Source organism: Enterococcus sp. 5B3_DIV0040, from assembly GCF_002140755.1.
GTDB classification, from domain to species: Bacteria; Bacillota; Bacilli; order Lactobacillales; family Enterococcaceae; genus Enterococcus_D; species Enterococcus_D casseliflavus.
The window spans coordinates 4784-62454 of record NZ_NGLC01000001.1 but is presented as its reverse complement, the minus strand read 5'-3'; the positions used below and the strand labels follow the sequence as shown (position 1 = coordinate 62454).

Genomic DNA, 57671 nt, shown 5'->3' with positions numbered 1-57671 from the left:
CAATAACGCACCGGCTTCTTGTTTAAAGGCTTCGACGTCATCCGTTGAATTTAGGACAAAGATCGGTTGATAATAGGCGTCTGACTCTTCTTCGATCACTTCTTGACCCCAAAGCTTTTCAGACTGCAATTTGTTAAAATCTTGTACTAAATTATTGCTAGCATAAAAGGTGTTGATTTGATCCATCACTTGCCATATCTGATCACTATTTTGAGAATTGCTTTGATCTGATGAACTGCCTTGATTGCTTTGATCCTTTTTAACGACAGAAAAGATTCCTGCAATGGTCACGGGATAATCAAAGGTTGCGACACGATTGCCACTTTCAGCTGTTTCGTCCGTCGCATCCTCACTATCGTCACTCACTCCCTCGCTTGAACCACCTTCCATCATCACTTCTGCCCGAGTATCCCACACCAATTGATCACCGACACTCAGGTTATTCAATTCTGCGATCTCTTTACTGATCAATACAGCGTTCGTCAACTCACTGACATCTTTTTCTGTCAATCCCTCGCCTTCCTCCAAGCGAATCAAGCCTTCTTGCATGTCTAATGGCTCAACCAAATTTCCGCCCTTCAAAGAGAAATAGTTGCCACCCATGCCGACCGAGCCATCCTCCGGCGTATAGGCTTTCAATTTTGTTGTTTCTAACCAAGCTTGATTTTGGTAATCAAAATATTTCACATAGCTTAACTGACCGATTTGCTCATAAACATCCAGCGCTGGTGGTTTCGGATAAAAATCTTCTTGAGACCGCTCTTCGTCCGAAGCATCTGCATGCTCTTTTTCAAAACCTTCCCAATCCATTTCCACCGTAGCTACGTTCCCCATTTTGCGTTTCGTCTCTCGCTCCACGTTGGCAGTGGATTGTTGAATTGCTACAGCACCAGCGATCACATTGCCTAGAATAAATAGAACTAAAAATAAAATAAATGATTTCCCTTTTCTTCTGGTGATACTTTTTAATGCACGCTGCCAAAAGTTCATTGTTTTTTCCTCCAGTGACATTATTTTTTAACAATTATTCCATACTTCTCCCTCAAGAACAATCGCAATAAAGGGTCGTTTTTCGAATTTTAAATATTAAAAAACGAGTACAAACGATATTTCCATTTAAAAACCCTTATAAAAGAACAAGAAAAAGATGTTAAATAACAAATAAAAGAATGGGATTTTTGCTAACAGTTTTGTAAGATTTCCCGATTTCAACTTAAATTTTACTTGGATTCCATCAAAAATGCTTGGCGCTTTCGAGAGTATAAAAAAACGAAGGAATTCTCTCACTCTTTCCCAGCGAGAAAATCCTTCGTTTTGTATCACTTATTTTTCTTTCGTATCGATTACAATCGTCACCGGGCCATCATTGACCAAGGCGACTTGCATATCTGCACCAAATTTTCCAGTAGCAACAGTGATCCCTTCTGCTTTTAAGCCTTCATTAAAAGCTTCGTAAAGCGGGATCGCAATACTTGGCGGTGCCGCTTGAATGAAGCTGGGACGATTGCCTTTCTTGGTCTCCCCATAGAGGGTGAACTGTGAAATACTCAAGACGGCGCCATTTATACTTTCCAGTGACCGATTCATTTTACCTTCTTCGTCTTCAAAAACCCGCAGATTTTTGATTTTTCTTACGAGATAAGCCACATCGTCGCCTGTATCCTCATGGGTGATCCCCAATAAAACCATAAACCCTTGTTGGATCGCACCGACGATATTCTCCTCAATCGACACACTTGCTTGACTGACTCGCTGGATCACTGCCCGCATTCTTTCTCATCCCTTCGTACGTCTGACGCTGTAAACATCTGGAATCTGCTTGATCTTATCAACGATCGATTTCAAATGGGTCAAATTCTGAATCGCCACCGTGATGCGGATCGTTGCCATTTTGTCTTTGTTGGTTTTGGCTTCGACACTCACTAAGCGCTTCGTGACAGTGTTGACTGTCTGTAAGACATCATTGAGCAACCCAGAACGATCATAGCCGTAGATCTCAAGATCGGCATCGTATTCTTTGTTGATGTCGGTGGCATCTTCCCACTCAACATCGATCAAACGGTTCGCGGCGTCTTTGTTTTGAACATTGGGACAATCGCTGCGGTGGATCGAGATTCCTCGGCCTTTGGTAATGTAGCCTACGATCGAATCTCCAGGGACCGGATTGCAGCAGCGGGAGATACGGATCAACAAGTTATCGACCCCTTCAATGACAATGCCGCCTTCGTGGCGAACCTTCATTTTTTCTGGTTCTTTTTTCGTCGGTTGATTGATCATCTCTTGGACTTGCTGCTTTTGCTTCTCGATTTGTTTCTCGCGCCGTTCTTCTTCGGTCAAACGGTTGGCTAAAGTCGTGGGACTAACTTCCCCATAGCCGACAGAGGCAAATAGATCATCTTCTGTTTGGTAGTTGAACCGTTCGCAAGCTTCCGCCATTTTGCTTTTCGTCAAAAATTCTTTCGGCACAAAGCCCATATCTTGTAAGGTACGAACCACTGCCTCATGCCCTTTGATGATGTTTTCATCACGATCTTGGGCTTTAAAAAATCGTTTGATTTTGTTCTTCGCTTTGCTGGTAGCCACTAGTTTGACCCAGTCGCGGCTTGGGCCAAAGGAATTTGGTGAGGTCAAGATCTCGATAATGTCCCCATTTTTTAGCTTGTAGTCCAATTGGACCATCTTGCCGTTGACCTTGGCGCCGGTGGTTTTGTTACCGATGTCGGTATGGATGCTATAGGCAAAATCCAGGGGACTGGAGCCTTGAGGCAACTCCGTCACATCACCTTTTGGCGTAAATACATAGACTTTGTCGCTGAAAATATCGCCTTTGACACCTTCCATAAATTCAGAAGCATCATAGCTTTCATCTTGTAGTTCCAAGATTTCTCGGAACCAGCCAACTTGTTGGGTCATCTTGTCGGCTCTGACTTTTTCGGTCTTGCCTTCTTTATAGGCCCAGTGCGCAGCAACCCCAAATTCAGCGATCTCATGCATTTCATGGGTCCGAATTTGGATCTCGACAGGATTGCCTTTGGGACCAATGACCGTCGTATGCAGCGATTGGTACATGTTGGCTTTTGGCATCGCGATATAATCCTTGAACCGCCCAGGCATTGGTTTCCATTTTGTATGGATCGTTCCCAAAACCGCATAACAATCTTTGATGGAGTCAACGATCACTCGGATCGCCAACAAATCATAGATTTCATTGAACTGTTTCTTTTGGTCTTTCATCTTGCGATAGATCGAGTAAATATGCTTTGGTCGGCCATAGATCTCAGCATAGATATCTAGTTCCTCGGTGGCGATTCGAATCTCTTCTACGGTTTCAGAAACGTAGGATTCCCGTTCTTCTCGCTTTGTCTGCATCAAATGCACGATTCGGTAATATTGCTGTGGATTCAAATAACGCAAAGAAATATCTTCTAATTCCCATTTGATGCGGCTGATCCCTAAACGATGAGCCAATGGGGCATAGATTTCCATCGTTTCTTGGGCGATGCGGCGCTGTTTGTCTTCCCGCAGATGTTTCAACGTACGCATATTATGTAAACGGTCAGCCAGTTTGACCATGATGACCCGTAAATCTTGCGCCATGGCGATCAACATTTTCCGATGATTTTCTGCTAATTGTTCTTCATGAGATTTGTACTTGATCTTACCCAGCTTGGTCACGCCATCCACTAGCATCGCTACATCGGCACCGAATTCTTCTTTCAGATCGGCTAACGTCACATCGGTATCTTCGACGACATCATGCAAAAAACCAGTTGCAACGGTATGAGGATCCATCTGCAATTCTGCCAAGATCCCCGCAACTTGGATTGGATGAATAATGTAAGGCTCGCCGGATTTACGGAATTGTTCTTTATGGGCTTCTGTCGCGTAATCTAATGCTTTTTGGACAAAGGCAACATGCTCTTCACTCATATAATGAGCGACCAATTTGATGACATTGGGCCCGGTCAATATAACTTCTTTTGCCATTCATTCCGCCTCCTGCTTTTCTTTTTTGTGCTATCAAAAAGGCAGACAGAAGTCGCTGTTAACGTTTCGTCACGCACCCAAAGCCTTGCGGACAAACGTTCTAAGCATGGGACTCCTGTCTAACCTGCAGTTCTTATTTAGTAGTATTATTATACAAATTTTTCAGCTATTTTTCAATCGCTGTTGTTCAAAGCACATCGGGCGACGGCTGGTCCTTAAGCAATTCTTCAAAAACATGATACGAGAGTCCGATTTTCTCAGCGCCAGCAGCCTGTAGTGATTGCAGCGCTTGTTCATCGACTGTGTCAGGATTGATCTGGATCGACAGTTGACTGCCACCATCTAAGGAAAACAAGCTCACGTCATGCAATGCTTCCGCTAGTGGTTGTTTTTGCCCTAACACGATCTTTGGCCAAGCTTCTTCTTTCAAGCGTTGTGCTACTTGGATCTTCGTCAATTCATTCATGATCTCGGTTTGCACAGCTAAGCGGATCTCTCCTCCTGTCAAGGTCAAGGAGCGGATCGTTTCAGTCAGCTCCGCAAAGCCACGATCATTTTCCATGAAGGAAGAAGCTGGCAGCCAGACTTCCAAAAAATCGGCGCCTTCCATAAACGCCCGACCAATTTCAAACGCCACCTTTGCCAGTGTTCCTTGGGCAAGGGGGTAATCGATCACTGCGCCGATTTGTAGGGAAGAGCCTTGTGCCAAGATTTTCGCTCGCCGAATGGCACTAGGCAAAACGACGACTTCCTTTAAGGTCGTCTTATATTGATTGATAAAATCCTTCAAGACCCAGTCGGTCAGATCGGCCGTCAACAAACGGACACTGATTGCTTCTTGGTTCTTATTCATCAACTCACATCCTCTTTAATTCCGTTAGCACACTGACAGCACTTAAAAAATAAAACGGTGCTGTTTCTGTTCGTAAAATTCGAGGGCCTAACCCGCATAATTTGGCGTTGTTTTGCTGGGCTTCTTCGATTTCGGAGGGGGTCAGACCGCCTTCTGGACCAAAGATCGCTAAAACTTTGCTGCCAACAGGCAATGCGGTGATCACTTGCAGCAGCATCGCTGCTTCTCCTTGTTTGGCTGATTCTTCATAAGCCACTAGGACCGCATCATACTGACTGAGGCTTTGCCAAAATGCTTTGGCGTTATCCAGTAGCGTGATGGCTGGTGCGATCTGCCGTTGGGATTGCTCCGCCGCTTCTTGGGCGATTTTTTGCAGCCGCTGCTGCTTTTTCTGTAATTTCTTTTGATCCCATTTCACGACCGAAGTTTGCGCAGGAAAACCGATAAAGGCTGCCGCCCCCAGTTCCGTTCCTTTTTGAACGATCAAGTCCAGCTTGTCGCCTTTCGGGTAGCCGCTAGCGATCGTGACCTGCAGCGGCAATTCCTTGTCCTGCTGTTCTTTTTCGACTTCCTCTAAGTACACCGTTTCTTCATCGGCTTCTTTGATCTTGGCAATGATCGCCAAATGATCCTCAAACACTAAACCGACTTTTGCCCCGGGAGTCATGCGCATCACTCGGATCATATGGTGGAAGGGTTCTCCCGAAACGGCAAACACCGCTTTTGCTTCATAAGGCTCCTGTAAAAAATATCGCTGCATCTTACTCTACCTCTGGTTTTTTAAAGGCGATCGCATACCAGTCTTTTTGATTGAACAATTGATCGATCTCAAAGCCTTGTGCGATCATGGCATCGATCACTAATTGTTTTTTCGTCTCAATGATCCCAGAAACGATCAAGGTCCCTTCTTGCTTCAATAGACGCCACGCATCAGGGATCATCAATAGAATGATGTCCGCTAAAATATTGGCAACGATAAGATCAGCAGGGACCGTCACTCCTTGCAAGAGATCATTGGCCTGCACGGTCACATCGTGAGCAATAGGGTTCATCGCCATATTTTCTTGGGCGGACCTCACAGCGACTTCATCTAGATCATAAGCGAACACGTCTTTGGCACCTAAATATTTACTGGCGATACTCAACACGCCTGAGCCCGTCCCGACATCTAAGACGGTTTCACCGCCTCGCAAGTAGACTTCTAGGGCTTGTAATGTCAAGCGTGTCGTAGGATGCGTGCCGGTTCCAAAAGCCATCCCCGGATCAAGGGTGATGATCTTTTCATCTTCTTGCAGCGGTTGATAGTTTTCCCAGCTCGGCACGATCGTCAGATAGCGGGAGATACGGACTGGATGGTAATATTTTTTCCAGGCCGTCGCCCATGCTTCTTCCACGACCTCGCTCGTTGTGATGGTGTTTTTGCCGATCGCCAAACCATATTCTGGCAGACGGTCGATGGCTGCTTTGATCGTCGGCAGCACTTCTGGTAAAAAGATCGTCTCTGGGAAATAGGCACTGACTTGGGCGCCTTCTTCTAAGGTCGTATAGGTTTCTTTATCCAAAATTTCGCCATACGCATCGCTTTTAAAATTTTCGATATCTAAAACGTCCTCGATCGCTACCCCACTTGCTCCGTGTTCCATTAAAATATTGGCGACTGCTTCCACTGCTTCGCTAGCTGTCGCTACGGTTACTTCATTCCATTTCATGTTCGTTCTCCTTAGTAACTAGGGTACGGGATCATGGTTTCCCCAGCTCCCGCTTGATAGTTCGTCATTTTCTCCACAAATTCTTCTTCGTTGAATCGCAATTCAAAGATCGCTTCTTCACTGTCATCGTTCAAGAAATCAAGCAGATCGCTTTGGCCTTCTTCTAAAATTTCTTGAATGTAATCAACCAATCCGTCTAACAAGGCTTTTTGGATCCCTTTTTTCCCTGCATAAGGGATCGTCGCTAAATAATCTTCTTCATCAAACGTTGATTTTTGTGGATCATACAGCAAAATCCCATCTTCAAATTCAATGATCGCTTCTTCTGATGCCACACCTTGCGCATCGTCGATCTGCACGTGGTGAGGATTTTCAGCAAACAAGCGCAGCACCAATTCGATCGTATGATTTTTGGCATCCCAATCGATCGCCACATCATAGTCGGTGATTTTTTTCGTTAATCGCTGATCTAAGTAAGTCAATATCGTTTCTTTCGCCATCACTATTCCTTCTTTCTTAACACCATCCATGGTCTTGCTGAACAGCGGTTTTTCGTATATTTGTCAAATACGGATTGCCAGCCACCGCAAAACGAAGCGGCATCTGGGTCCATTCCCCTTTATTTGGGATACCGATCCGAGGCAATGCCAAAATTTCTTTTGGGGTACGTCGGCGCTCAGGAACCAAATGCAGTGGGCTTGTAAAAATCGATTCTCCATAAAGCTCAGCGGGGATCTGCAGTGCCTGTACCAGTTTCCCGGGGCCGTTGGCTACATCCGGTCCTGTTTTTTGTCGTTGTTGTTCCATCAAGGCGATCCCATCCACCGGTTCTAGCCCGCGAATCATGATTCCTTGCGGGATGCCTTTTGGCTGCGTAATAAAGTTGACGATTCGATGCGTATGCATCGTATATAAATAAATCGTACCTGGTTCCTGATACATCGCCCGAACCCTTGGTGTGTTTCGCATGCCCACACTATGAGCCGCCAGATCATCGGGACCTAGATACGCTTCACAATCCACGATATACCCACCTACTGTTCCTTCTGGGGTCTCATGTTCCAAATACATTCCTAATAAGGCACGTGCGATGGTCGTTGTCGGCTGTGTCGCAAAAAGTGCCATTAATTCATCCATTCTCATCACCCTCTTTATTCTACACAATTCTCGGCGAACTTACTATCTTTGACTACAGAGTTACGACGATCTCAACGATTTCTTTTCAACGAACCTGATTTTTGCTGACTGAGTGGAAAATAAGCGCCCTTTTGTTTCTGTAAAGACACAAATCAGCTTGTTTATGAGAATATACGTTCTTATGTTATACTTACAGGAAAAGGAGAGGATCGTTTTATGCAGCAGCCACTTGCTTATCGAATGCGGCCACGGAACTTAGATGAAGTCGTCGGACAGCAGCATTTGGTTGGCCCGGGGAAAATCATTCGCCGAATGGTCGAAGCCAAAATGCTTTCTTCGATGATCCTATACGGACCGCCGGGAACCGGAAAAACCAGCATTGCCAGTGCGATCGCCGGCTCGACACGCTATGCGTTTCGCATGCTGAACGCCGCCACAGATACAAAAAAAGACCTGCAGATCGTGGCAGAGGAAGCTAAAATGAGCGGTACTGTCATTTTACTGCTTGATGAAGTCCATCGACTAGACAAGACAAAACAAGACTTTTTACTGCCCCATTTAGAAAGCGGCAAGATCATTATGATCGGTGCCACGACGGAAAATCCCTACATTACGATCAATCCAGCGATTCGCAGTCGGACACAGATTTTTGAAGTCAAACCGCTCCAAGAAGAAGATATTTTGACCGCCATTGATCAAGCTTTAGCAGATGAAACTCGCGGACTTGGATCAGAAACCATCGTATTGACCGATGATGCCCGCTTGCATCTCTCGCGAGCGACCAACGGCGATTTACGAAGTGCGCTAAACGGCTTAGAGCTCGCTGCTCGTTCCACCCCAAAAGGACCAGACGGCATTATTCATTTGACCTTAGCGATCATTGAAGAGTGCGTCCAGCGTAAAGCATTGACCCACGATAAAGATGGGGATGCGCACTATGATGTGATCTCTGCTTTTCAAAAATCGATTCGCGGCAGCGATGTGGATGGTGCGCTGCATTACTTAGGTCGTTTAGTAGAGGCAGGCGATCTGGCGATCATTTGTCGGCGCTTGATGGTCATCGGCTATGAAGACATTGGTTTAGCTAACCCAGCAGCCGCTGCTCGAACCGTCAATGCTGTGTTAGCCGCTGAACGTTTGGGCTTGCCAGAAGCTCGGATTCCGTTAGCCGATACAGTGGTCGATCTATGTCTGTCACCAAAATCCAACTCTGCCTACATGGCATTGGATGCAGCGATCGCAGATATTCGCAGCGGTAAAGCTGGCGATGTCCCGGATCATTTACGAGACAGTCATTACAAGGGTGCCCAAAGCTTGAATCGGGGTGTCGGCTATCAATACCCACATAATTTTGATGATGCCTGGGTCGATCAGCAATACTTACCTGATAAGCTGAAAAATACTCATTATTACCAACCAAAAGCCACTGGTAAATATGAGCAAGCCTTAGGTCAACGGTACCAACAATTGCAGCAGCGAAAGAAAAAAAACTAGGTACTTAAAAAAAATAGTGACTTTTTGGTATCGTTTTCAAACAACTTTATTGCACCTTCGTCATTCCTATGCTACTATAAGGGTGGGAATTCTGTGATGTACGAGTTGTCCCTTTTGTGTGTTGACCGAACATTTTTATTGATATCTTGGGATCCGTCTTGTGTCAATGCTGGTAACATGCCTTTTCCTTTGGTAGTTCGAAGCTTAGACCGTGGAACCCACCTGCTAGAATTTGCGGGATCAATACTATGGGAAAAAGAACGGCATCAACGGATATTACCCATTCTTTTTAGAATGTGCCATCTGTTTTTAACAGATGGCTTTTTTGCGTTTTCTAACCGATAGCAACAGTGAAACGTCCTTGCCTGACATCAGAGTAAGGGTGGCTTTTGCTATTCTTTCTAGGGTTCGCTATACTAAACTTATCAACTTAGGACAGGATGGCGTATGTTTATGATTCTTCTATTATTTACGATCGTGGCACTCGTATTATTCGGCACCAGTTATTTGCTTTATGCCAAACAAGCGATTTTTTTCACTTTGATCCCTACCACCGAGGCGAATAAGGTCTTCTTAAAAACCTATAGTCTCATTCATTTCCTTTTAGGCGTGGTGGCATTGGTTGTAGGCTTTGTCGATAAGGAGCTGATTGCCTTGTTTTATTTGGCTTTATTGCTGCTCTCTTCCGCATCTTTCAGCATCTTGGTGGCACAAAAAATGAAAAAAAAGAAAGATTAGGTTTTCTTTTTCCAGAAAAAAGCATTACAATAAAAGTAGAAGATAACAGATGGGAGTGTTTCTTATGTTACAACAATATCAACGAATCATGGTAGCCGTCGATGGGTCTAGCGAGTCAGAATTAGCCTTCAAAAAAGCCGTGAACGTGGCACAGCGGAATGATTCTGAATTGGTTTTAGCACATGTGATCGACACTCGTGCCTTTCAAACCGTTTCTTCTTTTGACGGCATGCTTGCTGAACAAGCAACCGAAATGGCCAAACAAACCTTGAAAGACTATGAGGATTATGCCCGCAAGCATCAAGTAACTGCGGTCAAAACGGTGATCGAATACGGCTCGCCAAAACCGATCATTGCCAAACAATTGCCAGAAGATCACGACATCGATTTGATTATGATCGGTGCCACTGGTTTAAATGCCGTGGAACGAATCTTTATCGGTTCCGTTTCTGAATATGTCATTCGCCATGCCGGCTGTGATGTGTTAGTTGTACGGACAGACCTAGAAAACAAAGTCCCAGCAAAAGACCACACGAAAGCTTAATAGTGAGACGACCTGCCGCTGCTTGGCAGGTTTTTTTGTACAAAAAAACCGTGACAAAAGCAAAAGAGGCAACGAGCGCTCAGGTCTCATTGGTCTTTTTGACTTTGGTCACAGCTCTTTGACAAGTCGGTTATCCAAACTTGTACAGCAAAAAATGAAAGCAAAGTAATAGGTACTCCTATCTAACCATGTTTCCGCTTGATTGTAAATAGTTTTTCTGAATTTTCTGAATAAATAGTTAATTTACCCATCCTTAAATAAAAAAAGCAAAGCGTCGCTTCCCTTAGGAAAAACGACGCCAAAATCTATGGTAATAATGGGCTATCCAAAGGACGCTGGTCAAGAGGATCACAAAGAAAACCGGACCATTCAATAACCAAAAATCAACCGAAGTCGCAGCAAAGCCGTAAAGAATGATAACAATGATGGAAAGAAACAGCGTTGCGATCGTTCCAATGGCTAACCCAAGACTCCCCGCCCCTCTCGTAAACAATTGACTGATGTTGGTCCAATCCAAAAGCAGCAGCCGATAATCACGAGCAAAATATTTCAAGCACAAAAGAAAACTGCTCCAAAGTGCCCCGATTAGAAAAGAGACAGCCAAAATCAGCGGCATTTTGAACAGAAGGACTGCTGCCAGCACGATGACTGCCGTTAAGCTCAGCTGCAAAACGACGCCAAAGCGGAATTTTTCCCGCAAGTAGCGCTTCATCGATAGCGGCAAGGAGCGGACAAACAAGAAATTCTCCTGATCCAGTGAGATCAAATTACTGATAAAAGAAGTCGGGTTGACCATCAATGCTGCCAAGGCGATCCCCGCCACAAAAACGACACCGATAAACCGCTCATCCAATTCACTTAACTGAATCGCTCCTGTAAACACAAAGGACACTAAGAAAATAATGGGCATCAGCAACGAAGAAGAAAAGACTTGCATGATCAAATTCGGATCTCGGATCAACTGCGAATTGTAATTAAACAACAGCTGGCCCAAGCCTTGATTGGGTTTATGCTTCCGACGAACACTCCCTTGGTTGGGCGCCGCGGCTGCCACTTGCTCATAAAACTTCGGCAAGATCAATCGATAGAGGGCAAAAAGCAACACGCCTGCTGTGGCGATGATCCCTAGCAAGCTAAGCAAACCAGTCGTTTGAAACGGTGCCACCATCACATAATAAAAGGGCAATAAAAAGCTGATCGCTCCCCGATCTACCACGTCTGTCTCATAAGTATTCACCTGATTCATCATTAAGACCCCGATCACAACAACCAGCATCGTCACGCCTAGCAATAAACTAGTGACCAATTTTTTATGCTTCAAGAAAAACTTGGTGCGGGTCAGGCTGAAGACGATCAAGCTGCAAATGCTGAAGATCAAGACTAAAAACAAGCCGAACAGCAAGAACGCCCATAAGATCGTCAGCAAGAAAAAGACGTTTGCCCGAATCCCTGTCAGGAGAAATAAGACCAACAGAGGAAAAATAAACGGCGCAACGGTGAGAAATACCACCACGATCTTTGCCAGAAAAATTTCACTCTGTCGAAAGGGCAGCGGCAAATACGCTGGCAGATCTTGACTCTCGAAAAAGACATTGTAAATGGACGAAATCCCTTGGGAAAAGCCTAAGATCCCGAACAAAGCGACATAAGCGGTAAAAAAGCCTGGCATCTGACTAAAATCCAATGTGATCATCGTCAACCCATAGACTAGCAGAAACACTACCCCAGAAAGCGCATATTGAAACAACAAATAACTGGTCAAGGTCGAACCAGCCTTGCCTTTTTTGCGGGCTTTGTCTGTCAATTGGGGATTGGCATACCGCAAATTAACGGAGGTCAGAGTCAGAAATTGTTGTTTTCGCATCTACGCTTCCTCCGCTTCTGCAAGAATCGCTTCTTCTTGACTTCTCCCAGTCATTTGCAGATAGATCGTTTCCAAAGAAAGCGACGGATGCTGTGCCAGCAAATCTGCCACTGAGCCATTGTACAGCAGCTCGCCTTTTTTCAAAATCGCCAATTGATCACACAACTGCTGGGCGGTGTCTAAGACGTGGGTGGAAAAAATCACGGTCTTGCCCTTGGCAGCATGCTGTTTCATCATTTCTTTTAAATCATACGCCGCTTGGGGATCTAAGCCTTGTAACGGTTCATCCAAGATCCAAATGTCAGGATCGGGAATCAATGCCCCAATCAGCAGCGTTTTTTGCCGCATTCCATGGGAAAAGCTGGCGATGGTCTCTTCTTCATGAGACAGCATATCAAACAAGCGCCCTAATTTTTGTAAACGCTCGGCCTTTTCCGCTGCTGGCACCTCATACGCGGCGGCAATCAAGTCCCAATACTCCCCTGCCGTTAGCTGTAAAAACAAATCTGGCGTGTCCGGCACATAAGCAATTTGTTTTTTTATCGCTTCGCGATGTTCCACGAGGGATTGGCCATCAAAATAGATTTCCCCACTCGTTGGCTGCAAAATACTCACTAAGCTTTTGATCGTGGTCGACTTCCCTGCTCCGTTGTGTCCCAGAAAGCCAAAGATCTCCCCTTGACGGATCGTCAGGGAAAGATCAGACAACGCTTTTTTTGGTCCATACTGTTTCGTCAGATTCTTGATCTCAATCATTTTCCTGCCTCCTTATTCCATACCTATTGTTATCTTACGCTGAAAAGCAGGAAATGAAAAATGTTTATTGCCATTTTTAACAAATCAATTGACAGGAGCTGTAAAAACAAAGATAATAAGAGCACTTTAGGGGAGTAGCACATGGATCGTTCCATGATCTTAGATCAACAGCAAGCGGGAATCCGCTGGTTTAAGATGTTTCTTGCAAGACCTAAGTGGCAAGGGGCCGCTTAGGTCTTTTTGCAGTTTAAAATGGAGGGAAAACAGTCAATGAGTTCAAGTAAAATGAAAAAAGTGACCGCCGGCGGACTTTTAGTCGCCATGGGGGTGGTCTACGGTGATATCGGTACGAGCCCGCTTTACGTAATGAAAGCCTTGGTGGAGGACAATGGCGGACTACGCACCTTAACACCCGATTTTATCTTAGGCAGCGTCTCGCTCGTCTTTTGGACGCTAACGCTGTTAACGACGATCAAGTACGTCTTGATCGCATTAAACGCGGATAATCATGGAGAAGGCGGGATTTTCTCCCTTTATACCCTAGTTCGTAAAAACAGCCGCTATTTGATTATTCCAGCAATCATCGGGGGCGCAGCCCTGCTAGCAGATGGCGTGTTGACGCCAGCCGTGACGGTGACCACTGCCATCGAAGGATTACGGGGGATTCCAGTCTTTTTTGATCGCTTCGGCAATGATCAATCGATCATCGTCGGCATCACCTTAGCAATCTTATTGGTCCTCTTTGCCCTGCAGCGCTTTGGGACTGAGTTTGTCGGCAAAGCCTTCGGACCGATCATGCTAGGCTGGTTCACCTTCTTAGGCATCGTCGGTGTGATGAACTTTGCTGGTGACCTTTCAGTGATTCGCGCCCTTGATCCCCGTTATGCAATCAATCTGCTCTTTAGTCCCGATAACAGCGCCGGTCTCTTTATTCTCGGCAATATCTTTTTGGCAACGACTGGTGCGGAAGCCCTCTACTCAGACTTAGGTCACGTGGGCAAGAAAAACATTTATGCCAGCTGGCCCTATATCAAAATCTGCTTGATGCTGAATTACTTTGGTCAAGCGGCGTGGTTGCTGCAAGTCTATCAAAACCCGACTTATCAAGAAATCGAAAACTTGAATCCATTCTTCCAAGCGTTGCCGCAAGGGTGGACAGTCTTTGGCGTCAGCTTTGCCACCCTCGCTGCCATCATTGCTTCGCAAGCCCTGCTGTCTGGCTCCTTTACCTTGGTTTCTGAAGCCATCAAGTTGAAACTATTGCCGCGGATGCAAATCATCTATCCGGGGGCGTCTATCGGGCAAATGTACATTCCTGCCTTGAACACCTTGCTGTGGATCGCCTGTTCTGGCGTGGTCTTGTTCTTCCAGACCTCTACTCGGATGGAAGCTGCTTATGGATTGGCCATTACGGTAACGATGTTGATGACCACTATTTTGCTGTATTTCTACTTGCACCAAAACAAGAAGACCCGTTTCTTGGCACCGTTCATCACGCTCTTTTTTGCAGCGATCGAGGGGATTTTCTTTATCTCCAGTGCGACCAAATTTTTCCATGGCGGTTACGTTGCCATCTTATTAGCCAGCGTGATCATCGGCGTGATGCTGATTTGGGAATGGGGCAATCGTATTCAAGAAAATGCTGCCGAAGAAGTTGCACTTTCTACCTACATCCCTCAATTGAAACAGTTGCGGGAAGATGATTCTTTGCCGTTATCTCAGACGAACGTCGTCTTCATGGTTCCTAAGCTGCAAGACGATCAGATCGGTCAGCAGTTCATCTATTCCATTTTAGACAAACGACCGAAGCGTGCCAAAGTGTATTGGTTCGTCAATGTGGAAGTCACCGATGAACCCTATACGAAAAAATATGAAGTTTCGATGGCAGATACCGATTTTATCGTTAAACTAAAGCTTTATCTCGGCTTTCGGGTGCCGCAAGAAGTCAATCTCTACATTCGCCAAATCATTCAAGAATTAATGAAAGATGGTCGCTTGCCGCTGCAGCCGCAACGCTACTCCTTAACGCCTGGACGCAATGTGGGCGATTTCCAATTCGTGATGATCGAAGAAGAGCTGTCGAATGCAACTGCATTAAGCAAATGGCAGAAGCAAGTCATGCAGACGAAGCTTTTTATCAAACGCCATACCATTTCACCTGAACGCTGGTTCGGCTTAGAATACAGCGATGTGGTTCATGAGACCGTTCCATTAGTCATCGGTCAGATGAAAGAAAGCTCTCTGACAGAATTACGCATCGAGGAACGCTAAGAAACCGCCAGTACTGGTTGAACTTTCTAATACTTTCAGGTACACTGAAAAGACAAAGACACAAAGGAGGGGAAACTACCATGATGCGCATGACTAAAATAACAAGTAATGAAAATTACCAACGATACCATATCGCATTTAGCCATGCAATTGGTTTTACAGTTGCTGTTGACGGGACGAGTCTGTCCAAAACAGTGAAATTCACGTAAAATCAATGGCCATCTCAAGGTATTTTTCTCAAGAGAATCTGAGTTTAAATAACACTGGCCATGGATATCCATGGCCTTTTTGAGTGGTCTCAAGGAGAGAGATCATGATCATACAAGCAATTGCTATTAAAAAAACCATCGGCGGGAATCCGTTATTTGAGGAGTTATCCTGCCAAATCGAAGCTGGGGAAAAAATTGCCCTAGTCGGCATCAACGGAACGGGCAAATCAACCTTTTTACAAATCTTGACTGGCAGTGAAGGCGTCGATAGCGGCGTTATCAGCCGCCAAAAAGGCTTGAGGATCGGGACGGTCGAGCAAGAGCTGACAGTTTCTGAAGCAACCGTTACCCACTACCTGCTCCATTCTGCTGCTACCATTCAAGAACTCAAGCAGCAAATGAGCCATTACGAAGCCTTGATGGCAGAACCCGATACTGATTTAGAGAAGTGTCTGATCCGTTATGGCGAGTTGCAGCAGCGCTTTGAAGAGCTGGGCGGCTATGGATTAGAAGACCGAATTTCCGCGATCTTACAAGGCTTAGGAATTCCCCATCGACAGAACGCACGCTTAACAGAGCTTAGCGGCGGTGAACGGGTCAAAGTCGCTTTAGCCAAAGTGTTAGTTGCCGATGCTGACCTGCTGTTACTGGATGAACCAACCAATCACTTGGATCTTTCCAGTATCCGCTGGTTAGAAAATTATTTACAGAACACGAAAAAAGCGGTTCTAGTCGTTTCGCACGATCGGCACTTTCTCGATCAAGTCACCACCAAGACCTGGGAACTGGAAGAAGGCGCCTTGGTTGAGTATCCTGGAAATTACAGCCGATTTCGTGTCTTAAAAGAAGCTCGCTTGGCGGAGCTGACCAAAAATTACGAACTGCAGCAAAAAGAAGTCCAGCGGCTAAAAGTCATGATTCGTCGGTTTCGTCAGTGGGGCCATGAAGGAGACAATGAATCCTTCTTCAAAAAAGCCAAAGAATTGGAACGCCGCCTAGCGAAACTTACGCTGGTCAAACCGCCAGCGCCCCCGAAAAATCGGCTACAAGGCTTGGCAAATGGCGGAAAATCAGGCAAAGAGGTGTTCATCGTTTGCGACTTGCACCAGCAATATGCCGATCAGCTCCTATTCAAAGACAGTAGTTTTGCAATCTACCGTGGGGAGCATCTAGCCATCATTGGCGACAATGGTACTGGAAAATCAACCTTACTCAAATTACTTCTCGGTGAGGAGCTTCCTAGCGGCGGCACTATCAAGCGCGGCAGCAGCTTACAAATTGGCTATTTGCCCCAACAGCTGCAGTTTGCCGATCCTGAGAGTCGCTTGTTGGCCTACGTACAGACGTTGACAGGAAACGAAGAGGCTGCTCGTCGGCAATTGGCCAAAAGTGGGTTTTATCAAAGTGATGTGGCCAAACGAATCAAAGATTTATCTGGTGGTGAAAAAATCCGTTTGGCGTTACTGAAACTCTTTTTAGAAAAAATCAACGTCCTGATTTTGGATGAACCAACCAATCATCTCGACAGCTATGCCCGAGAAGAAATTGAAGAAATGCTGCAAGATTATCAAGGGACCCTGTTGGCGGTCAGCCATGACCGCTACTTTTTACAGCAGCACTTCCAAGAAGCCCTGGTCATTGCACAGCAGCAGATCACGCACCAGCCATTGAGCCCCTTGATTGATTAAGAGATTGATTTGCAACAAAAAAACTTGATTTTCCTACCGTATGCATGGGTTGTTCAATCCATGCATAGGCGGAAAATCAAGTTTTTATTTTTTGATCAATGAATGTTGCCGATCAAGTTGCGGATCGGTTTTCTAGCTAAATACAAGATGATACCGACAACAACGGCTACTCCGCCGACGATGCCATAGTACATCCCTTCTGTTTGCGGTGTGTAGAACCGAGCGATTTGCGCATTGATGGCTTGTGAAGAAGCGTCTGCTAACAACCAAATCGCCAAGGTTTGTGCTTCGAAGGCTTTCGGCGCAAGTTTGGTCGTCACCGACAAGCCCACCGGTGAAAGACACATTTCCCCTGCAATCATGATGAAGAAGCTCAATACCAACCATAATGGGCTGACCCGTTCTTCTACTCCAAACAAGAGGCTTGGCAGCATTAGCAATAGAAAGGACAAACCGGCTAAGACTAAACCGATGGCAAACTTCACTTCTGTCCGTGGCTGACGAGAGCCTAGTTTGGTCCACAACCAGACAAAGACAGGTGTCAATAAGACGACAAAAAGTGGATTTAAGGTTTGATACAAACTTGCTGGAATATTGATGCCGAATAACGTTGATTGCGTACGGTCAGCGGCAAACAATGCCAAGATCGATGAGCCTTGTTCTTCCAATGACCAAAAGACGATCGCTGACAAAAACAGCGGAATGTAGGCCAACACTTTTTTCTTTTCATCTGGTGTGACATCTTTCGAACGGAGCATTTTGGTAAAGTAGTAGATCGGTAAGAAAATACCTAGAACACTGATAAAGTTGATGAAGAAATCCACCGTCAGATGGCCAGTTGCAGCTGCTGCGCCAAACAACACTGCCAATGCGAGAAGAACCAGAACGACTGCTCGGAAGAAGGTTTTCTTTTCGGCTGCCGATAAGGGATTCGTTGGCGCGATCGCTACACTTTTCAACGTGGTTTTTCCTTGCACATAATACTGCACCAAACCGATGAACATCCCGATAGCAGCAATCGAAAAGCCTAAGTGGTAGTTGACCTCTTGTCCTAAGATCCCGACGATGATCGGTGCTAACAAGCCGCCAATATTGATCCCCATGTAGAAAATCGAGAAACCAGCATCCCGACGGATATCGTCTTTGCTGTATAAATGCCCCACCATACCCGACACGTTGGATTTCAAGAGTCCGGTTCCGATGACGATCAGCATCATGGACACAAACAACGCTGGAATCCCTAAAGGTGTTGCCAAAACGATGTGTCCTAACATGATCAAGATCCCACCATAAAAGACGGATTTATTTGATCCTAACAGACGGTCCGAGATCCAGCCGCCAACAATACTTGACATATACACTAAGGAACCGTAAATCGACATGATCGCCACAGCCGTTCCTTTTGGCAACCCTAAGCCGCCGTTGGCAACTGCATCGTACATGAAGTACACCAAAATCGCCCGCATACCATAATAACTGAATCGTTCCCACATTTCCGTGAAGAATAAAGTCGACAGCCCTCGCGGCTGACCTAAGAATGTTTTTTCTTTTTCCATATGTAATGGCCCCTTATAAAAATTAATGAAAATAAAATAGCGGAATTTTTCTGAAAATTCACAAATGCCAGTTTATTCCCATTTGGCAACTTTTACAAGGGTATTTCCCTGAGAACATCTTGTAAAAAAGGAGGGAAATTTAAATTCAAATGAAAGCAAAATGAGAAGCCCTCCACCTAGGTGCAGTATGAGCCAATTCTCATATGTATAATTATTAAATTATCTGTTTAAAAAATTAGAAAATGGTCTTCACCAATTTTTCTCTCTAGCCCCATTTTGCGGACTTTCCTACAAAAAAACACATGCAAGCATTTCTCTTGCATGTGTTTCAGCTTCTATTCTAAGGAAGGTTTTCGCTTAGCCGCGTAAACGTTCCACATCGCGAGCGATCATTAATTCTTCATCTGTTGGGATCAAAAGTACTTTGACTTTTGACTCTTCAGTTGAGATCACTAATTCTTCGCCGCGTTTTGCATTTTGATCGGCATCTAATTCGCAACCAAACCAAGTCATGCCTTTGATAACTTCGCTGCGGACGTGGGCATCATTTTCACCGATACCAGCAGTAAAGACGATCGCATCAACACCGTTCATGGTTGTGACATAGCCACCGATGTATTTACGGATGCGGTCAGTAAAGACGTCATAAGCAACTTTGACTTCTTCTTTGTCGTAGTTTGCTTCTAGATCGCGCATGTCGCTGGAAATACCAGTTAAACCTAATAAACCAGATTTTTTGTTTAAAACATCCACCATTTCATCGATATTCAAATCTAATTTTTCCATTAAGTAAGGCAAAACAGCAGGATCGATGTCACCTGAACGTGTGCCCATCGTTACACCAGCTAATGGCGTGAAGCCCATTGATGTATCTACTGATTTTCCGCCGTCAACCGCAGTGATCGACGCACCGTTCCCTAGATGGCAAGTGATGATTTTTAATTCTTCGATTGGTTTACCTAACATTTCTGCTGCACGCTCAGAAACATAACGGTGGCTTGTACCGTGGAAGCCGTATTTACGTACTTTAAATTCGTTATAGTACTCTAATGGCAAGCTGTATAGGTAATTGTGTTTTGGCATCGTTGCATGGAAAGAAGTATCAAAAACAGCGACACTGATGATTTCTGGCAAGATTTTTTTGAAAGCAGTGATCCCCATCAAGTTTGCTGGGTTGTGTAATGGCGCAAATTCAGCCAATGCTTGGATGCGTTCCATCACTTCGTCTGTGATCACAACTGAATCAGGGAAATCTTCTCCGCCGTGAACGACGCGGTGACCGACGCCAGTGATTTCATCATAGGCACCTAAAATGTTTAATTCGATCAGTTGATCCAATAACATTTTTACAGCTACTTCGTGATCGTTGATGTCGATGATTTGTTCGAATTTTTGATCTTCCCCATATTTGATGGTAAAGATAGAATCTTTCAAACCGATTCGTTCAACGATTCCTTTAGCGACAACTGTTTCCTCTGGCATTTGATATAATTGCCATTTTAAACTTGAACTTCCAGCATTGATTGCGATTGTTTTTGACATGATGATCTCCTTATCCGAATTATATTACAGATTTGCTGCTTTCCAAGCCGCAAATTGTTCAAAAAGTTTTGTGATGTTCTTTGGTTCTTTCAGTGAGGCTAGCTTGACCAGCAAGACTTCGTCTGCTTGTTTGCTTGTCCCTCCATGGTTTTGTAAAAGCAAAATACTTTTACGTGAATGTTCATTTTTAAAGAGTTCTTCAGGAAGCTGAATCATTCCTTGCAAATAAACCTTTTCTTTCAGCCATTTTTTCAAAAATTCACTCTGTTCCGTTTCCAAAAAGTTGCTTGGTACTAAGAACAAACCGTAACCGCCAGCTTTGACATAGTTCATCGCTTGTTCCAGCAACAAATGATGGGCGTAACTGTGCCCTTCTGGAGCCGCCGTAATGAAGCTGCGGGCTTTGTCATCTTGTGGGTAATAGCCCACCGGTAGATCGCTGATCGCCAGATCCATCGGTTCGATCAAAAGCTCTTGCAAGCCATCTTGATGGAACAAATGCAAGGGCGCTTTGGTCCATTCGCCAGTTGCAGCTGCGATCGCCAACAAGGTTTCGTCAATATCCACACCGGTTCCTTCTACTGGACGCTTCGCTAATTGCAGATTCAGCAAGACTGTCAATAAGAGATTCCCCATGCCTACCGATAAATCAAGAAGTTTCACTGGTTGGTCGGCACTACTCAACTGCTCGATCAAATAGACGAATAAAAACCCAAGACTATCTGGTGTCAGTTGGTGATTGGCCTGCAGGCGCTCCGTTTGGCTGCCTTTCAACAAAACCAACTGCGCAAGCTTGCGTTTTTCTTCTGCCGATAGTTCCATTGCTCGAATTTCTTGATAGATGGTTTCTAAACGAGCAGCAGTTGCTTCATCTGGTACCCCATCGATCACGCGAACTTGGTATTGATCAACAAAATTTTCGATCGTCTCTACGTAAGCATCAAAAAAAGACGTTTCCAATGCGTTTTGAAGCAGTTGGATCGCTTCAACGGTCAAATGAAAAGACGTTTCCATTTTTTCTGCGGACATCTTGCACCTCTTTTCAAAACTATAACAACATATATACCTGTTTAATTTTAGCCGATTCATCCAAAATAATCAATCGCTTTCGTTTAGAATAATTTGTGAAGCTGTAAACATTCTTTTTCTATTTCTGTATGAAAAAGGATGGTCGAAACAACCATCCTTTTCCTGTACTATTCTTCTTGGTCATCTGTGTCTATTTCAGGCTCTTCTTCGGGTAACAAAAAGGTAAATGTAAAGCGGCGGCTTTTGACATGGCACTCGATCTGTAAGAGTTGTCCTTGCCGTTCATAGGTTAACTTTCCTACATTATAAAGTCGTGACCCTTGATCTGCCAATTCGTTTTGCAAGAATTCCGTATGAAACAGTTCGCTCATGATGCGGGCTTCATAGGTTTCAATGGTTTTTGTATAAAAAAGGGCTGTTGTGCGGCTGTTTTCTAACACTAGCAATAACATCAAGCTCAACAGCTGCACAAACAACAATGCTGTGAGTAAAATACCGCCTTTATGCCGCCTCTTGTGTGTGAATTTTCCATTGTCCAATTTTCTGCTCTCCATTCTCAAAGGAAACGGTAAAGCGGATCGCTGCGCCAATTTTCTCAAAAGACACATCCGTTACTTCTGTCAATAGTGGTTGATACCCATTGTTGTCCCGCTTTCGCAGCACGCGATTGATGCGATCGATGGTGACCGAATTGTTTTGACTGCTTCTCAAATACAGTGTGGTCTCACTGACCGATAGATAGGTACAGGTACTTAATTCCCGTTCCAGCTGAAACAAAAACACATGCCATTCTTGATCTTTGCGAGCCATGATCTGCTGATTGACGGGTGCGAGGTGCTTAACGATCCCGCTGATCAGCAATAAGCAGATCGCCAATACCCATAAAGACAACAGACACTCCAACAAAGTAAAGCCTTTACTCTTCATACACGATCTCCCAGAGCTGCTCGCAGCTTTGGATGCGTGCTTGTTGATGCTGCGCTGCTTGCCAAAAGCGAACTTGATAGACTGCCTGACGCTGCGTCGTGTAGGTAATGGTTGACGCATCAAAGGAGTGGTTCTGGACTTCTTCATACAGCACCCGCAGCATTTGGGCTTTTTCTTGCAATGCCGCACTTTGCGTCAGTGAAGCGGTCTGCATTGCTAAAAACAGTAACACACAAGTTGCCAAGACCCCAAAGCCAATCAGGCTTTCTGCTAAGATGAACCCACTATTCAACGATTTTTTCATAACGGCCACTCCCAAATAAAAACTTATAGCTGATGGTTTGCTTTTTCTCCTGCCAATAGAAAATGATCCTTCGCAGACTGCTGTTGTTGCCGGATTGACTACTAAAAAGAATATCGGGAAACGCCTGCATCGCTAGTTGAGGAGGAACGTCGATCTTGGTGACTGGCTCAGTTGCAGCGCCGTAAAATGAAACAGTTGGTGTTGGCTCTGCTTGATAGATTGCTCGGGTTTGTGTGTTATCGATGATGGCCGATTGCTGCAAGGTATAGAGTCCTTTTTCTAAGCGAGCACAAAAGCCGAAAACTTCCGCAGATCGTTGATAGTACTCGATAGCCACGACGGGGAAAAAGAGAAAGAGACTACTGACCAAGAGTACCAAGAGACTTTCCATCAAGGTAAACCCAGAAAATCCCCTAGTGCCATTGTTCTCACTTTCTTTGCTCATAAATCGCATATTGTTCCTCAGATACATACCCTTCTGCAATCAATTCTTCTTTCGAAGGCACCCGATCTTCATTTAGACGAAAGAGTTCGATCTGGGTTTCCACTACTTTCACGATCGCCGCATTTCCTTTCTCATCAATGATTCCTCTTTGATTGGCAAGATTTGGGACAAACAACAAAACCAAAATACTGATCACTAATAAAACGACTAGCATTTCAACCAATGTAAAGCCTTTTTTGACACGCCAAATCCCCTGCTTGCGAGGAGATGCTACTTTCTTTTCTATCATTCGATCACTCCTTGGATATTTCCATAGATTGGTAAAAACATAGCGGCATAGATCCCAACGATCATTAAAGCAACCAACAAAAAAATCAGAGGCTGAACCCAGTGAATGGCTTTTTCGATTCGTTGAAACAAGCGTTCCATCAATAATTGACTGTATAAAAAAAGCTCTTCTCCTAACTTTCCTCGTACTTCTCCTTGAAAGACGATCAAAGAAAATTCGGGTGTGAGAAACGAGAAATGACGAAGTTTTTCTGGGAGTTCGCCCCCAAGTGTCAAGGTCACTCGCAGTTCTCGTGCTAATTCTTGGATCAAGGTAGCTTTATTGGTGTGCTCCATACACTCGATGATCTGTTGGATATCTAACCCTTGCTGAAACAACTTGCCCCATTCCAATGCGAAAAAACTCGTGTGATAACTCGTGTACAATGCTCCGAACAATGGCAGGTGGCTGAAAAACACAGCTTTTTGCAAGGCAGTGCGGCGGGCAAACACCCAGCGGCTGATCACAAAAAGCAGCACACTTAACAACAAGAAGAGGATAAGTACTGCTGGTGCCCAAGTGATGGCGCGAATGCCCCAATGACCTTCGTCGATCATGCCAGAGGCTAGCAATTGGGGCAATAAAAAGCGGTGCATCCCAAAAAGCGCAGCTATTAAAAAGACCAGTAACAAAAGCGGATAGGCAGCTACTTTGTACAGCAGCTGTTTTTGCTTGTTGACCAATTTATGGTAGTCGACCATCCGCCGCAAGGTCGCCGTGAGATCCCCATGATTTTCTGCTAAATGAAGCTGACTTTTTTCAGTAGCCGATAACGACAACGGCGCTACCGCTGCTGCAAAGCTTTGCCCTTGGGCGAGATGTACAATTAGCTGTTCGATCACAGGTTCAGAAAACTGGCGGCTGCGCAGCAGCACTTGGAGGCTTTCTTGTAGGGAAAAGCCACTCTCCAATAACACCGTGAAGGTGACTAAGAGGGCTTCAGTTGCACGGCGTGGTAGCTGGGGCTTCTTTTTCATAAACTTCATCGCTGATCCACCCACTTTCTTTCACTTGTTTTAATACCTGCTGCCACTTTTTTTCCACTTGCCCCTCATAAAAGTGATATGCCAGCAATCCATGAGGTTCATTCGCTTCATTTGGCAACAATCGCTGATAAATGATCCCTTGCAGCGCATGTGCCAGACGATCGTCTGGCCCGAGCAATTCCAGCAGCCGCGTCTTGGTTTCTGCTACACCTCGGGCATGGATCGTGGCAAATACTCGGTGACCTGTCAGAGCGGCTCGTACAGCGGCTTGCGCCGTTTCTTTGTTACGAATCTCGCCGATCAAAAGCAGGTCTGGACGATGCCGCAAGGACAAGCGAATCAATTCATCATAGTCTTGTTCGATCTTCAAATTGGTTTGCAGCTGTAAAAAGCGCGGCTCCTCGATCTCCACAGGATCTTCGATGGTAATGATTTGCCCCTTGGTTGCCCGAGCTAATTGATACATGAGGGTCGATTTCCCTGAGCCAGTGGGGCCAGAAAACAAATACAGCCCTCTTTGTTTGGTTGCCTGTTGGATCTGCTGGACGTCTTCTGCAAAAAAATAGCGCAGGTGCTCCTGAGTCAAAGGATAAAGAAACCGCATCACGAGACTTTCACGCCCTTGGTAATCACCGACTGTGGAGATGCGCAGCCGCTGCAGCTGATCGCCTAACGGATAACTGACTGCTCCTAACTGAGCTTTGCGTCGTTCTCCCACCTCCATTCCTCCTAAAAATTTGAAGCGAGTGATCAGCTGCTGGGCTTCTTCGTTGGTCAGTACTTGATAGGTCTTTCTGAGATAGCTTTTACTGAAAATCACCTCCATCTGTGTACCGCTCGGCAAAATGGCCAGATCCTGCATGCGTTCTTGTCTGCCATAGTGAATCAACTCATCTGAGAATGCTTGAATATCCACGACTTATCCCTCCTAAAAAGAAATACGCAAGCCTTTTGAGAATAGAAAAAAAAGACGAAGCAAATTTGCTTCGTCTTTCGTCTCTTCTTTATTCCTGCGGGTCTTTTGCCACAAATTGGGCTTCCACTCGATAGATTCGCTGCCCGCGGCTTGAGAATTTTTCTTCATATTCCGTCATGATATTGTTCTCAAAGGTACTGTTATGCAGGTCCAACCAAACTTGTTTGATGATCATGCCATATTGAGAAAAGCTCGCTAAGGAATACTCAAACAATCCTTGGTTGTCCGTTTTGAAATGGATTTCGCCATTAGGTCGTAAAATTTGCTCGTCCACCGCTAAAAAGGCTTTAGAAGTCAAACGGCGCTTCTCATGCTTCTTCTTAGGCCATGGATCAGAAAAATTCAAATAGATCTGGTCTACTTCATTGTCTTCAAAATAGTTGGTCAAAACCGAACCATCCACATGCAGCAGCTGCAAGTTTGGGATCTCCTGCTCGATCATTTTATCCAGTGCGATCGAAACGACACTGATCTGCATCTCTACCCCAATATAATTGATTTCGGGATGAGCTTTCGCCATTTCCGTAATAAATTGACCTTTTCCCATGCCGATCTCGATGTGTAGCGGATGATCATTGCCAAAGCGTTCATGCCAACGCCCTTTCCATTCGGTAGGCTCTGCAACGACGTATTGTGGATGAGCTTCAATCAGCTCTTTTGCACCTGCACGTTTTCTTACTCTCATGTTTCTTCCTTTCCGAAAAAACAAGATGGAACCAAATTGCCTCGCTCCATCTTCTCTTCATTCACTATAAATTCGTTTTAATTGTAAAATCTCTGCATTCATGGCTTTGTAATCGCCCCGCAGATAATATTTTTTGACCTCTTGCAGCATACTCAACAATGCATACCAATAAATTTTTTCGATCACTTCGCTGCTGCTATGGATACCGTAGCGCACCAGCCAATGGGACCAGCTGGATAGCGGCACATAGTGACCTAAAATAGTCCCGATATCGATTGCTGGATCTGCAAACATCACGGAATCCCAATCGACTAAATACAAATAGTTTTGACAAACCAGCCAATTTCGATAATTGACATCGCCATGGACGACCGCGGCTTTTTGCTCGTCAAAAGCTGGAATATTGGCTTTTAAATACTCGGTGACCAAATGAATAAAACGGTTTTGAGCCACCGCAGAAGGCAGCTGATCTTGATAATCCATCAGCATTTGTTCAGGCGATCTGACTTGTCCGCCGATTTTGCTTAGCATCTGTGCCAGCGTTTTTGAATGATGCAAGTGATACAACACATCAATGACGTCATTTCTTTGGCCGATCTCATCGGGATCTAAGACCCGTCCATCCAGCCATTCTTGTGCGGAGAGCGTATCCCCATTTCCCGTCCGTTTCGTCCAGACGAGTTTGGGTGCAATGCCCTCTTTAGAGAGTGCCGCAAGCATCGGGGTCGTATTTCGTTTGATAAAGACTTTGTCGTTGTCCTTGAGCCCGATATAGGCTTTCCCGGTGTCGCCTTTGATCGGCCGCATACGCCAATCTTGATCCAAGCGAATATCCATCCTAGCTTCTCTCCTTATTTCGCAGTACCTCTTATTCTAGCTTCCTAAAGGGTCGCCGTCAAGCGCATATGCGTTCGCTTTTTGTAAGAGAGGTTTCCTGAGGATCAGGCGTGCATTTTCTTTAATCGCCCTGGCAAGTAGATGCCTAAAAAAAGACCCGCAAAGAGGAAGAAGCCCACAAAAGCGATGCCCCCTTGCCAAACAACGGGCAAGCGCAAGCAACAGATCACGCCGAAAAAAACAGTCGTCACAAGCAAAAGTGACCCGATAATTTTTTTGATTGCTGCGGCTTTTTGTTTTTCTGGCACGGGATACAAATGGGTCAAAACCATGTATTGAAATTCATTGATCAAAGGGATCAGTTGGAAACCGATCAGATAAAGAAACAAGCAGCCGATCAGCAGACTGATCCAAAGCTCATCGACAAAGAATAAGACGAAGCCACCAATCAAGGATAAACGGACATAAAGACCGCCGTATTGCCCACCACGAATCACTCGGCGCAAGTAAAGATAAAGATACGTATTGCTTTGGGCTGGTTTGATCTTTGCCAGCAACCAGTCGAGGTATTTGCGTCGTTTGGCTTCCGTCGTGATTTGGGGAACATCTGTAAACAAGTTGATAAATCGATAAATCCGTAATAAACGCGATTGCTCGGCTTGGATCATATAGTCCCAATCCAAGAGCTGACGATTAGATTTCACGCCAAAGAGGAACCAGATTGCTTGGAGGATGCTGATCACCAACCCTAGCCAAGGTGCTACATAAATACTGGCAAGTGTGGCAGCTAACGCACTGGCGAACCAGATTCCTCGCTGCTGTTTGACTTGCTGCTGTGTTTCTTGATACAACCGAATCCGCTGCAGTGAAAGATCCCCCAGTTTTAACAGCCACATCATTCCTAAAAAGAAGGGAAAGGAAGCAAATGTACTGTTTGCGGTGACCACGACCAAAGGCATCGTTGCTCCTACGGCTAAAAATAAGACCCCAAAGGGCAGCCAGAGGGAATAACGCAGGGCTTGACTGAGGTAACTTCTCATTTGCCCTTCTTTGGCTAACAGAAAAATCAAATCTGCCGGTTTCGTCAGTGTCGCTAAGCGTCCCAGCGGTAAAACGAAGAGCCAAACAGCGACCACGATGATGCCGCCTAATGGAAACGGCCGCGGCAATGTTTTTAGCAATTCTGAATAATACAGCCCCAGACCTCCCACTAAGAAGGTGCTGATCAAAGCAAAATGATCATTGAAGACATAGCGCAAATAGCGTGTCATCTGTTTTTGATGCCGCTGTAAGCGTTGCGAGAAAAACTGCTTCATGCTTGACTCTCCTTTGTCAGTGCGAGGTACAGATCATCAAGGGAGGCTTCTGGCGCTTGAAATTGGCTTCTTAGCTGCGCCAATGTCCCTTGTGCGCGGATCTCACCGTTATGCAGTAGGATGAATTTGTCACAATACTTCTCTGCGGTTGCTAAAATATGGGTGGACATCAAAATTGATGCCCCGGTTTGTTTCATCTCATTCATCAGCTCCAATAACGCATTGATCGCTAAAGGATCTAATCCTAGAAAAGGTTCATCAATGATGTAGACGCTTGGCTCAATCAAAAAGGCACACAGCACCATGACTTTTTGTTTCATCCCTTTTGAGAAGTTTGCTGGGAACCAATCGAGTTTGTTTTCTAAGCGAAAGGTTTTTAACAAACGCTCCGCTCGCTTCATGGCTTCTTCTTGCGGAAGGTCATAGGCCATCGCTGTCACTTCAATGTGCTCTCTTAAGGTCAATTCTTCATATAAAGATGGGGTTTCGGGAATATACCCGATTTGTTTGCGGTATTGCTCTGGGTTCTCCTTCAAGGTCAAGCCGTCGATCGTGATCGTCCCGCTGTGAGGTTGCAGTAACCCGATGATTTCTTTGATCGTCGTACTCTTCCCCGCCCCATTCAAGCCAATCAGACCAACGAGCTCACCATCGCCGATCGTAAAATCAATATTTTTTAAGACTGGCAGCTGGTTATAACCGCCTGTCACATTTGCTACTTGTAAAGTCATTCTTTTCCTCCGATTCGCCTAATTACGGCTTTCTGTCAACGTAGGCTCTTTTTTCAATCCGCTAGCAAAACCGTTGCTTATTTTTCTTTATTCGTGACTTGTAAGATAAATTCGTTTTCTCCCACTGTAATGGTTTCTTGCGGCAATTCTTGGCTGCCAAAGCGTTCTTGCCACAGTTGTGCATCACTCGCTGGAAAAATGACCATTTGGATCGCACCGGCGGCAAGACGGGTAGTAAAGGCTTGGACAGCAGCAGGTTCAGCATAGGAAACCAGACTGATCCTCAACTCTTCTTTTTGATACCCTTGGTCGATCGCCCAGGTCTCAATGGCTGTCTCCAATTCACTCTGCACCGTAGGGTCCATCGCTGTTTCAGTGACGATGGCGGCATTGACTACTTCTTCTTTTGGACGCGTTAGCGAATAGGTGATCGAACCTGCGAACACCACAAAAAGCGTGATCGCAATCAACCATTCTTTATAGGCATAAGCCAAGTAGCGGAGCTTCGCTGAAGTCGTTGTTTTTTTCTGTAAGGTTTCTTTGATGATCGGTTTCATAGGTTCCTTCTTTCCAATTGATTTCTGATATTAAGTCTAGGGTTGTTGGAATCTAAATGCAAGCGTTTCTCGCTCGCTTTTCGCATTTCTTTAAAAAAGCGCCTTTGTTGAAGGAACAGTTGCCTTGTTCCGACTTTTTCAAAGAGGAAACCAGACGAAAAAAAGCAAAATATGGTAAAGTAGAGGTAATAGATCAAGGAGGTTTTTTTACAATGGAAAATTGTATTTTTTGTAAAATCAACAATCGTGAGATCCCTAGCTACAAAGTCTACGAGGATGAGCAAGTTTATGCCTTTTTAGATATTTCCCAAGTCACCCCTGGTCATACATTGGTGATTCCCAAAACCCATGTGACGGATATTTTTGAGTACGATGAAACGTTGGCAGCAGCGGTTTTTGCCCGCATCCCTAAGATTGCTCGGGCGATCGAAAAAGCATTCCCTGAAATCGAAGGCTTAAATATCATCAACAACAATAAAGAATTGGCGTATCAATCGGTCTTCCATTCCCATGTCCATTTGATTCCTCGTTACAGCAAAGACGATGATTTCAAGATCCATTTTGGCAATCACGCAGACAATTACACGGGGGAAGAACTAGCGGCAATCGCCGAAAAAATTGGAAAGCAGGTGGACTAAATGATCGGCAATTTTCTTAAAGGACTATTATTCGGGTCCATCGCCGGCGGCTTAGGCGGTTTGCTTTTTGCACCGAAAAGCGGCAATGAAACCCGTGAAGAATTGATTCGCTATTTAGATGACACGACAGAAGCGACCTTAGAATTCAATGACAGCGTCAAACAGCTAAAAGATGCCGTAATGGTGACCCGCAAAACGATCGACGAAACGATCCCTGTTGTTACGGAGTCTTTCACGAAAGATTTGGAAGCCTTCAAATTCCAAGCCCAACCGCGCCTTGCTCGGATCAAGACCCAAATGGAGCAATTGAATCAACACATTACGACGATTCAAGCCCAAAGCGCAGCGGATGACAAACAAATCGAAAATTTGTAGTTTTTATGAATTTTGTTTGAAACATCCACTGTTTTCTTCCCAACCATTTCTAGAAGTGGTATAGTAGGTGCAGTGATTATTATGAATCTTTTTAGAATTAGGAGTGCTTAAACGAATGAAGAAAAAATTACTTTTAGTAGCAGTCAGTGCAATGAGTCTTTTTGCATTAGCGGCTTGTGGAAACTCAAGTGAGGAAATCGCAACAATGAAGGGCGGTAAAATCACTGTTCAAGATTTTTATGACAAAGCAAAAACAAGTTCAGAAAACCAACAAGCGTTGCGTCAAATGATCGTCTTAAAAGTCTTTAATGAAAAATACGGCGATGACGTGACTGAAGAAATGATCGACGAACAATTCAACAACGTGGCTGAACAATACGGCGGTAGTGATTCCTTTGAATCAACCTTGACTGCTTCTGGTTATACGGTGAAATCTTACCGTGCAGAATTGAAAGAACAGCTTGCGTTACGTGAAGGCTTAAAAGCCAACATGGATATTACTGATGAAGAAATGAAAACTGCTTGGGATTCTTTCCACCCAGAAGTAGAAGCACAAATCATCAAAGTAGCAAGTGAAGATGATGCCAAAGATGTCTTAGAAGAAGCGAAAAAAGATGATGCTGACTTTGGCGAAATCGCTAAAGAAAAATCAACGGATGCAGCAACAAAAGAAGATGGCGGAACGATCAAATTCGATTCTACGTCAACTGCTGTGCCAAACGAAGTGAAAACAGCCGCTTTTGATTTAAAAGATGGTGAAATCTCTGAAGTGATCTCTGCAACCAACACGTCGACTTATACGACGGAATACTATATCGTGAAAATGGTGAAAAACCAAGACAAAGGCAACGATATGGATAAATACAAAGATGAATTGACTGAAATTGCTCAAAACACGTTGTTGAATGATTCAACCTTTATGGCAGCAACGATCGGTCAAGAATTGCAAGCAGCCAATGTGAAAATGAAAGACTCTGACTTAGCAGACTTGCTTTCTGATTACATCACAGCTGCCGAAACAGAAGATTCAACTGCTGACTCTTCTGCAACAGATGCAACAGACAGCTCAGCAGCAGATTCTTCTGCTACTGAGGCAACCGATGATTCTACTGCAACAAGTGAAAGTGCTACAGATTCTTCTGCTGAATAAACGAACAAAGAAGTGCCGTCATAGCGGTGCTTCTTTTTTTGTGCCGATTAGATTTCTATCTACGATTCAACTGTTTTTTCCAGCAGCTAAAAAAGCCACGCTAAGCAAGCCTAGCGTGGTTTTTGTTCTTTCTATCATTCACTTTGATCGATCAAGCTGCAACATCACTGCTACACTTCTTTTGGTACATAAAAACTCCGATTGTCCATGCCAAAAATTCGGTCTGTGTATTGACCAGGTTCTGTCAGGCGGATCGAGGTCAGCATCATTTGCATGGAAGCATCCAAATTATCGATCTGATGGAGGATCTCCGCTTCCATTATGCGGGGCCGAACAGGTGACCCATATTCTAACAAGCCATGGTGGGCTAAGACCATATGCCGCAAAACAACGATGTCTTCTTGTTTGTCATCAAATTTCAAAGCAATACAGGCTTGCGTGATTTCTTCATCCACTAAGACCAAATGCCCTACTAGATTCCCCGCTAAGGTATATTCTGTCGTCATGGGACCTGTCAACTCGATCACTTTTCCTAAATCATGTAAAATAATGCCCGCATACAGCAGTGACGCATTTAATTCAGGGTATTCTTTGACGATCGCTTTTCCTAAACGCAGCATAGTTGTCGTATGATACGCCAATCCACTGGCGAAGGCATGGTGATTGCGCTTCGCAGCTGGAAAATCAAAGAATTCCTTTTTATACTTGTTCAACAAGAAACGGACGATGCGATTCCAGTGAGGATTTGTGATCTCAAACAAGGTTTGACTGATTTCTTCTTCCATCTCTTCTTTTCGCAAGGGCGCTTTTTCCATGTATTGGCTTGGTTCGTGGGGTTCTTCCGGCTTCGCTAAACGCAAATGCATGATTTTGACTTGCGGATTGCCTTGGTAAACTTCTCGTTTCCCATCTAGTAGTACCACTTTCCCGGGTTCAAAACGAGCGATTTCTTCATCTGATGCATCCCAAAACTTTCCATCGATCGTGCCAGATGTATCCTGAAACGTGAAGGCAATAAACTTTTTGCCGTTTTTCGCGATCCGTACATCGGCATTTTTGATCAGTAAGAAAAGTTGAAACGTTTCATCAACAGTTAATTCACGAATTTTTTTCATGGGCTTATTTGGCCGATCAGCCAAATCTTTCACTTCCTTTACTCAGATCCTGGATAGGCTGCTGGTACTTCTGATAATAGCTTACCATTTCTTGGTCAGAAGACAAACAAATTACTTGATAACTTTGTCCAAACTCTTTTAATAGTGCTGCGAAGCGTTCCTTACGAACACTGTCATAATGCAACCAACCATCATCAATAATGATCGGGCACAACGGGTGATTTTTTTGCAGCGCTAGATAACCGAAACGTAACGCCATGATCAACTGATCCTTCGTTCCTGTGGACAAGTCAATGATCGAAAAGGTCTCGCTGGCATTTGCCGCTACTAACAGACCATTTTCCAGAAGAATCTTTTGATAACGTCCGTTTGAAAGCTGTTCAAAATAAGTCGAAGCGGCTGACAATAGCTGCGGCAATTGCTGTTCTGACAATTCAGTCGTGACATCCGTCAAAATTGAAGCCGCCAACTGACGACTGCCCCATGCCACAGCGAGTTCTTCAATGACCGCCTTCAGCTCACTTTCTTCTTGATAAAGCTGATTCAAGGTGCCGTTTTTTTGACTGGCTGCTGCTTCTAATTCCAAGCGTTGTTTGTGTTCCGTCAACTGCTGCATTTGTGCCTGAAGCTGTGTTTGCTGCTGCTTGATCTGGTCTTTTTGCTGCAGCAATTCTGCTTGTGTGACTGGTTTGGGATAGATCGGTGTTAACATCCCCGCCAATTCTTCTGCTCGCTGCTGCGTGCGCTGCGCTGCTTCCCATTGCTTCAACCAGAGGCTGATTTCTGCAGGGTGATCTAACCCTTGCTGCTGCAAGAGCGCACTGGCTTGGGCAAACAGCTGGTCGCGTTCGTTGCGGGTACGGGTCAATTGTTGGGCCAGTAACGTGCTAGGTTGTTGCAACCGCGAAAGCTTGATCGTTTGCATCTCTTCATGAAACTTCTGCAACATCGCCGCTTTTTCTAACAAGGTTTTGTTTTGCAGCGGCAGCCACTCCGCATACGGGCGGAATTGCTCCTCAAAGGGGGCCAATTCTTCCGTGACCGCTTGCCGTTCTTGATAGGCTTGCTTGCGCTGCTGTGAGTAGGCTTGATAGCTAGCAACATCTTCATCATAGGCGAATAGATTCGACTGCCAGTTTTCCACCGGCAAATCACCAAAAAAGGGTGTCAACGCTTGGTGGGCACGGCTGATCTGCTGCTGCTTTTGCTGCTGTTCATTTTCCAGCTGTGCCAACTCTTCGCCCAGCAGATCCAGCTGCATGAGGACCGTCTGCCATTCTTGCTTGATGCCTTGCTGCTTGTTTGGTGCTGCTTTCATCAGCGGCAAAATACTGCCGATGATCGCTGCGATCCCCGCACCTAATGCAAGCCAGCGCCAGGGACTTGGCAAAAAGATACCGATCACTGCGACTAGCCCACCGACGATCCCTAGCGGCCATAGTGGGCGAGAAACGGGCTTGCGGCCAATCAATTGAGGATGCTGCTGTTCTAAGCGGGCCGCGGTGTCTTGCAAAGGTTGCGCTTTTTCTTCTAAATGCCTCATGCGCTTTTCGAGCTCTTCTAACTGCACACGTTCTTGCAGTAAACGTGTGGTTTGTTCATGGATCGAAGCCGTTACTAGCGGCGGCGATTTTCTGCTCCACTGGCGCTTTTCAATCAAGCGATTCAACTCTGTGATGGCGACTGTTTCTTGTTGATTGGCTGCTGCTTCACGATCTGCCAAACGCGCCATCGTCACTTGCTGCTGCAGCAAGTGATTGATCTGATGCTCGTGATCAAGGTAAAAGAAATACTTGTCTGATTCTTTTCCTTGCTCCAACTGATCTAATTCGGCTTCTTTTTTGCGAATTTCTTCCGTCAGCTGCTGATACTGCTGATAAAACTGTTTGATGGCTTGGACTTGCTGAGGATCGGCTAGCGTATCTGCTGGTGCCATTTGCTGCCACTCTTCATAAAGGCCCCAGTGACTCAGCTGTTGCTGATTTTCCTGATAAGCGTCATTCAATGCTTGATACTGGTGCCGCAAGTCTTGGATCTGTTCTTGCAGCTGGGCGATCTGTTGATACTGCTGTTGGATGCGGCTTTCTTCGCTTTCTTTTTCCGCAATCGTTTTTTGCAGTTTTTCTAATTGTTTTAACGCTTGGTTCAAAGGCAGCTTTTGCCCTCGTGGCTTGTATTGCTGCTGATTGGTGGTTTCATATTGCGCCACTTGCTGCAGCATTTTTTGACTGCCGCTGATCCCTAGAGAAATCAACGCTTGGTGCAGCTCATTTTCTTCTAGCTTATCGATCTGGGTCAATTGCTCTTGCTGAAAAGTAAAGACATCGAAGAACAATGCTCGATTGAGGGGCTGCAGGTGTTGTGCCAGCCATTGCTCATCGACCGTCTGGCCAGCGACATGGACTTTGGCACGACCACGGTCCACTTGCCGATAGCGTTCCACGATCACTTCGCCGAAGGGTTCCAGCGCCAACCATAACTTGCCACCGTAAGCAGCACCGTTTTTGGGGGTATAGTCTTTTTTCTTGGCTGTCTTTTTCGAAAAGCCAAACAAAATGGCGGCAATAAATTGATACAACGTCGATTTTCCGATCTCGTTGTGCCCAAAGAGCAGCTGATTTTTCGGATGAAAGGCAAAGCTTTGTTCATGGTATTTCCCAAAACCGGTAATCTCTGCTTTTAAAATTCTCATGACTGCTCCTCCCATTGAAAGTCGTCTTTCAACAATTGCTTGGCTTGCTGCAAGACTTCTTCTTGAAATGATTCATGGGTGATCCCCCGCTGGATCAGTGGATGCTGCAATAGATCCGACAATCGATCCGCAAACATCTCTGGCGACTCATACATCGCTAAAAACTGCAGCATATAATCTTCTGATACCGCCAATGCGATCTTGTCTTCATTGGCTTGCTCGACTTCAAGGGCATAGATCACTTGCAGCGGCTCTGTTTGTGCCAACCGTTCATTGAGGTAGGTCAGCCATTCATTTTTTTCCGCAGCTGGAAACCAATCTGGCGGCAGCTGCTGCACATCGGTCAACACCAGATGCAGCAAGCGCGAACCAGGACTTTTTAAGCGCTCGATGATCGCTGGCAATACGGCATTCGAGGCAGTCACATCCGCTAAGGCGACCACTTGCTTTTGCCAAGCGATCTCTGCGATCTCCAAGCGCTCGATCGTTGGTCCCTGCGGCGTTAAGTCTGCCAAAATCACCCCAGTCGCCTGTTCTTTCTTGGTCTTTCCTTGAGGTGTACCTGGATAGAGAATCGGTGGCTGCTCTGAGAGCGTCTTAGGTACATGGATGTGCCCCAAGCCCCAATAATCATAGCCTTTTTGCTTCATTTCACTGATTGAAAAGGGGGCATACCGTTCACCAGCTTGGTCCCCATGGTAAAGCCCGATATGGTAATCCACCGCTGCTCTTGCAGGAAATTCTGTTACTTTATTTTCAGTAATCCAAGGATGTTGGTAGCTAAATCCACTGATTGCATAGGTTTCACCGTTTTTCGTTGTTCCTTGAACCGTTTGAACTTCTTCTGATGAAAAGAGAATGACGTTTTCTGGAAAAGCAAACCAGTACCGTTGCGGATCATAATAATCATGGTTGCCGAAAATCATATAGACAGGGATCTGTGCTTCCCCTAGTCGTTGCAGTTGGGCAAAAAAGTCATGCTGCACTTTTAGACTCGGCCGTGCTTGATGGAATGTATCCCCAGCCAGCAAAACAAAATCGACCGCTTTTTCTAAGGCAACATCCACCAAATTACGGATGATTTTTTGATTGATGGCAGGGAGTTGGGTCTTCACTTTTTCAGATAACAAATGAACCCCTTCAAATGACCGGTCGATATGCAGGTCTGCACTATGTAAAAATCGCATTTCTTTCTCCCTCCTTAATGCTTCTATCATAACATTTCTCAGGCATTTCGTCAGCAAAATACGAAAATTTGTTCGCCTTTTTCATAAAAAAAACCAAAGAAGCGATTTTGAAACTTCTTTGGAAAAGGCTCTTGCAGTTGCAGCCGATTGCTCTGAAGATTCACTTGCTTCTTTGGTCTTTGTTTGTTGGCGATTACGCTTCGTATAGATCTCTTACAGGACCCATGATGATGCGGTTCAAGTCATTGGCTACTAAGCTGAAGGCTTGCTCTTTTTGCATCAAGTCAGAAACAATGCCGTCTTGTTGAATTTTTTGCGATAATTCTTGGGCTTTTTGCGCTTCTTCTTCTGTCATTTCTTCGCCAGCCATCATTTTTTGTTGCAGGCTTTGTTGCAACTCTTGAAACTCTTTGAATAACGCATACGCTTCTTCATTTGCTTTCAAGCGGTCGAAAGAACCTTTCAAATCTTGAAACTGTTCTGACTCGCGTAATTCACGTTCTAATTGGTTTGCTGTATCATAAATATTTGCCATTTTGACGCCTCCTCTTTTTTTCTAGTATACCATTCTTCTCAGGTTCTAGACTAGCAGTTGCCTAATTCCTTTAATTTCCGCTGATGGAATTCCACAAGCCGCCAAACAGTTCTTTCGTTCCTTCTTTGATCTTGCTGCCGAATTCCTTCATACCTTCTTTGGCGCTTTCGGCAAAGTCATCGATGGTTTTCTGCCAATCATTGCCATTTTGTGACGTACTGCTCTCAGGATCTGGTACTTCATCGGCTGCCATCAATTTTCCGCCTGTCCAATAAGCGTCTGCGACTTGGAACTGGGTACCTTGACTATAAGGCAGTAAGCTTTCGGCCTCTGCTTTGAATATTTTCCCAACGACTTGCCCACTGGTTCCCGTTAAGTAATGATCTTCACTCACATGCTCAAATCCTAACCAAGTTGAAAGAACCATATCAGGAGTATAGCCGACGATCCATTGGTCATTGACCTTAGAAGCATCAAAGTTGGTCTCTGTCGTACCCGTCTTACCGGCGATCGTAAAGCCGTACGGACTGGCACTAACACCCGTCCCGTTAGAAAAGGTGCCGAGCATCATGCTCGTCATTTTATCAGCGGTCTCTTTAGAAATCACCCGTTTGCCTTGCACAGACGTATTGTCAACGATCACGGCACCAGTTGAATCAACGATTTTGGTGATCAAATGCGGTTTGTAGTAATACCCGCCATTTGCGAAAACGCCATACGCTGCTGCCATCGTCATGGGTGATTCCCCTTTTTCCAAACCACCTAATGCTAAGCCATAATATTTGTCGGATTCGGTCAAGGAAAGTCCAAACTCTTGTGCTTTGCTGTACCCACGATCTAAGCCGATCTCATGCAACAGCCAAACTGCTGGCAGATTCAGGCTTTGGGCGAGGGCTTGATACATGACTGCTTCGCCAGCATAGGTCCCATCAAAGTTTTGAGCATCATAAAAATCGAGGGGCTCGTCTTTCAGGATACTATCGGGTTCAAACCCAGCTTCTAGGGCAGGGGCGAAGACGCTGATCGGTTTGATCGTGGAGCCTGGTGAACGTTTCATTTGCGTGGCAAAATTAAAGCCTCTAAAGACGTGCTCGCCACGACGACCCACCACCGCTTGCACCCCACCGGTATTCGGATCAAGTGCGACAGAGCCTGATTGCACCATCGTGCCATCAGCGGCATTTTCAGGGAACAAGGCATCGTTTTTATAGGCAGCTTCCATTTGCGCTTGGTAGTTTTGATCCAGTGCTGTATAGATCTTGTAGCCGCGATTCATGACATCATCGGCGTCCAACCCATAGGATTCAGCTTCATCGATGACCGCATCGAAATAATAAGGATACTTATAGCCAGATTCTGAATTGCCAAATCCATCATACAGTAAATTGGCTAAGGCAACTTGTGATTCTTGGTCAGCAACGGACTGGTCCAACTTGCCGTTATCCACCATCAAACTCAAGACGGTATCGCGACGGTTCGTGGCGTTTTCCAGATTGTCGATCGGGTTATAGATCGAAGGACCTTTGAGCATCCCCACCAACGTCGCAGCTTCTCCCACGCTTAGTTCAGAAGCATTGACACCGAAATATTTTAGCGAGGCATCTTGAATGCCCCAAACCCCGTTACCAAAATAGGAACTGTTCAAATACATTTCCAAAATCTCATCTTTAGAATATTTCTTCTCGATCTCGATCGCTAAGAAAAGCTCCTTGGCTTTTCGACTAAAGGTTTGATCCAAGGACAGATAGGCATTTTTGGCAAGCTGCTGGGTGATGGTACTTCCCCCACCGCCTTCGGCACTGCGGTTGACCAGCATGCGCAGGGCTGCTCGAGCGATCCCCTTGATATCAAACCCGTGGTGATTATAGAAGTTGCGGTCTTCGGTTGAGATCAAGGCGTTGACCACATCACTGGAAATGGCATCAAGAGAAACGTACGTGCCTTTTTGCGAGTACAACTGCCCTGCTTCATCACCATTGGCATCAAAAATCACCGTCGATTCTTTCAGACCTGACTCTAATTCACTGACTTTCGTATTTTTGGCGATATAAAACAAATACCCGCTCATGATTAAGATAGCAACTAAACTAAGTAAAATAAAAATTTTATTTACGTGGTATTTTTTCCAAACCCGCTTGCGCCATTGATGAAATTGCTGCAAATACGGTTTTAACCAGCGCCAAAAGGTCAGCCAACCGGTCTTTATTTTGTGAAGGATGTGTTTCCAATCCATTACTTCACGCTCCTTTGGTTAAGTGTAGCATAAATGACTTTCTTTGTTATACGGCTCTAGACGTAATTTCATTCGAAAAGAATGCTTTATTATTCTAGCATTGAATGCTCTGTTTTTTATTGTTTTTTTTATAAGAAAAGCTTAAAGATGCTATAATAGTCGATAGCGAACAGCAAAGAAAGGACGTTTTTATGGAATACACCATGACTTTACCCGAAAATCACCCGCCCATGCCGCTTCGCGATTTGTTGGAACGGGAGTGGCTCGTCCCACGAAAAGTGCGTCATTTTCTGCGCACACGGAAAAATGTTACCGTCAATCAGCAGCCCGCGATGTTTCATCAAGAAGTTCGTGGCGGCGATCAAATCACTTTGGTCATTGAAGACAGTGATTACAGCTATCAGCCGATCCAGTTAGGCCAAGCAAACAAAGTCGACGTACTTTTTGAAGATGAACACTTATTGGTGCTGAACAAGCCTGCGGGGGTCAAGACGCACCCCAATCAGCCATTAGAAGCAGATACCCTATTGAATGATGCAGCTGCTTACCTTGCGCCGAAACAGCAGCAGCCTTATGTGGTCCATCGTCTAGACAAAGAAACCAGCGGTGTCGTTTTATTCGCAAAAAATCCTTTGGTGTTGCCGATCTTGGGCCGAATGTTGGAAAACAAACAGATTTTCCGCCGCTATCAAGCCACGGTTTGGGGCAAACTTACGCAAGATCAAACGATCGCCAAAAAAATCGGTCGTGACCGTCACGATCGTCGCAAGCGGATCATTGACCCCCGCAACGGTCAGTCAGCCGTCACCCATGTAACCATCGCCCACACCCAACAAAAGACGACCGATGTGTATTGTGTGTTAGATACGGGGAGGACGCACCAAATTCGCGTCCACCTTGCCAGTATCGGTCATCCCGTCGTCGGTGACCCGCTTTACCAAAACAAACCAGCGCCGCGTTTGCTGCTGCATGGCTATGAATTGCATCTGGAGCATCCCTTTACCAAAGAACAGTTAGTGATTATCGCTCAACCGGGCTTGTGGTAAACAAAAAAAAGCATGACGACTTGAGGAACCCCTCTTGTCAGTCATGCTTTTTGGTTTCAGATGTTTTTTTCAATGTTTCTACTCGGTGCTTCGGCTTATAGCGGTAAGTAAGCTGCTGGATCAACGAAATCCGACCACAACGTCTTACTCAATCCAAAGTGCAAATGGACGCCAGTCGAGTTTCCAGTCGTCCCCATCGTACCTACTTGCTCGCCAACTGCAACGGTTGCCCCCTTCGAGACACTGACAGCTGTTAAGTGAAAATAATACGAGTAAAAGCCGTTATCATGAGCCAAAATCACGTAATTTCCAGTGCTTAGGCCATAGCCAGCATCTTCTACCTGTCCATCACGAGCGGCGACGATCTTCTCCCCCGCTTGACCTGTGAAGTCGATCCCGTCATGCTGCGTCCCTGAAAAACCAGTCGGGTCTGCTCGAGTACCAAAACCGCTGGAGATCGACACGGAGCCCGTGATTGGCAGTGAAAATTCACTGGCTGCTGCTTTCTCTGCTGCTTCTTTGGCTTTTTGTTTTGCTTCTTCAGCGGCTTTTGCTTCTTTGTCCACTTTTTCTTGCAAGTCTTGTACTTGCGCTTGCGTTTGCTGCAGCTGCTCTTGTTGGCTCTGCAATTCTTCTTTTGCTGTTGCTAGTTGTTCTTTACTATGTACTAATTGGGCTTGCGTCAAGGTTTGGTACGAAGTGATTCGTTGCTGTTGGGCTTCTTTTTCCGCCAATTGTTGGTTCACTTCCCGTAAAGCCGCTTGTTGTTCACTAAACTTGCGTAGTTGTTGGATCGTGGCTTGTGGTCCGTCGACTACCAGGCTGCTTGGCGCTTGGCTTTCTTGATGCTGGGCTTTTTGGTCATTCAGAGCAGCGATCTGCGTTTGAACTTCCTGGCTTTCTTGTGCTAATTGGGTTAATTCTTCCTGATAATCCGCTAGTTGACTTTCCAGCGCTGTGACTTTCTGTTGGCTAGTGGTGACTTCCTCTTCATACGTTGCAAGTTCTGCAGTCAAAACCGTCAGTTCCTCAGTGCTCTTCGTTTCAGCAGCATAACTGACAGCTGGCTGGAAAAGCGGCAACGTAAGGGCGAGCAATAAAAAAATCTTTTTCTTCAATGAGGCAACTCCTTCTTTTTTTTAGTAGCTTGGCTACTTTAACATGCTTATTCATGAAAAAAAAGAGGGTTTTTCCAACAGTTTAAAGTCTATTGTTGCAAATTTTCATGTAAATTACCTATAAAACGGGCTTTTTTTACAAATATTGCAGCCGAATAACAACTTTTATAAGAATTTCTTTAGCTCGCCAATCGTCTTATCCTCGCTCTTGCAGCTTCGCCAATTCCTCAGACGTTAATTCCCGATACTCGCCTAATGCCAAATCATCTGGCAAGGACAGCCCGCCCATGCGAATCCGTTTCAAATAAACGACTTCTTTTCCTACTGCATGGACCATCCGTTTGACTTGATGAAACTTGCCTTCATGGAGGATCAGTTTGATCTCGCTGCGCATTTCGTCTTCATCGACGTTGAGGATCTGCAGCTCAGCCGGCAAAGTCCACTCGCCGTCTAATTTGATGCCTTTGGCAAAGATTTTTTGATCCTCCGCTGTCATGATTCCCTCGACTTGGGCATAATATTCTTTTTCCACATGCTTTTTAGGCGACAATAATTGATGCGCCAATCCGCCATCGTTCGTAATCAGCAAAAAGCCTTCGGTGTCTTTATCCAACCGTCCTACTGGAAACAGATCTTCGCGAAATGCTTCTTCAGAAAACAAATCTAAGACCGTCTCTTCATAGGAATCGACGGTTGCCGAAATCACGCCGGCGGGTTTATTCAGCAAATAATAAAACTGGCTTTGATAGACGATGGGTTCCCCCTCAAAACAAACGGTATCTTGTGTTTCTTGTACTTGTGCTTTGTCACTCTTGATGACTTGTCCATTGACGGTCACGAGACCTTTTTTGATCAACTGTTTCACTTCTTTGCGGGAGCCATAACCCATATCCGCTAAAAACTTGTCTAAACGCATCGGTTTCTTCCTTTCATATAAAACAGCCGCCAAGGTCTCGCAAAGGAGGCTCAGCGGCTGCTTCTAGTTTTATTTGATGTGTAATTTCTGGCGTAAACGAACCATTGATGAGCCGAGTAATTTTTCAGCTAAACGCAATTTCAGCGCAATGTAGATGTATACACTGCCGCCGACTCCTGCTACTAGCAGGCTCAAGATAAAGGCTTGGACTTTTCTTTCAGAGCTCAAGACAAGCCCAAAGAGTTGGCGAGCGATCAACGCTGCGATCACCATAATGATCGTCATCGCGCCAATCAATAATGTCCGTCGCAACGTTAAGTTTACATTGAAATGGCCTTTGCGAATCATTTTGCGAATATTCAGCCAGCAGACGATCCCTAAGGCAATCGTGGTAGAAACCAATGGACCGTAGACTTGGAACAAACGAATCGCTGGATACTGCAAGATCACTTTCACCAGTAACCCTACAAAGAAGAAAACAACCGCTTCTTTGTTGTGGTACATCCCTTGCAGCATACTCGAACTAAGCATAAACAAGCCTAAGACCAAACCAGACAGACAGGCAGCGACTAAGACGCTCGCCCCTAACGCATCTGGACGATAAAACAAGGTGTATAGGGGATAAGACAGTACGATCATCCCAAAGGTCGCTGGAAACATTACAAAGGAATACAATTGCAAGTTGTTGCTGATCAATTTAGCTAAGTTCTTTTTGTCTTTTTTGGCGACTGCTTCACTGATCAAAGGCAGGCCCGTTGAAGCCATGGAAGTAGCTAATCCGATAACCACCATTGTCAACTTATCAGGGTTGCTGCCGAAAATCGCCATTAGTTCTAAGAGCTGATCATTTGAAAATTCGGTAAAACTGCTCATCATTCGAACAAAGGTGTACTGATCCACCAATTTTAAAATCGTGATCCCAGAGCCTACGATAATAAAAGGGATCGCTTCTTTGATGGTCGCTAAAACCAACTCTTTGGTTTGCAGCACCGTTTCTTCTTTACTCATATCGACTAAAACATCCATCCGCACCCGCTGCTTTTGGAAGTAATAGCCTAATACCAAAATGCTGGCTAAGACACCGATAAAGGCGGCAAAGGTCGATTGCGTCACGGCTGCCGTGTATTCGCCTTCGATGACCCGCATAATGATGAAGGTCGCTAAAAGCATATAACAGACACGTGCAATTTGTTCCACCACTTGCGAGATCGCAAAAGGTTTCATGTCTTGGTTTCCTTGGAAATACCCTCGCATGACACTCATACAAGGAAAGACCAATAGTGCAATGCTCAATGAGCGCATTGCAGGAATCAATTCTTCCCCGCCACCTGAAGCCGTTGCCAACCATGGGGCTGCCAAATACATGATGCCGGCGGTCACCACGCCAAAGCCTGCCATCAATTGGAAGGCTCTTAAAAAGAGCTTCTGGCTCGTGCGGTATTCTTGGCGAGAATTATAAAAAGAAATCTGTTTGGCAATTGCCGATGGGATCCCCGCAGTGGAGATCATTAAAAATAAGGCGTAAACATTATAGCCCATTCCAAATAACGCATTTGCTTTATCCGCATTTGCGCCCATCCAATAATACCAGGGTAAAATGTAAATGGCGCCAAGCAAGCGTGAGCCGATATTTCCCATCGTCATCCAAGCAGATCCTTGAGCCATTTTTTCTTGTGTAGTTAATTCTTTTGACACTGAACGCATGTGATTATCCATCGCCATTATCTCCAACTTTCTACAAACATATCCCTTCCATTTTAATTCGAAAAAGGGTTGGTCGCAATCTATTTTTGCAACATCTTAAAGTTTCTTCAAAATAAGGAGAAAAAAAAGAAAACTTTTCCCTCCCAAACGGCGGTTTTTAGGAGTTATGCTATAATAAGAGAAATCTTTAGAGGAATGAAGGAGAACAACGATGCAAAAGGAACTCATTACCGTGCCACAGATCCGCAAGCTCTTATTGCAGGAAAACCTATTGAAAGAAATCATCACCCCCACTGATTGGGTTTATACCGTGCCGCAAGAAATGACTGATCTTGCCTTTACCTCATTAAGCTACGACTCGCGAACAGCCGATGCGGCGACGCTTTTTTTCTGTAAAGGGGCTTCTTTTAAAGAAAGCTACCTGGCTGCCGCCATTGACCAAGGGATTCAGTGCTACATTTCAGAAACTCCCTATGACAACTTTGCAACTTATGGAATCATCGTCACCGACATTCGAGAAACGATGGCAGTGATCGCTCAAGCGTTTTATGGCCATCCTCAAGAACAGTTGGTGACCATCGGCATCACGGGAACAAAAGGCAAAACCAGCTGCGCCTATTTTGCTCGGGCGATTTTAGCAGAATCGACGGGTCAAAAAGTAGCATTCTTTTCATCTGAGGAAAACTCAGTCGACGGAAAAACCTTTAATGAAGCAGTGTTGACGACCCCCGAAACACTGGATCTTTATAAGATGATGGCCGAGGCTGTCGCAAACGGCATGACCCATCTTGTGATGGAGGTTTCTTCCCAAGCCTATAAAACCAAACGAGTCGCCGGTATTACCTTTGATATTGGCGCGTTCTTGAATATTTCGCCTGATCACATTGGACCAGTGGAACATCCAACTTATGATGATTACCTTTACTGCAAACGGGAACTGATCCGCAACAGCAAACAAATGATTTTAAATCGTCAAAGCGATCACTACCACTTGCTGCGAGAAACTTGTGAAGTCCATCAAGTTCCTTATATCACCTACGGACGTTCAGACGCCGATTATGTCGTCCAAGAAGGAATGGACCTAAAGAGTTTTGCCCTGACAGCTGCTTCTGATGTCTTGCAAGTCTCTGGTGAATATCAACTGGGGATCTTAGGTTCTTTCAACCATGAGAATGCCGCAGCGGCGATTTTGGCTGCCTGCTTAGCGGGTGCCTCTCGTGAGGACGCTCAGAAAGTCCTGCCGACAGTGATCATCCCTGGACGAATGATCGTTTTAGAAAAAGAAAATGGCGCCGTCATGATCGTTGACTATGCCCACAATTACCTGAGCTTCCAATCATTAAGTGAACTTGCCCGTCAATTACGCCCAGATGGTCGCCTGCTTTTTGTCACTGGCAGTGCTGGCGGCAAAGCCCAATCTCGCCGAGCAGATATGGGACGAGCGCTAGGAGAATATGCGGACAAAGTCTACCTGACCAGCGATGATCCTGATTTTGAAGAAGCAGCTGCGATCGCAAAAGAAATTGCAGATGCTATCACCAATCCTGAAGTTGCCATCATTCATGAGATGGATCGGGCTCAAGCCGTCAAATTGGCGATCGCTGAAGCAGACGGTCGTGATATCGTGATTATTGCGGGCAAAGGCGCCGAACAATACTTGAAAGTCGCTGGAAAAAAAGTCCCTTACATCGGTGACTTGACCTTAGCGCAGCAGCAAGCCAAACACCAATAGCAACAAGTTGCCTCAACAAAAAAACTTTCAGATGATTTAACAGATCATCTGAAAGCTTTTTTTCTGCGTGACTAAGGTTGTTCGTCTTCGTAAGTCTCATAGACATAGGGTGCGCCATCATAACGGAATTCTGTTGAAATGGCGGCGTCAAGGTCTTCGGTAAACATTCGTTTGCTGAAAGGAAACAAAAAGACTTGCCCTTCTTTGGCATCTTCGGCTGCTAAACGGTAAAACAGCTCTTCTTCTGTTAATTGTTGATTCAACTGTTCCAAGACATCGGCAGTGACTGCCTCTTCCTCATAGCCAGGTTTGGCAATCCGTGCATAATCTTCAAAAAAAGCCGACTGGCCTTCAAATGATTGATACTCCATGTAAGTCCCCTCTTTCTTTTCTCTTACTTTATTATACGAGAGTCCGTGAGGATCAGCGAATAATATGATCGGTCTACAGGGGAATTTTTACTCTTCTGGTGCTTAAATATGTCAGAAACATTTCAAGTGTATTACGAATCAATTATTTGACAAAATCAGATTGAACACGCATCCAAATTTTGTATAATGATACATAGAGACTATAAAAGGGGCAAATGTAATGAACAACGCAAAGAAAAAAATTTTCGTCGGTACTGGTGCTGCAATTGGTTTTGTCGCAATCGTTGCTATGATGGCTCAGTTCATGATTTCCAATCATCTATTTGGCGGAAGTGATGCTTCATCAGAAATTTTCACTCGCGCTACGTATCCAAACGGCTTTCTACTAGTGATCTTGATTCCATTGGTCGCAACAGCCGCTTTGTTCTATGGGATCATTCGCAAAAAATAACAAAAAAGTGTTGCTGAGAACTACTCAGTAACACTTTTTTTCTTTGTCGTCACCAAAAAGCTGCCTAACAGACCCTCGATCTGCTAGGCAGCTATTTTTTAGCGTTTAGTTTGCAACGATATTGACCAATTTGTTCGGTACGACGATCACTTTACGGATCGTTTTTCCTTGGAGCTGTTCTTGGACAAGTTCGTTTTCTTGCGCCAATTGTTCAAGCACTGCTTTTTCGGCATCCGCTGGCACCATTGCTTTGGCGCGAACTTTGCCGTTGACTTGAAAGACGACTTCGATCTCGTCTTCCACTAGGGCACTTTCGTCATAGGTTGGCCATGGCACATAAGAGATCCCATGGTCATTCCCGAGGATCGACCATAGCTCTTCCCCGATATGCGGTGCGATCGGAGCCAATAGCTGCACAAATCCTTCGACATATTCGTAAGGCAAGGCATCGGCTTTGTACGCTTCATTGACAAAGACCATCAATTGGGAAATCGCCGTATTGAAATGCAGCTGCTCAAAATCTTCCGTCACTTTCTTAACGGTTTGATGGTAAACTTTCGACAATTTGCCATCGTTGAATGTCGTGATGCGGTCACGCATTTTGCCATTTTCATCGACGATCAAGCGCCACACACGATCCAAGAATTTACGACTGCCTTCAAGACCATTCTCATTCCAAGCGATCGATGCATCCAATGGTCCCATAAACATTTCATATAGACGCAAAGTATCCGCACCGTATTGATTGATGACATCATCTGGATTGACGACGTTGCCGCGGGATTTTGACATTTTTTCATTGTTTTCCCCAAGGATCATCCCTTGGTTGAACAATTTTTCAAATGGTTCTTTCGTTGGCACGACACCGATATCATACAAGAATTTATGCCAGAAGCGAGCATAAAGCAAGTGCAAGACAGCGTGCTCTGCGCCACCGATATAAATATCGACTGGCATCCAGCGTTTCAATTTGTCGTAGTCTGCCAAAACAGACTTATTATGAGGATCGATAAAGCGCAAGAAATACCATGAACTTCCAGCCCATTGCGGCATCGTATTGGTTTCACGACGTCCTTTTTTTCCAGTTTCAGGGTCGGTGACATTGACCCAATCTGTGACATTGGCTAATGGCGATTCACCAGTACCGCTTGGTTTGATATTGTCGGTTTTTGGCAAACGCAACGGCAGCTGATCTTCAGGAAGCGTCGTAGTCGTACCATCTTCCCAATGGATGATTGGGATTGGCTCTCCCCAATACCGTTGGCGAGAGAACAACCAATCGCGAAGACGATAGCTGACTTCTTTTTTCCCAACGTGGTTTTCTTCCAACCATGCGACCATTTTTTCGATGGCTGTCTCTTTGTCTAGCCCATCCAAAAAGTCTGAATTGATATGCAGTCCATCTTCGGTATAGGCAGATTCTTCCACGTTGCCCCCTGCCAATACAGGAATGATCTCTAAGCCAAATGTTTTGGCAAATTCGTGGTCACGTTCGTCATGGGCAGGAACCGCCATGATCGCACCTGTTCCATAAGAAGCCAAAACATAATCGGCGATCCAAATCGGGATCTCTTTACCATTCACGGGATTGATGGCATAGGCACCTGTGAAGACACCAGTTTTTTCTTTGGCCAAATCTGTTCGGTTCAAATCAGATTTTTTCGACGCTTCTTCTACATAGGCATCAATGGCTGCTTTTTGTTCTGGTGTAGTGATTTGGGCCACTAGCTCATGTTCTGGTGCCAATACGGCGTAGGTCGCACCAAACAAGGTATCTGGGCGAGTCGTAAAGACGGTAAAGTCTTTTTCCATCCCTGCCACTTTAAACGTAACGTTGGCTCCGACCGAACGTCCGATCCAATTGCGTTGCATTTCTTTGATGCTTTCTGGCCAATCAACTTCTTCTAAATCGTCCAACAAACGATCAGCATACGCCGTGATTTTCAGCATCCATTGGCGCATCGGTTTGCGGATCACATCGTAGCCGCCCCGTTCGCTTTTGCCGTCAATGACTTCTTCATTGGCGATCACGGTCCCAAGCTCTGGTACCCAGTTTACTGGAACTTCGGCTTCATAAGCTAACCCTTTTTCATAAAGCTTGGTAAAGATCCATTGCGTCCACTTGTAGTACTCGGGATCTGTCGTATTGATTTCACGATTCCAGTCATAGCTGAATCCTAGCGCATTGATTTGACGGCGGAAGGTCTCAATATTTTTCTTCGTGAATTCCGCTGGATCATTTCCAGTGTCTAATGCATATTGTTCGGCAGGCAGACCAAAGGCATCCCAGCCCATTGGGTGCAGTACATTGTACCCTTGGCTGCGTTTGAAGCGGCTCAAGATATCCGTAGCTGTATAGCCTTCTGGATGTCCGACATGTAATCCTTGTCCAGATGGATACGGGAACATATCTAGCGCATAAAATTTTGGTTTGTCCGGCTCATCATGGGTGTTGAATTCATTTTTCTTTGCCCAATATTTTTGCCATTTTTTTTCGATTTCTTTGTGATTGTAATTCACGATGGACTCCTCCTAAAAAATTGGTGTTTTGCTCGTCAAATCAACCAGCAAAACTTAAAAAAAGTCCTATAAAAATCGCTATGATTTTTATAGGACGTTATCAACGTGGTACCACCTAAGTTTATCTGCTCCTCAAAAAAGCAGACCTCGATGTTTTAACGGCCATCGCCGTATCTGCCTAGCCAAATCAGGTTCAGTCAGATATCACTCGAAGACGAGTTCGAAAGGTGTGCTGTGCATTTCCACCAACCATGCACTCTCTAAAAGTCCCACCGTACTTCTACTATTCCTTCTCAAACGTGAAAGTTTCTTTGCACTTATCCTAACAAAAATCATTAGGAATAGCAATCTATTTTACCCTAACTGTTTGTCCTGGGTAAATAAAGTTATTTTGAATATTGTTCCATTGGATAAATTGATCCGTCGTGATGCCGAACTTATCTGCGATCCCCCAAACGGAATCCCCCGATGCGACCTTGTACGTACCATTTGTCGCTGAATTGCTGGTAGTAGCTGCCGTGCCGCCTTGCTTGACGACCACCTTTTGTCCTGGATAGATAAAATCATTTTTGATGTTGTTCCAGCTGCGGAATTGGTCCATCGAAATCCCGTGTTTATTGGCAACTGACCAGACTGAATCACCAGAAGCCACCGTATAGGTGTTGCCTGCAGCACTGCTGCTGGTTTGGCTGCTGACGGTCGTGCTCGTCGTTGTACTTGTACGGGTAGAACTACCGCTGACAACCACCTTTTGACCTGGATAAACATAGTCGTTTTTTATATTGTTCAAGCTGCGGAACTGATCCATCGAGATGCCATGCTTGTTAGCGATCGACCAGACTGAATCGCCAGCTGCCACCGTGTAGGTGCCGCCACTGCTTTGACTAGCCGTTGATGCCGTGCTGACGGTCGTAGTACTGCTGGTATTCGTAGACGAACCACCGCTAACGACAACTTTTTGCCCTGGATAGACAAAATCATTTTTGATGTTGTTCAAACTGCGAAATTGATCCATCGAAATGCCATGCTTATTGGCGATCGACCAAACGGAATCGCCAGAAACTACGGTGTAGGTATTGCCTGATGTAGTTGCTGAAGCATTGCGATTGACGATCGATACCGTTGAAGTTGCCGAAGTACTTTGGGCGCTGCCGTTGACTTTCAAGGTTTGTCCTGGATAAACAAAATCGTTTTTGATATTGTTCAAACTGCGCAGCTGATCCATGGAGATGCCATGTTTGTTGGCGATCGACCAGACTGAGTCCCCCGAAGCGACTGTATAGGTTTGACTACCGCTCGTGCTGACAGCTGATGTCGTGGTCGTCGTACTCGTTGAAGCACTGGCTGTGGCGCCACCACCGGCATTGCCAGAAGCTGGCGTGTCATATTTCGTCAACCCAAATTGCTGGATCACGGCATTCAGTGAAGAGGCATAGTTTGGTGCAGTCGCATAACGGCCTGCTAGCCATGCGGTTGCATCAAGATATGAAGTCGTATTGCTTTTCCAAGCGCCAGAATAATACGCGACGCCGCTTTGTAAAGAAGTTGAGCGTAAAGTACGTGCGTTATCTTCAAATGATTGCGTGTAAGATGGGTAACGCTTAAAGGGTTCATTCATAGTCAACCATTGGTTGTTCAAATATTCTAAGGTACTCATATAAACGGTTTGACCGTTATAGCTGCCTTTGATTCCGAAAAGATTGTAATTCGGTGCTTTTGATAAGCTGCTTCGGCCCCAACCACTTTCTAAAATGGCTTGCGCGATCATCACAGAAGCATATAGATCGTTGGCGTTTGCCACAGGTTGGGCGTACGTAGCGATTTCAGCAATAAACGCGGAAGTATTCGGCGCGGCAAAATTGCTAGTAGAAACTTGGGCGATCGAGGTCTCTACGGCTTCTGCTTGAACCGATGACACCAATGGAGCTACAACAGAGCAAGCAGTCAGTGTTGTTCCTAAAACAACTGCACTTTTTTTGATCACTCGATACTTATCGCCCGATTGGTCTGCTTGACGATGTACTTTTCTTGATTGACTCGTGTTCATGTCCGTTATTCCTCCGTTTTTTCCTTATAGTGAACGTAGGTTTAGTATACAATTTCTTAAGAATTTATAAAAGGTATTTGAGCCGATTTCAGAAACTGTAAACTCTTTGTAATCAAACGAACATTTATTGCAATGAAGCAATTGGCCTGCTCCCGATAAACGTATCGCTTGCTCAGACGAGTAACCCCCTGCTCGTTCCCTGCTTTTTCCGACTTGTGATAAATGCTATAATACCTTCTAGATGTCTCTTTGACTTAATGACAATAATTGACAGAAATTCTCTAGAAACGAGGCTTATCCATGCATAAAAAACTTTATTTTCAATTTGCGGGCAGTTGCTTTTTACTGCTGTTCGTTTTTCTCGGCTATGTCGTGAAATTTTACCCTACTTGGTTGGTCTCCTTTGACGAAACCTTGACTCGCATCATCCGCAGCGGCTACCCGTTTTGGACACCGTTTTTTCTATGGGTCACAAAATTTGCGAATCCTACCACGATCATCTTGCTCTTTCTCGCTGTTTTAGCTGTCTTAGTGATCAACAAGTATTATGCTGAAGCTATATGGCTCAGTATTGGTACCATCGGGATTGCTGGGCTCTTTAATCCATTGATCAAACTGGTCTTTTTACGGGAGCGCCCAACTCTTGAACACTTAGTCACGGAATCAAGTTTCAGTTTCCCCAGTGGACACTCGACGGGCAGTATGATTTTTTATGGAACCTTGCTCTTCTTGGTCCCAGTTTTCTTCAAGCAGCCTTTTTGGCAATGGGGCATCCGCCTTTTGCTGGGCCTTTTGATTGGCTGCATCGGCATCAGCCGTATTTATGTTGGTGTGCATTTCCCCAGTGATGTGTTAGGCGGTTTTTGTGTTGGCCTGTCTTGGCTGCTGTTGACCTATCCGTACTACTTGCAAAAACGCTTTGTCTGGCGCTTCACGCGTAAACAATTATAAAAGAAGGTAAAAAAATGAATCCATTTCCTTATGCAGAAGATAAAAACAAACGATACCATTCGTGGAACTTTGCTTTGCGGCAAGAATTTGGCGAAAAAATCTTTAAAGTCCCCATCGATGCGGGCTTCGACTGCCCCAATCGTGACGGCACCGTTGCCAAAGGCGGCTGTACATTTTGCAGTGTGTCCGGTTCTGGCGATATGATCGTAGCTCCTGAAGCCCCACTGCCAGAGCAGTTTGAAAAAGAGATCGCCATGATGCACAAAAAGTGGCCGCAAGTGGACAAATACATTGTCTATTTTCAAAATTTTACGAACACCCACGCACCGGTGGCAGTGATCCGCGAGCGCTTCGAGCAAGTGCTGACACTACCTGGTGTTGTTGGAATCTCCATCGGGACCCGACCAGACTGCTTACCAGAAGATGTCGTTGACTATCTAGCAGAGCTCAATCAACGCTTTTATTTATGGGTCGAATTAGGACTGCAAACGACGTTTGAAACCACGAGCAATGCCATCAACCGCGCCCATGATTATCAAACTTACTTAGACGGCGTCGCCAGCCTGCGCAAACACAATATTCGTGTCTGTACCCATTTGATCAATGGCCTGCCAGGCGAGACGATCGAGATGATGCAAGAAAATGTCCGCCGCACCATTCAAGATTCTGATATCCAAGGCATCAAACTGCACCTGCTGCATTTGATGCGCAATACTCGGATGCTGCGGGATTATCATGAAGGACGTTTGCAATTGATGCGGCGCGATACCTATGTGTCATTGATCTGCGATCAGTTAGAAATGATCCCCCCAGAGATCATCATTCATCGCTTGACAGGCGATGCACCATGGGATTCTCTGGTAGGTCCAATGTGGAGTTTGAAAAAATGGGAAGTCTTGAATGAGATTGATCAAGAAATGCTGCGCCGCAACTCCTATCAAGGAAAATTCAACGTGCGAAAGGAGCCTGTCAATGCTGCCGACCGCCATGCGCTATAGCCACACCCTTTTAAAAGAAGTTCTGCAGCCGGGACAAACCGCCGTTGATGCCACGATGGGCAACGGCTTCGACACGGAATTACTGGCTTCCTTAGTTGGCCCAACTGGTCAGGTGTTTGCGTTTGATATTCAAGAACAAGCCCTGCAAGCTACCAAAAAGCGGTTGGCTGAAAAAGAGCTGTTGGCGCAAGTCCAGCTGATCCATCAAGGCCATGAGACGTTGGCAGATGTTGTGAGTGGTCCGGTTCACGCCGCCATTTTCAATTTAGGCTACTTGCCGAAAGGGGACAAAGCGATCATCACGCTGCCTGATACAACGAAAACGGCTTTAGAAGCTTTACTGACACGTTTAGCCCCGAAAGGTAGAATCATCCTCGTCTGCTATTATGGACACGCTGGCGGCGAAGCAGAGCTGAAAGAAGTACACTCCTTTTGTCAGCAGCTGCCGCAAGAGGCATTCAATGTCCTTTCCTATCAATTTATCAATCAGCGCAACCAACCGCCGATCTTATTTTGTATCGAACGAAAAAACCATCAGTCCTCGGCACGTTAAGGTGTCGATCGACTGATGGTTTTTTTATTCACTAAAAAGCCATTGCAGGACTCGTTGGATCCATTGATCCCAGAAATTCCAATCATGATCCCCAGTTCCCGATTCAAACGTTACGGCTAGTTTGCGTTTTTGCAGCTTATCCACCGCATATTCACTTGCCGGATACAGCTGATCCTCGGTTCCGCAGCTAATAAAAAAGCGCGGCGCTGTGCTTGGATCGATGGTCTCAATCAGATGGATCAAATCATTTTCTGACCCTTTGAATTGCTCTAATGGTCCAAAAATTCCTTCCCAATAAGCTTGGCTTCGCAGCTGCAGCAAGGAATCCATGCTTTCAGCCAGCGCTAATGCCCCAGACAAAGACGCTACCGCCGCAAACTGGTCAGGCTTTCTCAGCCCGAGTTTTACTGCCCCATAGCCCCCCATCGAAAGCCCAGCCGCAAAAGTTTTTTCTCGTTTTTGCGTCAGCTGAGGAAACAGCTCATGGCAAATCTGTGGTAATTCTTCGGCGATAAAAGTCCAATACTTCATCTCATAGGTCGTATCGGTATACCAACCCAGATCAGTAGACGGCATGATGACCGCTAGTTGATACTCTGCGGCATACCGCTCGATCGACGTCCGTCGCTGCCAGACACTATGATTTCCGTTCATCCCATGCAACAAATAAAGCACCGGGAGATCTGTGCCCGTTGATTGGCTTTGCGTGCCGATTTTTTTCTTGGTACTTTGAGGCAAGATCACATCGATCATTACCTCCATTTCAAGAACATTTGAATAGATATTTGCTTGTAAAAAAGCCATACACTCACCTGCGATCCTTTTTTTATATTGTACCAGATTCTCGCGAAATCGTGCGGGTCAAACCAATCGCTAGCACAATAAGTAAAACACCGATCCCAAAAACCCAGTGTAGACCGCTATAAAGAATCTCCCGTAATTGCCCTAATAATACGGTTGGCAGCTGGCGCGCAGCGGCTGGATCTACTAGCTGATTCATGACACTGCTATCATTGACTTGTGCCTGTGCTAAGCCTACGCTATTACTGGTGTTTAAAACGATACCGAAGACCGCTACCATGATGGTTTGCCCGATCGTTCGCAACAGGGTATTGAAAGAAGTCGCCACGCCGACTTGTGTGGGGCCAACGCTGGTTTGGGCAGTAACCGTACAAACCACCATCGTTGCCCCTAACCCGACGCCAGTAATAGAAGAAATGACCAAGAACAACCAGAATGACGTCTGTGCTGGTGTCAAAAACAGCCACAAAGCACCGGTAGCCGTGATCAACAAGCTAACCGTCAAGACCCAGCTGACACTGTGCTGTGTCAACCAACGGCTGGCTAAGAAGGAACCAATCATCCATAAAATCGACAACGGTGCCAACACAAGCCCGCCAATCCCCGCACTCATGCCTAAGACTCCTTGCATCCACATTGGGATATAAACATCGATCCCCATCAAGAAGCCGCTAGCCAAAGCTGCTACGATATTGACCACCACAAATAATTTTGAGTGAAACAGCTTCAGATCAATAATCGGATCTGCTGCTTTTTTCTCCACCCGAACGAAGCCGATGAACATAAGGACAGAAAAAACGAACAGACTGAGGACAGGCAGACTCACACCATAATCTCCCAGCAACTGGAAGCCTAGCAGGAGCCCTACTAGTGTCAACATCAACAAGAGACTGCCTGCATAATCAATGTTGACTGCAGCAAAGGCCTTTTTTTCTTCATGAAAATAAAACCAAATCAAGGCAATCAGCCCTAATCCAATGGGTACGTTGATAAAAAAGATCCAATGCCACCCGATCGTATCTACGATCAAGCCACCGGCTAAGGGACCAACGACACTGGCGATCCCCCAAGCCGTACTATTGAGCCCTAAGACTTTCGCCCGCTTTTCAACGGGATACAGGTCCGCAATGATCGTTAGGGCAACGGGCATCATGGCACCTGCGCCTAATCCTTGCAACGCTCTGGCAATGATCAACGTCAACATCGTGTTGGCCATCCCACAAAACGCCGACCCGATAATAAACAGCAACGTCCCAAATAAAAAGACTGGTTTGCGGCCGATATTATCGGCAAACTTGCCGTAGATCGGGGTCAACATCGCACTGGTCAAAAGATAGATCGAGAAGACCCAGTTCATGATCTCGATCCCTTTCAATGAACTAACGATGGTAGGCATCGCTGTCGTAATGATCGTTCCTTCGATTGCGGTCATAAACGTTGCGACAAAAACCGCAATGGTGACTAATTTTACATTGGTTCGCATATAACTCCTCCTTTTACTCCAAAAAAAAGAACCTCTATTGATAGTCATCAATAGAGGTCGCCTCTTTTAATCCTTCACACTTGCCAAAAGTGCCGCCACCTTGTCGGTGCGTTCCCATGGCAAATCGATATCTGTACGACCGAAATGTCCGTAAGCGGCAGTCTGACGATAAATCGGACGGCGCAAATCTAACATTTCAATAATTCCTGCTGGTCGCAAATCAAAGTTTTCCCGTACCGCTTGGATCAAGCGCTCGTTGCTGACGGTTCCTGTGCCAAAAGTGTTGATGCTGATCGAAACGGGCTGTGCCACACCGATCGCATAGGCTAATTGTACTTCCACTTTTTTGGCTAGCTTTGCTGCTACGATGTTTTTGGCAATGTAGCGAGCCGCATAGCTGGCTGAACGGTCAACTTTGGTTGCATCTTTTCCAGAAAACGCACCGCCGCCATGACGTGCATAGCCGCCATAAGTATCAACGATGATTTTTCTGCCAGTCAAACCGGCATCCCCTTGAGGACCGCCGATCACAAAACGACCAGTAGGATTGATATAATATTTTGTCTGCTCGTCTAAAAGATCGGCAGGGATCACTTCTTTGATCACTTTTTCGATGACATCACGGTGGATCGTTTCATTATCAGCCGCATCATCATGCTGGGTACTAATAACGACGGTGTCCACTCTTTGTGGTTGATCGTTATCATCATATTCAACGGTTACTTGTGATTTTGCATCTGGACGCAAGTAGCTTAGTTCGTTGTTTTTCCGCAACTCTGCTAAGCGACGTACCAGCCGATGGCTCAACGCGATCGGTAAAGGCATCAATTCAGGTGTTTCATCAACAGCAAAACCAAACATCAAGCCTTGGTCGCCGGCACCGATATCTTCTTTATCCGTTTCTCCACGACTTTCTAAAGCATCGTCAACGCCTTGAGCGATATCTGGTGATTGCTCATCGATCGCTACCAAAACAGCAACCGTATCGCCGTCAAAGCCGAATTTTGCTCGTGTATAGCCGATTTCTTTGATGGTTTCTCGGACGACTTTTTGAATATCTACATAAGCAGAAGTAGAAATTTCTCCAAAGACTAAAACCAATCCGGTAGTAACTGACGTTTCGCAAGCGACCCGTGCCATTGGATCTTCGGCAAGCAACGCATCTAAGATGGCATCACTGATTTGGTCGGCTACTTTGTCTGGGTGTCCTTCTGAAACGGACTCTGATGTAAATAAGTGTTTCTCTGTCATTTTTGTATTCCCCCTAATATATGTTTCGGTTACAAGGCATCTTCGCAGCTGCGAATCCTTTCGGGAACTTGCAACGGACTGATTATAACAAATTTTGACTGCTCATGCTTGAAAAAATGATAAAAAGATCATTTTTGGGCAATAAAAAAACACTCTCAAGAGTGTTTGCATGATCCGTACGGGATTCGAACCCGTGTTACCGCCGTGAAAGGGCGGTGTCTTAACCGCTTGACCAACGGACCAGTTTAAAAATGTAATGGGCCTAAATGGACTCGAACCATCGACCTCACGCTTATCAGGCGTGCGCTCTAACCAGCTGAGCTATAGGCCCCAAA

At 45.3% G+C, this 57671-nt stretch carries 54 protein-coding genes, 2 tRNA genes, 1 other RNA gene, 1 riboswitch and 1 other annotated feature (1 of these 59 cut by a window edge); of the genes, 16 read left to right on the top strand and 41 right to left on the bottom strand.

Annotated elements, in window-relative coordinates; translation table 11 throughout:
- The 8 genes from A5883_RS00355 to A5883_RS00320 form a co-directional block, all read right to left on the bottom strand.
- Positions 1-1011: the 5' portion of an ABC transporter permease gene (locus A5883_RS00355; RefSeq protein WP_086337762.1), read on the bottom strand. 540 nt of this gene lie to the left of the window's left edge; only the first 1011 of its 1551 coding nucleotides appear in the window; its start codon is at positions 1009-1011; its stop codon lies off the left edge, out of view.
- Between the two features lie 312 nt (positions 1012-1323).
- Positions 1324-1770, bottom strand: a complete 447-nt coding sequence (dtd, locus tag A5883_RS00350; RefSeq protein WP_005227772.1) for a D-aminoacyl-tRNA deacylase — start codon at positions 1768-1770, stop codon at positions 1324-1326.
- A gap of 6 nt (positions 1771-1776) precedes the next feature.
- The gene (locus tag A5883_RS00345; RefSeq protein WP_005227770.1) at positions 1777-3987 is read right to left on the bottom strand and encodes a RelA/SpoT family protein; all 2211 of its coding nucleotides are present in this window, start codon (positions 3985-3987) and stop codon (positions 1777-1779) included.
- A 187-nt stretch (positions 3988-4174) separates the two neighbouring features.
- Positions 4175-4840, bottom strand: coding sequence for a hypothetical protein (locus A5883_RS00340; RefSeq protein ID WP_005227769.1), 666 nt, complete (start codon positions 4838-4840; stop codon positions 4175-4177).
- 4 nt (positions 4841-4844) lie between these two features.
- Positions 4845-5600 carry a 16S rRNA (uracil(1498)-N(3))-methyltransferase gene (locus tag A5883_RS00335; RefSeq protein ID WP_015510470.1) on the bottom strand — a complete coding sequence of 252 codons (756 nt, stop codon included), beginning with the start codon at positions 5598-5600 and terminating at the stop codon, positions 4845-4847.
- A gap of 1 nt (position 5601) precedes the next feature.
- Entirely contained in the window at positions 5602-6549 is a 948-nt protein-coding gene (gene prmA / locus A5883_RS00330) for a 50S ribosomal protein L11 methyltransferase (protein ID WP_010749037.1), read from the bottom strand.
- Between the two features lie 11 nt (positions 6550-6560).
- Entirely contained in the window at positions 6561-7049 is a 489-nt protein-coding gene (locus A5883_RS00325; RefSeq protein ID WP_005227763.1) for a DUF3013 family protein, read from the bottom strand.
- A gap of 16 nt (positions 7050-7065) precedes the next feature.
- Positions 7066-7686, bottom strand: a complete 621-nt coding sequence (locus tag A5883_RS00320) for a DNA-3-methyladenine glycosylase (protein ID WP_010749036.1) — start codon at positions 7684-7686, stop codon at positions 7066-7068.
- Between the two features lie 216 nt (positions 7687-7902).
- Between A5883_RS00320 and A5883_RS00315 the strand changes: the two genes are divergently transcribed.
- The 4 genes from A5883_RS00315 to A5883_RS00300 all read left to right on the top strand — a co-directional run bounded on the left by A5883_RS00315 (position 7903) and on the right by A5883_RS00300 (position 10462).
- Positions 7903-9180, top strand: a complete 1278-nt coding sequence (locus tag A5883_RS00315) for a replication-associated recombination protein A (RefSeq protein ID WP_015510472.1) — start codon at positions 7903-7905, stop codon at positions 9178-9180.
- Positions 9181-9265: 85 nt separating this feature from the next.
- A non-coding RNA gene (ssrS, locus tag A5883_RS00310) (6S RNA) lies at positions 9266-9460 on the top strand.
- A 167-nt stretch (positions 9461-9627) separates the two neighbouring features.
- Complete coding sequence (locus A5883_RS00305; RefSeq protein WP_086337761.1) at positions 9628-9918, top strand: hypothetical protein; 291 nt, start codon at positions 9628-9630, stop codon at positions 9916-9918.
- Positions 9919-9982: 64 nt separating this feature from the next.
- Positions 9983-10462, top strand: coding sequence for a universal stress protein (locus A5883_RS00300; protein ID WP_010749033.1), 480 nt, complete (start codon positions 9983-9985; stop codon positions 10460-10462).
- A gap of 283 nt (positions 10463-10745) precedes the next feature.
- Here the strand turns inward: A5883_RS00300 and A5883_RS00295 are convergent, their stop codons facing one another.
- The gene (locus A5883_RS00295) at positions 10746-12326 is read right to left on the bottom strand and encodes an ABC transporter (RefSeq protein WP_086337760.1); all 1581 of its coding nucleotides are present in this window, start codon (positions 12324-12326) and stop codon (positions 10746-10748) included.
- Positions 12327-13082 (bottom strand): ABC transporter ATP-binding protein, encoded by a 756-nt coding sequence (locus A5883_RS00290; protein ID WP_005227750.1) that lies wholly within the window; start codon positions 13080-13082, stop codon positions 12327-12329. It abuts the gene before it with no gap.
- Positions 13083-13352: 270 nt separating this feature from the next.
- Here A5883_RS00290 and A5883_RS00285 point away from each other — a divergent pair, with 270 nt between their 5' ends.
- The 3 genes from A5883_RS00285 to abc-f all read left to right on the top strand — a co-directional run bounded on the left by A5883_RS00285 (position 13353) and on the right by abc-f (position 17250).
- Positions 13353-15353, top strand: coding sequence for a KUP/HAK/KT family potassium transporter (locus A5883_RS00285; protein ID WP_005227748.1), 2001 nt, complete (start codon positions 13353-13355; stop codon positions 15351-15353).
- An 80-nt stretch (positions 15354-15433) separates the two neighbouring features.
- Positions 15434-15562, top strand: coding sequence for a hypothetical protein (locus A5883_RS19405; RefSeq protein WP_005233423.1), 129 nt, complete (start codon positions 15434-15436; stop codon positions 15560-15562).
- A 104-nt stretch (positions 15563-15666) separates the two neighbouring features.
- Entirely contained in the window at positions 15667-17250 is a 1584-nt protein-coding gene (abc-f, locus tag A5883_RS00280) for a ribosomal protection-like ABC-F family protein (RefSeq protein ID WP_086337759.1), read from the top strand.
- 95 nt (positions 17251-17345) lie between these two features.
- Here abc-f and A5883_RS00275 read toward each other — a convergent pair whose 3' ends face one another.
- From A5883_RS00275 to A5883_RS00205, 15 genes are all read right to left on the bottom strand, one after another.
- Positions 17346-18806, bottom strand: coding sequence for a peptide MFS transporter (locus A5883_RS00275; RefSeq protein WP_005227746.1), 1461 nt, complete (start codon positions 18804-18806; stop codon positions 17346-17348).
- Positions 18807-19163: 357 nt separating this feature from the next.
- Positions 19164-20348: an acetate/propionate family kinase gene (locus A5883_RS00270; RefSeq protein ID WP_005233419.1), complete on the bottom strand. Its 1185-nt coding sequence runs from the start codon at positions 20346-20348 to the stop codon at positions 19164-19166.
- Positions 20349-20372: 24 nt separating this feature from the next.
- Positions 20373-21377, bottom strand: a complete 1005-nt coding sequence (locus tag A5883_RS00265) for a class I SAM-dependent methyltransferase (protein WP_086337758.1) — start codon at positions 21375-21377, stop codon at positions 20373-20375.
- Positions 21378-21544: 167 nt separating this feature from the next.
- Positions 21545-21916, bottom strand: coding sequence for a competence type IV pilus minor pilin ComGG (gene comGG, locus A5883_RS00260; RefSeq protein ID WP_254907802.1), 372 nt, complete (start codon positions 21914-21916; stop codon positions 21545-21547).
- On the bottom strand, positions 21879-22304 hold the full coding sequence (gene comGF, locus A5883_RS00255) for a competence type IV pilus minor pilin ComGF (protein WP_005227741.1): 426 nt from the start codon (positions 22302-22304) through the stop codon (positions 21879-21881). The genes comGG and comGF overlap by 38 nt, the downstream gene beginning before the upstream one ends.
- Positions 22294-22608, bottom strand: coding sequence for a hypothetical protein (locus tag A5883_RS00250; protein ID WP_015510481.1), 315 nt, complete (start codon positions 22606-22608; stop codon positions 22294-22296). The genes comGF and A5883_RS00250 overlap by 11 nt, the downstream gene beginning before the upstream one ends.
- Positions 22589-23062, bottom strand: a complete 474-nt coding sequence (gene comGD, locus A5883_RS00245) for a competence type IV pilus minor pilin ComGD (RefSeq protein WP_086337757.1) — start codon at positions 23060-23062, stop codon at positions 22589-22591. Before comGD ends, A5883_RS00250 begins: the two co-directional genes overlap by 20 nt.
- On the bottom strand, positions 23037-23342 hold the full coding sequence (gene comGC, locus A5883_RS00240; RefSeq protein WP_015510483.1) for a competence type IV pilus major pilin ComGC: 306 nt from the start codon (positions 23340-23342) through the stop codon (positions 23037-23039). Before comGC ends, comGD begins: the two co-directional genes overlap by 26 nt.
- Positions 23339-24367, bottom strand: a complete 1029-nt coding sequence (gene comGB / locus A5883_RS00235) for a competence type IV pilus assembly protein ComGB (RefSeq protein WP_034869028.1) — start codon at positions 24365-24367, stop codon at positions 23339-23341. Before comGB ends, comGC begins: the two co-directional genes overlap by 4 nt.
- Positions 24321-25283 (bottom strand): competence type IV pilus ATPase ComGA, encoded by a 963-nt coding sequence (comGA, locus tag A5883_RS00230; protein ID WP_086337756.1) that lies wholly within the window; start codon positions 25281-25283, stop codon positions 24321-24323. The genes comGB and comGA overlap by 47 nt, the downstream gene beginning before the upstream one ends.
- Before the next feature lie 88 nt (positions 25284-25371).
- Positions 25372-26028, bottom strand: coding sequence for a tRNA (guanosine(46)-N7)-methyltransferase TrmB (gene trmB, locus A5883_RS00225; RefSeq protein WP_086337755.1), 657 nt, complete (start codon positions 26026-26028; stop codon positions 25372-25374).
- A gap of 57 nt (positions 26029-26085) precedes the next feature.
- Positions 26086-26865: a phosphotransferase family protein gene (locus A5883_RS00220; RefSeq protein WP_005227730.1), complete on the bottom strand. Its 780-nt coding sequence runs from the start codon at positions 26863-26865 to the stop codon at positions 26086-26088.
- Positions 26866-26969: 104 nt separating this feature from the next.
- On the bottom strand, positions 26970-28181 hold the full coding sequence (locus A5883_RS00215) for an ABC transporter permease (protein ID WP_015510486.1): 1212 nt from the start codon (positions 28179-28181) through the stop codon (positions 26970-26972).
- Entirely contained in the window at positions 28178-28912 is a 735-nt protein-coding gene (locus A5883_RS00210) for an ABC transporter ATP-binding protein (RefSeq protein ID WP_005227728.1), read from the bottom strand. The genes A5883_RS00215 and A5883_RS00210 overlap by 4 nt, the downstream gene beginning before the upstream one ends.
- Before the next feature lie 77 nt (positions 28913-28989).
- Positions 28990-29469, bottom strand: coding sequence for a hypothetical protein (locus A5883_RS00205; RefSeq protein WP_010749019.1), 480 nt, complete (start codon positions 29467-29469; stop codon positions 28990-28992).
- A gap of 212 nt (positions 29470-29681) precedes the next feature.
- Between A5883_RS00205 and A5883_RS00195 the strand changes: the two genes are divergently transcribed.
- From A5883_RS00195 to A5883_RS00185, 3 genes are all read left to right on the top strand, one after another.
- Complete coding sequence (locus A5883_RS00195) at positions 29682-30107, top strand: HIT family protein (RefSeq protein ID WP_005227719.1); 426 nt, start codon at positions 29682-29684, stop codon at positions 30105-30107.
- Positions 30108-30482, top strand: a complete 375-nt coding sequence (locus tag A5883_RS00190) for a YtxH domain-containing protein (RefSeq protein WP_060792575.1) — start codon at positions 30108-30110, stop codon at positions 30480-30482.
- A gap of 115 nt (positions 30483-30597) precedes the next feature.
- Positions 30598-31632, top strand: coding sequence for a peptidylprolyl isomerase (locus tag A5883_RS00185; protein WP_005227715.1), 1035 nt, complete (start codon positions 30598-30600; stop codon positions 31630-31632).
- Positions 31633-31802: 170 nt separating this feature from the next.
- On the opposite strand, the gene A5883_RS00180 is transcribed toward A5883_RS00185, so the two are convergent.
- The 5 genes from A5883_RS00180 to A5883_RS00160 form a co-directional block, all read right to left on the bottom strand.
- Positions 31803-32747 carry a 3'-5' exoribonuclease YhaM family protein gene (locus A5883_RS00180; protein WP_026008117.1) on the bottom strand — a complete coding sequence of 315 codons (945 nt, stop codon included), beginning with the start codon at positions 32745-32747 and terminating at the stop codon, positions 31803-31805.
- Between the two features lie 16 nt (positions 32748-32763).
- Entirely contained in the window at positions 32764-35439 is a 2676-nt protein-coding gene (locus A5883_RS00175; protein ID WP_176323937.1) for an AAA family ATPase, read from the bottom strand.
- A complete protein-coding gene (locus tag A5883_RS00170; RefSeq protein ID WP_254907801.1) occupies positions 35436-36626 on the bottom strand; it encodes a metallophosphoesterase family protein in 1191 nt (396 codons plus the stop codon). The genes A5883_RS00175 and A5883_RS00170 overlap by 4 nt, the downstream gene beginning before the upstream one ends.
- 193 nt (positions 36627-36819) lie before the next feature.
- Positions 36820-37161, bottom strand: a complete 342-nt coding sequence (locus A5883_RS00165; RefSeq protein ID WP_005227708.1) for a YlbF family regulator — start codon at positions 37159-37161, stop codon at positions 36820-36822.
- A 70-nt stretch (positions 37162-37231) separates the two neighbouring features.
- On the bottom strand, positions 37232-39394 hold the full coding sequence (locus A5883_RS00160; protein ID WP_005227705.1) for a PBP1A family penicillin-binding protein: 2163 nt from the start codon (positions 39392-39394) through the stop codon (positions 37232-37234).
- A 191-nt stretch (positions 39395-39585) separates the two neighbouring features.
- Here A5883_RS00160 and A5883_RS00155 point away from each other — a divergent pair, with 191 nt between their 5' ends.
- The gene (locus A5883_RS00155) at positions 39586-40440 is read left to right on the top strand and encodes an RluA family pseudouridine synthase (RefSeq protein WP_086337752.1); all 855 of its coding nucleotides are present in this window, start codon (positions 39586-39588) and stop codon (positions 40438-40440) included.
- 95 nt (positions 40441-40535) lie between these two features.
- On the opposite strand, the gene A5883_RS00150 is transcribed toward A5883_RS00155, so the two are convergent.
- The 3 genes from A5883_RS00150 to A5883_RS00140 all read right to left on the bottom strand — a co-directional run bounded on the left by A5883_RS00150 (position 40536) and on the right by A5883_RS00140 (position 44190).
- The gene (locus A5883_RS00150) at positions 40536-41558 is read right to left on the bottom strand and encodes a M23 family metallopeptidase (RefSeq protein ID WP_086337751.1); all 1023 of its coding nucleotides are present in this window, start codon (positions 41556-41558) and stop codon (positions 40536-40538) included.
- A 196-nt stretch (positions 41559-41754) separates the two neighbouring features.
- Entirely contained in the window at positions 41755-42474 is a 720-nt protein-coding gene (locus A5883_RS00145) for a pseudouridine synthase (protein WP_074934655.1), read from the bottom strand.
- Positions 42475-42543: 69 nt separating this feature from the next.
- Positions 42544-44190, bottom strand: coding sequence for a putative polysaccharide biosynthesis protein (locus A5883_RS00140; RefSeq protein ID WP_080650821.1), 1647 nt, complete (start codon positions 44188-44190; stop codon positions 42544-42546).
- A gap of 199 nt (positions 44191-44389) precedes the next feature.
- Between A5883_RS00140 and murE the strand changes: the two genes are divergently transcribed.
- A complete protein-coding gene (gene murE, locus A5883_RS00135; RefSeq protein WP_086337750.1) occupies positions 44390-45910 on the top strand; it encodes a UDP-N-acetylmuramyl-tripeptide synthetase in 1521 nt (506 codons plus the stop codon).
- Positions 45911-45981: 71 nt separating this feature from the next.
- Here the strand turns inward: murE and A5883_RS00130 are convergent, their stop codons facing one another.
- Positions 45982-46281: a DUF5960 family protein gene (locus tag A5883_RS00130; protein ID WP_005227682.1), complete on the bottom strand. Its 300-nt coding sequence runs from the start codon at positions 46279-46281 to the stop codon at positions 45982-45984.
- A 220-nt stretch (positions 46282-46501) separates the two neighbouring features.
- Here A5883_RS00130 and A5883_RS00125 point away from each other — a divergent pair, with 220 nt between their 5' ends.
- Positions 46502-46732, top strand: coding sequence for a hypothetical protein (locus tag A5883_RS00125; protein WP_005227680.1), 231 nt, complete (start codon positions 46502-46504; stop codon positions 46730-46732).
- Positions 46733-46837: 105 nt separating this feature from the next.
- Here the strand turns inward: A5883_RS00125 and leuS are convergent, their stop codons facing one another.
- Positions 46838-49252 (bottom strand): leucine--tRNA ligase, encoded by a 2415-nt coding sequence (gene leuS / locus A5883_RS00120; protein WP_010749009.1) that lies wholly within the window; start codon positions 49250-49252, stop codon positions 46838-46840.
- A gap of 87 nt (positions 49253-49339) precedes the next feature.
- Positions 49340-49559: a binding site (T-box leader), on the bottom strand.
- A gap of 42 nt (positions 49560-49601) precedes the next feature.
- Entirely contained in the window at positions 49602-51299 is a 1698-nt protein-coding gene (locus A5883_RS00115) for a LysM peptidoglycan-binding domain-containing protein (RefSeq protein ID WP_086337749.1), read from the bottom strand.
- A gap of 300 nt (positions 51300-51599) precedes the next feature.
- Between A5883_RS00115 and A5883_RS00110 the strand changes: the two genes are divergently transcribed.
- The 3 genes from A5883_RS00110 to A5883_RS00100 are packed head-to-tail and all read left to right on the top strand — an operon-like array spanning position 51600 to position 53801.
- Entirely contained in the window at positions 51600-52250 is a 651-nt protein-coding gene (locus tag A5883_RS00110; RefSeq protein ID WP_005227675.1) for a phosphatase PAP2 family protein, read from the top strand.
- A gap of 14 nt (positions 52251-52264) precedes the next feature.
- Positions 52265-53248 (top strand): TIGR01212 family radical SAM protein, encoded by a 984-nt coding sequence (locus tag A5883_RS00105; protein ID WP_010749006.1) that lies wholly within the window; start codon positions 52265-52267, stop codon positions 53246-53248.
- Positions 53223-53801, top strand: coding sequence for a tRNA (mnm(5)s(2)U34)-methyltransferase (locus tag A5883_RS00100; protein ID WP_034857576.1), 579 nt, complete (start codon positions 53223-53225; stop codon positions 53799-53801). Before A5883_RS00105 ends, A5883_RS00100 begins: the two co-directional genes overlap by 26 nt.
- Before the next feature lie 24 nt (positions 53802-53825).
- Here A5883_RS00100 and A5883_RS00095 read toward each other — a convergent pair whose 3' ends face one another.
- The 5 genes from A5883_RS00095 to A5883_RS00075 all read right to left on the bottom strand — a co-directional run bounded on the left by A5883_RS00095 (position 53826) and on the right by A5883_RS00075 (position 57667).
- The gene (locus A5883_RS00095; RefSeq protein WP_005227672.1) at positions 53826-54605 is read right to left on the bottom strand and encodes an alpha/beta hydrolase; all 780 of its coding nucleotides are present in this window, start codon (positions 54603-54605) and stop codon (positions 53826-53828) included.
- A 22-nt stretch (positions 54606-54627) separates the two neighbouring features.
- Positions 54628-56085: an MDR family MFS transporter gene (locus A5883_RS00090; protein ID WP_086337748.1), complete on the bottom strand. Its 1458-nt coding sequence runs from the start codon at positions 56083-56085 to the stop codon at positions 54628-54630.
- Between the two features lie 66 nt (positions 56086-56151).
- A complete protein-coding gene (gene metK, locus A5883_RS00085) occupies positions 56152-57336 on the bottom strand; it encodes a methionine adenosyltransferase (RefSeq protein ID WP_005233362.1) in 1185 nt (394 codons plus the stop codon).
- Positions 57334-57415, bottom strand: a riboswitch (SMK box riboswitch). Its footprint overlaps the gene before it by 3 nt.
- A 91-nt stretch (positions 57416-57506) precedes the next feature.
- Positions 57507-57578, bottom strand: a tRNA-Glu gene (locus A5883_RS00080).
- Positions 57579-57593: 15 nt separating this feature from the next.
- Positions 57594-57667: transfer RNA gene (locus tag A5883_RS00075), tRNA-Ile, on the bottom strand.
- Between the last annotated feature and the right edge of the window lie 4 nt (positions 57668-57671).

Bases quoted from the DNA above. Each gene is read 5' to 3' on its own strand.
- dtd (WP_005227772.1), bottom strand. From the start codon at position 1,770: ATGCGGGCAGTGATCCAGCGAGTCAGTCAAGCAAGTGTGTCGATTGAG.
- A5883_RS00345 (WP_005227770.1), bottom strand. From the start codon at position 3,987: ATGGCAAAAGAAGTTATATTGACCGGGCCCAATGTCATCAAATTGGTC.
- A5883_RS00340 (WP_005227769.1), bottom strand. From the start codon at position 4,840: ATGAATAAGAACCAAGAAGCAATCAGTGTCCGTTTGTTGACGGCCGAT.
- A5883_RS00335 (WP_015510470.1), bottom strand. From the start codon at position 5,600: ATGCAGCGATATTTTTTACAGGAGCCTTATGAAGCAAAAGCGGTGTTT.
- prmA (WP_010749037.1), bottom strand. From the start codon at position 6,549: ATGAAATGGAATGAAGTAACCGTAGCGACAGCTAGCGAAGCAGTGGAA.
- A5883_RS00325 (WP_005227763.1), bottom strand. From the start codon at position 7,049: ATGGCGAAAGAAACGATATTGACTTACTTAGATCAGCGATTAACGAAA.
- A5883_RS00320 (WP_010749036.1), bottom strand. From the start codon at position 7,686: ATGGATGAATTAATGGCACTTTTTGCGACACAGCCGACAACGACCATC.
- A5883_RS00315 (WP_015510472.1), top strand. From the start codon at position 7,903: ATGCAGCAGCCACTTGCTTATCGAATGCGGCCACGGAACTTAGATGAA.
- A5883_RS00305 (WP_086337761.1), top strand. From the start codon at position 9,628: ATGTTTATGATTCTTCTATTATTTACGATCGTGGCACTCGTATTATTC.
- A5883_RS00300 (WP_010749033.1), top strand. From the start codon at position 9,983: ATGTTACAACAATATCAACGAATCATGGTAGCCGTCGATGGGTCTAGC.
- A5883_RS00295 (WP_086337760.1), bottom strand. From the start codon at position 12,326: ATGCGAAAACAACAATTTCTGACTCTGACCTCCGTTAATTTGCGGTAT.
- A5883_RS00290 (WP_005227750.1), bottom strand. From the start codon at position 13,082: ATGATTGAGATCAAGAATCTGACGAAACAGTATGGACCAAAAAAAGCG.
- A5883_RS00285 (WP_005227748.1), top strand. From the start codon at position 13,353: ATGAGTTCAAGTAAAATGAAAAAAGTGACCGCCGGCGGACTTTTAGTC.
- A5883_RS19405 (WP_005233423.1), top strand. From the start codon at position 15,434: ATGATGCGCATGACTAAAATAACAAGTAATGAAAATTACCAACGATAC.
- abc-f (WP_086337759.1), top strand. From the start codon at position 15,667: ATGATCATACAAGCAATTGCTATTAAAAAAACCATCGGCGGGAATCCG.
- A5883_RS00275 (WP_005227746.1), bottom strand. From the start codon at position 18,806: ATGGAAAAAGAAAAAACATTCTTAGGTCAGCCGCGAGGGCTGTCGACT.
- A5883_RS00270 (WP_005233419.1), bottom strand. From the start codon at position 20,348: ATGTCAAAAACAATCGCAATCAATGCTGGAAGTTCAAGTTTAAAATGG.
- A5883_RS00265 (WP_086337758.1), bottom strand. From the start codon at position 21,377: ATGTCCGCAGAAAAAATGGAAACGTCTTTTCATTTGACCGTTGAAGCG.
- comGF (WP_005227741.1), bottom strand. From the start codon at position 22,304: ATGAAGAGTAAAGGCTTTACTTTGTTGGAGTGTCTGTTGTCTTTATGG.
- A5883_RS00250 (WP_015510481.1), bottom strand. From the start codon at position 22,608: ATGAAAAAATCGTTGAATAGTGGGTTCATCTTAGCAGAAAGCCTGATT.
- comGD (WP_086337757.1), bottom strand. From the start codon at position 23,062: ATGCGATTTATGAGCAAAGAAAGTGAGAACAATGGCACTAGGGGATTT.
- comGC (WP_015510483.1), bottom strand. From the start codon at position 23,342: ATGATAGAAAAGAAAGTAGCATCTCCTCGCAAGCAGGGGATTTGGCGT.
- comGB (WP_034869028.1), bottom strand. From the start codon at position 24,367: ATGAAGTTTATGAAAAAGAAGCCCCAGCTACCACGCCGTGCAACTGAA.
- trmB (WP_086337755.1), bottom strand. From the start codon at position 26,028: ATGAGAGTAAGAAAACGTGCAGGTGCAAAAGAGCTGATTGAAGCTCAT.
- A5883_RS00220 (WP_005227730.1), bottom strand. From the start codon at position 26,865: ATGGATATTCGCTTGGATCAAGATTGGCGTATGCGGCCGATCAAAGGC.
- A5883_RS00215 (WP_015510486.1), bottom strand. From the start codon at position 28,181: ATGAAGCAGTTTTTCTCGCAACGCTTACAGCGGCATCAAAAACAGATG.
- A5883_RS00210 (WP_005227728.1), bottom strand. From the start codon at position 28,912: ATGACTTTACAAGTAGCAAATGTGACAGGCGGTTATAACCAGCTGCCA.
- A5883_RS00205 (WP_010749019.1), bottom strand. From the start codon at position 29,469: ATGAAACCGATCATCAAAGAAACCTTACAGAAAAAAACAACGACTTCA.
- A5883_RS00195 (WP_005227719.1), top strand. From the start codon at position 29,682: ATGGAAAATTGTATTTTTTGTAAAATCAACAATCGTGAGATCCCTAGC.
- A5883_RS00190 (WP_060792575.1), top strand. From the start codon at position 30,108: ATGATCGGCAATTTTCTTAAAGGACTATTATTCGGGTCCATCGCCGGC.
- A5883_RS00185 (WP_005227715.1), top strand. From the start codon at position 30,598: ATGAAGAAAAAATTACTTTTAGTAGCAGTCAGTGCAATGAGTCTTTTT.
- A5883_RS00180 (WP_026008117.1), bottom strand. From the start codon at position 32,747: ATGAAAAAAATTCGTGAATTAACTGTTGATGAAACGTTTCAACTTTTC.
- A5883_RS00175 (WP_176323937.1), bottom strand. From the start codon at position 35,439: ATGAGAATTTTAAAAGCAGAGATTACCGGTTTTGGGAAATACCATGAA.
- A5883_RS00170 (WP_254907801.1), bottom strand. From the start codon at position 36,626: ATGCGATTTTTACATAGTGCAGACCTGCATATCGACCGGTCATTTGAA.
- A5883_RS00165 (WP_005227708.1), bottom strand. From the start codon at position 37,161: ATGGCAAATATTTATGATACAGCAAACCAATTAGAACGTGAATTACGC.
- A5883_RS00160 (WP_005227705.1), bottom strand. From the start codon at position 39,394: ATGGATTGGAAACACATCCTTCACAAAATAAAGACCGGTTGGCTGACC.
- A5883_RS00155 (WP_086337752.1), top strand. From the start codon at position 39,586: ATGGAATACACCATGACTTTACCCGAAAATCACCCGCCCATGCCGCTT.
- A5883_RS00145 (WP_074934655.1), bottom strand. From the start codon at position 42,474: ATGCGTTTAGACAAGTTTTTAGCGGATATGGGTTATGGCTCCCGCAAA.
- A5883_RS00140 (WP_080650821.1), bottom strand. From the start codon at position 44,190: ATGGATAATCACATGCGTTCAGTGTCAAAAGAATTAACTACACAAGAA.
- murE (WP_086337750.1), top strand. From the start codon at position 44,390: ATGCAAAAGGAACTCATTACCGTGCCACAGATCCGCAAGCTCTTATTG.
- A5883_RS00130 (WP_005227682.1), bottom strand. From the start codon at position 46,281: ATGGAGTATCAATCATTTGAAGGCCAGTCGGCTTTTTTTGAAGATTAT.
- A5883_RS00125 (WP_005227680.1), top strand. From the start codon at position 46,502: ATGAACAACGCAAAGAAAAAAATTTTCGTCGGTACTGGTGCTGCAATT.
- A5883_RS00115 (WP_086337749.1), bottom strand. From the start codon at position 51,299: ATGAACACGAGTCAATCAAGAAAAGTACATCGTCAAGCAGACCAATCG.
- A5883_RS00110 (WP_005227675.1), top strand. From the start codon at position 51,600: ATGCATAAAAAACTTTATTTTCAATTTGCGGGCAGTTGCTTTTTACTG.
- A5883_RS00105 (WP_010749006.1), top strand. From the start codon at position 52,265: ATGAATCCATTTCCTTATGCAGAAGATAAAAACAAACGATACCATTCG.
- A5883_RS00100 (WP_034857576.1), top strand. From the start codon at position 53,223: ATGCTGCCGACCGCCATGCGCTATAGCCACACCCTTTTAAAAGAAGTT.
- A5883_RS00095 (WP_005227672.1), bottom strand. From the start codon at position 54,605: ATGGCTTTTTTACAAGCAAATATCTATTCAAATGTTCTTGAAATGGAG.
- A5883_RS00090 (WP_086337748.1), bottom strand. From the start codon at position 56,085: ATGCGAACCAATGTAAAATTAGTCACCATTGCGGTTTTTGTCGCAACG.
- metK (WP_005233362.1), bottom strand. From the start codon at position 57,336: ATGACAGAGAAACACTTATTTACATCAGAGTCCGTTTCAGAAGGACAC.